Annotated in this window: 43 protein-coding genes, 1 tRNA gene and 2 pseudogenes; 31 read left to right on the forward strand and 15 right to left on the reverse strand. The window is 64.0% G+C overall.

The features are described 5' to 3' along the window. Positions 1 to 93: 93 nt before the first annotated feature. The 12 genes and pseudogenes from GSQ87_RS21565 (at position 94) to GSQ87_RS21615 (ending at position 8,374) form a co-directional block, all read left to right on the forward strand. Entirely contained in the window at positions 94 to 1,131 is a 1,038-nt protein-coding gene (locus GSQ87_RS21565; protein WP_158918612.1) for a COX15/CtaA family protein, read from the forward strand. 190 nt (positions 1,132 to 1,321) lie between these two features. Beyond that, complete coding sequence (gene rplM, locus GSQ87_RS21570) at positions 1,322 to 1,795, forward strand: 50S ribosomal protein L13 (RefSeq protein ID WP_158918614.1); 474 nt, start codon at positions 1,322 to 1,324, stop codon at positions 1,793 to 1,795. Further along, entirely contained in the window at positions 1,795 to 2,313 is a 519-nt protein-coding gene (rpsI, locus tag GSQ87_RS21575) for a 30S ribosomal protein S9 (protein WP_158918616.1), read from the forward strand. Before rplM ends, rpsI begins: the two co-directional genes overlap by 1 nt. 100 nt (positions 2,314 to 2,413) lie before the next feature. Further along, a complete protein-coding gene (argC, locus tag GSQ87_RS21580; RefSeq protein ID WP_158918618.1) occupies positions 2,414 to 3,361 on the forward strand; it encodes an N-acetyl-gamma-glutamyl-phosphate reductase in 948 nt (315 codons plus the stop codon). A 267-nt stretch (positions 3,362 to 3,628) separates the two neighbouring features. Further along, the gene (gene groES, locus GSQ87_RS21585; RefSeq protein WP_158918621.1) at positions 3,629 to 3,919 is read left to right on the forward strand and encodes a co-chaperone GroES; all 291 of its coding nucleotides are present in this window, start codon (positions 3,629 to 3,631) and stop codon (positions 3,917 to 3,919) included. Between the two features lie 74 nt (positions 3,920 to 3,993). Continuing rightward, on the forward strand, positions 3,994 to 5,631 hold the full coding sequence (groL, locus tag GSQ87_RS21590) for a chaperonin GroEL (protein WP_158918623.1): 1,638 nt from the start codon (positions 3,994 to 3,996) through the stop codon (positions 5,629 to 5,631). Positions 5,632 to 5,860: 229 nt separating this feature from the next. Beyond that, positions 5,861 to 5,937 (forward strand) — tRNA-Arg (locus GSQ87_RS21595). A gap of 297 nt (positions 5,938 to 6,234) precedes the next feature. Beyond that, the gene (locus GSQ87_RS21600; RefSeq protein ID WP_158918625.1) at positions 6,235 to 6,639 is read left to right on the forward strand and encodes a helix-turn-helix domain-containing protein; all 405 of its coding nucleotides are present in this window, start codon (positions 6,235 to 6,237) and stop codon (positions 6,637 to 6,639) included. 192 nt (positions 6,640 to 6,831) lie between these two features. Continuing rightward, positions 6,832 to 7,002 (forward strand): annotated as a pseudogene (locus GSQ87_RS23215) (sigma factor-like helix-turn-helix DNA-binding protein); the annotation flags it as partial. A 196-nt stretch (positions 7,003 to 7,198) separates the two neighbouring features. Continuing rightward, positions 7,199 to 7,417 carry a hypothetical protein gene (locus GSQ87_RS22910; protein WP_254063192.1) on the forward strand — a complete coding sequence of 73 codons (219 nt, stop codon included), beginning with the start codon at positions 7,199 to 7,201 and terminating at the stop codon, positions 7,415 to 7,417. A gap of 165 nt (positions 7,418 to 7,582) precedes the next feature. After that, positions 7,583 to 7,930 (forward strand): hypothetical protein, encoded by a 348-nt coding sequence (locus GSQ87_RS21610; protein ID WP_158918629.1) that lies wholly within the window; start codon positions 7,583 to 7,585, stop codon positions 7,928 to 7,930. Between the two features lie 12 nt (positions 7,931 to 7,942). Then, positions 7,943 to 8,374: a hypothetical protein gene (locus tag GSQ87_RS21615; protein ID WP_158918631.1), complete on the forward strand. Its 432-nt coding sequence runs from the start codon at positions 7,943 to 7,945 to the stop codon at positions 8,372 to 8,374. 276 nt (positions 8,375 to 8,650) lie between these two features. On the opposite strand, the gene GSQ87_RS22915 is transcribed toward GSQ87_RS21615, so the two are convergent. From GSQ87_RS22915 to GSQ87_RS21630, 3 genes are read right to left on the reverse strand one after another with little or no spacing between them, the layout of a single operon-like run. Next, positions 8,651 to 8,914 (reverse strand): alanine:cation symporter family protein, encoded by a 264-nt coding sequence (locus GSQ87_RS22915; protein ID WP_254063203.1) that lies wholly within the window; start codon positions 8,912 to 8,914, stop codon positions 8,651 to 8,653. Continuing rightward, entirely contained in the window at positions 8,812 to 9,864 is a 1,053-nt protein-coding gene (locus tag GSQ87_RS21625; RefSeq protein ID WP_158918635.1) for an alanine:cation symporter family protein, read from the reverse strand. The genes GSQ87_RS22915 and GSQ87_RS21625 overlap by 103 nt, the downstream gene beginning before the upstream one ends. Before the next feature lie 17 nt (positions 9,865 to 9,881). After that, positions 9,882 to 10,358, reverse strand: a complete 477-nt coding sequence (locus GSQ87_RS21630; RefSeq protein WP_158918637.1) for a hypothetical protein — start codon at positions 10,356 to 10,358, stop codon at positions 9,882 to 9,884. Between the two features lie 438 nt (positions 10,359 to 10,796). On the opposite strand from GSQ87_RS21630, the gene GSQ87_RS21635 reads away from it, so the two are divergent. Then, complete coding sequence (locus tag GSQ87_RS21635) at positions 10,797 to 11,267, forward strand: type II TA system antitoxin MqsA family protein (protein ID WP_216839513.1); 471 nt, start codon at positions 10,797 to 10,799, stop codon at positions 11,265 to 11,267. 267 nt (positions 11,268 to 11,534) lie between these two features. Here GSQ87_RS21635 and GSQ87_RS21640 read toward each other — a convergent pair whose 3' ends face one another. Next, entirely contained in the window at positions 11,535 to 11,978 is a 444-nt protein-coding gene (locus GSQ87_RS21640) for a hypothetical protein (RefSeq protein WP_158918639.1), read from the reverse strand. A 489-nt stretch (positions 11,979 to 12,467) separates the two neighbouring features. Between GSQ87_RS21640 and GSQ87_RS21645 the strand changes: the two genes are divergently transcribed. From GSQ87_RS21645 to GSQ87_RS21670, 6 genes are all read left to right on the forward strand, one after another. Continuing rightward, positions 12,468 to 13,265 carry a hypothetical protein gene (locus GSQ87_RS21645; RefSeq protein ID WP_158918641.1) on the forward strand — a complete coding sequence of 266 codons (798 nt, stop codon included), beginning with the start codon at positions 12,468 to 12,470 and terminating at the stop codon, positions 13,263 to 13,265. Between the two features lie 256 nt (positions 13,266 to 13,521). Beyond that, positions 13,522 to 14,208, forward strand: coding sequence for an ABC transporter ATP-binding protein (locus tag GSQ87_RS21650; RefSeq protein WP_158918643.1), 687 nt, complete (start codon positions 13,522 to 13,524; stop codon positions 14,206 to 14,208). Next, entirely contained in the window at positions 14,208 to 15,401 is a 1,194-nt protein-coding gene (locus GSQ87_RS21655) for an ABC transporter permease (protein WP_158918645.1), read from the forward strand. Before GSQ87_RS21650 ends, GSQ87_RS21655 begins: the two co-directional genes overlap by 1 nt. 154 nt (positions 15,402 to 15,555) lie before the next feature. Further along, positions 15,556 to 17,016 (forward strand): TolC family protein, encoded by a 1,461-nt coding sequence (locus GSQ87_RS21660; RefSeq protein ID WP_216839514.1) that lies wholly within the window; start codon positions 15,556 to 15,558, stop codon positions 17,014 to 17,016. A gap of 41 nt (positions 17,017 to 17,057) precedes the next feature. Beyond that, positions 17,058 to 18,293, forward strand: coding sequence for an efflux RND transporter periplasmic adaptor subunit (locus tag GSQ87_RS21665; RefSeq protein ID WP_216839516.1), 1,236 nt, complete (start codon positions 17,058 to 17,060; stop codon positions 18,291 to 18,293). Positions 18,294 to 18,455: 162 nt separating this feature from the next. Continuing rightward, the gene (locus tag GSQ87_RS21670; RefSeq protein WP_158918651.1) at positions 18,456 to 18,863 is read left to right on the forward strand and encodes a hypothetical protein; all 408 of its coding nucleotides are present in this window, start codon (positions 18,456 to 18,458) and stop codon (positions 18,861 to 18,863) included. Positions 18,864 to 18,891: 28 nt separating this feature from the next. Here GSQ87_RS21670 and GSQ87_RS21675 read toward each other — a convergent pair whose 3' ends face one another. Further along, positions 18,892 to 19,572, reverse strand: coding sequence for a gamma-glutamyl-gamma-aminobutyrate hydrolase family protein (locus GSQ87_RS21675; protein ID WP_158918653.1), 681 nt, complete (start codon positions 19,570 to 19,572; stop codon positions 18,892 to 18,894). Positions 19,573 to 19,575: 3 nt separating this feature from the next. Then, entirely contained in the window at positions 19,576 to 20,910 is a 1,335-nt protein-coding gene (locus tag GSQ87_RS21680) for an ATP-grasp domain-containing protein (RefSeq protein ID WP_158918655.1), read from the reverse strand. A gap of 166 nt (positions 20,911 to 21,076) precedes the next feature. On the opposite strand from GSQ87_RS21680, the gene GSQ87_RS21685 reads away from it, so the two are divergent. Continuing rightward, positions 21,077 to 21,742 carry a DedA family protein gene (locus tag GSQ87_RS21685; protein WP_254063193.1) on the forward strand — a complete coding sequence of 222 codons (666 nt, stop codon included), beginning with the start codon at positions 21,077 to 21,079 and terminating at the stop codon, positions 21,740 to 21,742. A gap of 136 nt (positions 21,743 to 21,878) precedes the next feature. Here the strand turns inward: GSQ87_RS21685 and GSQ87_RS21690 are convergent, their stop codons facing one another. Both GSQ87_RS21690 and GSQ87_RS21695 read right to left on the reverse strand, forming a co-directional pair. Continuing rightward, positions 21,879 to 22,388, reverse strand: coding sequence for a hypothetical protein (locus GSQ87_RS21690; protein ID WP_216839518.1), 510 nt, complete (start codon positions 22,386 to 22,388; stop codon positions 21,879 to 21,881). A gap of 219 nt (positions 22,389 to 22,607) precedes the next feature. Beyond that, positions 22,608 to 23,249, reverse strand: coding sequence for a MarC family protein (locus tag GSQ87_RS21695; RefSeq protein ID WP_158918659.1), 642 nt, complete (start codon positions 23,247 to 23,249; stop codon positions 22,608 to 22,610). A 226-nt stretch (positions 23,250 to 23,475) separates the two neighbouring features. On the opposite strand from GSQ87_RS21695, the gene GSQ87_RS21700 reads away from it, so the two are divergent. From GSQ87_RS21700 to GSQ87_RS21720, 5 genes are all read left to right on the forward strand, one after another. Beyond that, positions 23,476 to 23,958, forward strand: coding sequence for an Hsp20 family protein (locus GSQ87_RS21700; protein WP_158918661.1), 483 nt, complete (start codon positions 23,476 to 23,478; stop codon positions 23,956 to 23,958). Between the two features lie 81 nt (positions 23,959 to 24,039). After that, positions 24,040 to 24,540, forward strand: coding sequence for an Hsp20/alpha crystallin family protein (locus GSQ87_RS21705; RefSeq protein ID WP_158918663.1), 501 nt, complete (start codon positions 24,040 to 24,042; stop codon positions 24,538 to 24,540). Positions 24,541 to 24,597: 57 nt separating this feature from the next. Beyond that, positions 24,598 to 24,885 (forward strand): hypothetical protein, encoded by a 288-nt coding sequence (locus GSQ87_RS21710; RefSeq protein WP_254063195.1) that lies wholly within the window; start codon positions 24,598 to 24,600, stop codon positions 24,883 to 24,885. 18 nt (positions 24,886 to 24,903) lie between these two features. Further along, positions 24,904 to 25,548: a hypothetical protein gene (locus GSQ87_RS21715; protein WP_158918665.1), complete on the forward strand. Its 645-nt coding sequence runs from the start codon at positions 24,904 to 24,906 to the stop codon at positions 25,546 to 25,548. A gap of 1,384 nt (positions 25,549 to 26,932) precedes the next feature. Next, entirely contained in the window at positions 26,933 to 27,118 is a 186-nt protein-coding gene (locus tag GSQ87_RS21720; protein ID WP_158918667.1) for a helix-turn-helix transcriptional regulator, read from the forward strand. 702 nt (positions 27,119 to 27,820) lie between these two features. Here GSQ87_RS21720 and GSQ87_RS21725 read toward each other — a convergent pair. Next, complete coding sequence (locus tag GSQ87_RS21725) at positions 27,821 to 28,450, reverse strand: DUF2285 domain-containing protein (protein WP_158918669.1); 630 nt, start codon at positions 28,448 to 28,450, stop codon at positions 27,821 to 27,823. A gap of 22 nt (positions 28,451 to 28,472) precedes the next feature. Continuing rightward, positions 28,473 to 28,721: pseudogene (locus GSQ87_RS23220) on the reverse strand (transcriptional regulator domain-containing protein); the annotation flags it as partial. Between the two features lie 1,057 nt (positions 28,722 to 29,778). On the opposite strand from GSQ87_RS23220, the gene GSQ87_RS21730 reads away from it, so the two are divergent. From GSQ87_RS21730 to GSQ87_RS21745, 4 genes are all read left to right on the forward strand, one after another. After that, positions 29,779 to 30,324, forward strand: coding sequence for an RNA polymerase sigma factor (locus GSQ87_RS21730; protein ID WP_158918671.1), 546 nt, complete (start codon positions 29,779 to 29,781; stop codon positions 30,322 to 30,324). After that, positions 30,321 to 31,334 (forward strand): FecR domain-containing protein, encoded by a 1,014-nt coding sequence (locus tag GSQ87_RS21735; protein ID WP_158918673.1) that lies wholly within the window; start codon positions 30,321 to 30,323, stop codon positions 31,332 to 31,334. The genes GSQ87_RS21730 and GSQ87_RS21735 overlap by 4 nt, the downstream gene beginning before the upstream one ends. Positions 31,335 to 31,514: 180 nt before the next feature. Next, entirely contained in the window at positions 31,515 to 34,529 is a 3,015-nt protein-coding gene (locus GSQ87_RS21740) for a TonB-dependent receptor (protein ID WP_158918675.1), read from the forward strand. Positions 34,530 to 34,578: 49 nt separating this feature from the next. After that, a complete protein-coding gene (locus GSQ87_RS21745) occupies positions 34,579 to 37,011 on the forward strand; it encodes a S9 family peptidase (RefSeq protein ID WP_158918677.1) in 2,433 nt (810 codons plus the stop codon). On the opposite strand, the gene GSQ87_RS21750 is transcribed toward GSQ87_RS21745, so the two are convergent. From GSQ87_RS21750 to GSQ87_RS21760, 3 genes are all read right to left on the reverse strand, one after another. Beyond that, entirely contained in the window at positions 36,990 to 38,792 is a 1,803-nt protein-coding gene (locus GSQ87_RS21750; RefSeq protein ID WP_158918679.1) for an asparagine synthase C-terminal domain-containing protein, read from the reverse strand. The genes GSQ87_RS21745 and GSQ87_RS21750 overlap by 22 nt on opposite strands. A 6-nt stretch (positions 38,793 to 38,798) precedes the next feature. Further along, positions 38,799 to 39,464 carry a lasso peptide biosynthesis B2 protein gene (locus GSQ87_RS21755; protein ID WP_158918681.1) on the reverse strand — a complete coding sequence of 222 codons (666 nt, stop codon included), beginning with the start codon at positions 39,462 to 39,464 and terminating at the stop codon, positions 38,799 to 38,801. A 295-nt stretch (positions 39,465 to 39,759) separates the two neighbouring features. After that, entirely contained in the window at positions 39,760 to 40,404 is a 645-nt protein-coding gene (locus tag GSQ87_RS21760; protein WP_158918683.1) for a GntR family transcriptional regulator, read from the reverse strand. Between the two features lie 363 nt (positions 40,405 to 40,767). On the opposite strand from GSQ87_RS21760, the gene GSQ87_RS21765 reads away from it, so the two are divergent. Next, positions 40,768 to 41,220, forward strand: a complete 453-nt coding sequence (locus tag GSQ87_RS21765; protein WP_158918685.1) for an XRE family transcriptional regulator — start codon at positions 40,768 to 40,770, stop codon at positions 41,218 to 41,220. A gap of 80 nt (positions 41,221 to 41,300) precedes the next feature. After that, on the forward strand, positions 41,301 to 42,278 hold the full coding sequence (locus tag GSQ87_RS21770) for a LysR family transcriptional regulator (protein WP_158918687.1): 978 nt from the start codon (positions 41,301 to 41,303) through the stop codon (positions 42,276 to 42,278). A 190-nt stretch (positions 42,279 to 42,468) separates the two neighbouring features. On the opposite strand, the gene GSQ87_RS21775 is transcribed toward GSQ87_RS21770, so the two are convergent. Next, positions 42,469 to 43,749, reverse strand: a complete 1,281-nt coding sequence (locus GSQ87_RS21775) for a type II toxin-antitoxin system HipA family toxin (RefSeq protein WP_158918689.1) — start codon at positions 43,747 to 43,749, stop codon at positions 42,469 to 42,471. Beyond that, entirely contained in the window at positions 43,746 to 43,976 is a 231-nt protein-coding gene (locus tag GSQ87_RS21780; RefSeq protein ID WP_174241483.1) for a helix-turn-helix domain-containing protein, read from the reverse strand. The genes GSQ87_RS21775 and GSQ87_RS21780 overlap by 4 nt, the downstream gene beginning before the upstream one ends. Between the last annotated feature and the right edge of the window lie 395 nt (positions 43,977 to 44,371).

Here is a 44,371-nt window from a genome sequence, read left to right on the forward strand (position 1 = left end):
GCCTCCGCATCTCGCCTGCGCGCGCCGCCGCCGATGGACGCCCCTGTGTGCAAGGTCTAACAGCGACGCTTGGGCGGACGAGGTCGAAGCGGGATGCGCTGGAGTTATAATCGGGAGCGCTCGCGGTCGGTGGCCGCATGGCTCTATCTCGTCGCCCTCCTGATCGTGGCCATGGTGGTGGTGGGCGGCGCGACGCGGCTAACCGGATCGGGGCTGTCGATCACCGAGTGGCGGCCGATATCGGGGGCCCTGCCGCCGCTGTCGGCTCACGCCTGGGCGGAGGAGTTCGCCAGGTACCAGCGCATTCCACAGTTCCGCTACGTCAACCCGACCATGACGCTGGCCCAGTTCAAGGGCATCTACGGTTGGGAATGGACCCATCGCCTGCTGGGGCGGCTGGTCGGGCTGATCTTCTTCCTGCCGTTTGCGGTGTTCCTGGCCCTGGGGCGAGTCCCCCGGCGGCTGGTCTGGCGCTGCTGGGTCTTGCTCGCGCTCGGCGGCCTCCAGGGGCTGGTGGGCTGGTGGATGGTGGCGAGCGGCCTGACCAAGCGGGTCTATGTCGCGCCCGAGCGGCTGGCCACGCACCTGGGCCTAGCCCTGGTGCTGTTCGGCTTCACGGTGTGGACCGGATGGGAGGCCTGGAGCGGCAGGGGCCGGCCCCTGTGGGGCGTGCCTCCACGCTGGCGAGCCCTGGCGGCGTGTCTCGCGGGCCTGGTGTTCGTCCAGATGCTGCTGGGCGCGCTGGTGGCCGGCAACCATGCGGGCCTGGTGGACAACGACTGGCCCCTGATGAACGGCCGGCTGTTCCCCAGCGACTACGCCCACGGCGGCCTGTTCGCCACCCTGCTGCACAGCCAGGCGGCCGTGCAGTTCAACCATCGTCTGGCGGCGTATCTGATCTTCCTGTTGAGCGGGGCGCTGGCGCTGTTCGCTGCCCTGTCGCGTGGGCTGCCGAGCCTGCTCAAGATCACGGTGGGCGGCGTGTTCGCGGTGATCTGCGTGCAGGTGCTGCTGGGGATAGTCACCCTGGTCGCAGGCGCGCCGCTGTGGCTCAGCATCCTGCATCAACTGTGGGCGCTCACGACCCTGACCGCGGCCCTCTTCCTGGTCTGGAAGATGCGTCGGAGCTGAACGAAGGCCTCAAACGGGCCTGAGCGCGGCCGGTAAAATAATACCGTATTGAAAATACCCAATAAAAACAATATGCTGAATGGGCTGGGTTGCTTTCTCGCCCCTTGACGCTGTCCGTATCGCCACGTAAAGACGCCCCTCACACCGGCTGCGCCCCCTGCGCGGTCGATCGCGCTTACGGATTACTCCCATGAACAAGACCACGGTTTCCCTGAAACCGGCGGACGTGGAGAAGAAGTGGATCATCGTCGACGCTGAGAATGCGGTCGTCGGTCGTCTCGCCTCCTTCATCGCCATGCGCCTTCGCGGCAAGCATCGCCCCGACTTCACGCCCCACGTCGACTGCGGCGACCACGTCGTGGTCATCAATGCGGACAAGGTGAGGTTCACCGGCCGCAAGCTGCAGAACAAGATCTACTACTGGCACACCGGTTATCCGGGCGGCATCAAGGAACGCACCGCGGACAAGATCCTCGGCGGCAAGTTCCCCGAGCGCATCCTGGAGAAGGCCGTCGAGCGCATGCTCCCCAAGGAGAGCCCGCTGGCCCGCCGCCAGATGACCCACCTGAAGATCTATGCTTCGGCCGATCATCCGCACGAGGCGCAAAGCCCCGAAACCATCGCGTTCGCCGAACTGAACGCCAAGAATGTGCGGAGCGCCTGATGTCCGACATCCCCACGACCCCCTCGGCGCCGACGCCCGCGCCCGCGCCCGCCACCGGTTTCGACGCGCTCGCGTCGATGTCCTCCAACCCGCAGATCGCCGCCGTCGTCCGCGAACCGCAGATCGACGCCCAGGGCCGCGCCTACGCCACCGGCAAGCGTAAGAACGCTATCGCCCGGGTGTGGATCAAGCCGGGTTCGGGCAAGATCACCATCAACGACCGCGACCAGGAAATCTACTTCGCCCGTCCGGTGCTGCGCATGATGATCGCCCAGCCGATGCAGATCGCCGAGCGCGCCACCCAGTTCGACGTCATCGCCACGGTCGAAGGCTCCGGCCTGTCCGGCCAGGCCGGCGCGATCCGTCACGCCATCTCCAAGGCGCTGACCTATTACGAGCCCGGCCTGCGCGCGGTGCTGAAGCCCCACGGCTTCCTGACCCGCGACTCGCGCATCGTCGAGCGCAAGAAGTACGGCAAGGCCAAGGCCCGCCGTAGCTTCCAGTTCTCCAAGCGCTAACTTCGGTTTTCAGCTCACGCGATCTGGCGGGCGCTCCGGGAAACCGGGGCGCCCGTTTTCGTTTCCGCCATCCCCTCATTCGCTTGCGGGAGTTCAGCCCATGACGGTCAAGGTCTTCATCGACGGCGAGGCGGGCACCACCGGCCTGCAAATCCGCGAGCGCCTGTCGCCGCGCGCCGATCTCCAACTGCTGTCGATCGACCCGGCGCGGCGCAAGGATGCGGCCGCCCGCGCGGAGCTGCTGAACGGGGCGGATGCGGTGATCCTCTGCCTGCCCGACGACGCGGCGCGCGAGGCCGTGGCCCTGATCGACAACCCGGCGGTCAAGGTGATCGACGCCTCCACCGCGTACCGGACCGCCGAGGGCTGGACCTATGGTTTTCCCGAGATGGCGGCTGGCCAGCGCGCGGCGGTCGCGGGGTCCAGCCGCGTCTCCAATCCCGGCTGCTATCCGACCGGCTTCATCGCCCTGGTGCGGCCGTTGGTCGAGGCCGGGCTGCTGCCGGCGAGCTGGCCGGTGACGGTGAACGCGGTGTCGGGCTATTCCGGCGGGGGCCGGGCCATGATCGCCGAGTTCGAGGATACGACTTCGGCGAACTTCACCCATGAGCCCTATCGGGCCTACGCCCTGAACCTCGGCCACAAGCATGTGGGCGAGATGCAGGGCCATACCGGCCTGGAACATCCGCCCCTGTTCGCGCCCGCCGTCGGCCGCTACGCCCAGGGCATGATTGTGGAGGTCCCGCTACAGCTCAGCGCGCTTCCGGGACGGCCGACCCTCGACGACGTCCACCAGGCCCTGGCCGCAGCCTATGCCGGCGAGCGCTTCGTCGAAGTCGCCAGCCTGGACGAGGCGAGGGCGCTGAAGGGCCTCGACCCCGAGGGTCTGAACGGCTCCAACCGGTTGAAGTTGTTCGTGTTCGGCGATCCGGCGCGCGGGCAGGCGCGGCTTGTCGCCCTGCTGGACAACCTCGGCAAGGGGGCGTCGGGCGCCGCGGTCCAGAACCTGAACCTGATGTGCGGTCTGGACGAAGCCGCCGGTCTATAGATCGCCACCTTTCAACTCTATGTCAGGGGCGGTTCTGCTGGATCGCCTCGCGGCGCCTGGCCACGAAGCGTTGGTGGGACTGGGAAAACGGCGGTTTACGACGCCGCCACGGCCGTCGGCCGGAGGAAGTCGGCGACCGCTTCGCCTTGACTTTGGGCCCCTCGAACTCTAAATCCGAACCCGTTAGCACTCTCGTCGGTCGGCTGCTAAAGCCGGTCGAGCGAGGGGTTAAATCGGACCACCGCACACTCTCAGGAGATATCCCTAATGGCGTTTCGTCCGCTCGGCGACCGCGTTCTTGTGAAGCGCGTCGAAGAAGAAGCCAAGACCAAGGGCGGGATCATCATCCCCGACACCGCCAAGGAAAAGCCCCAGGAAGGCCAAGTCCTGGCCGTCGGCCCCGGCGCCCGCGACGACAGCGGCAAGCGCGTCGAGCCCGACGTCAAGACCGGCGACCGCATCCTGTTCGGCAAGTGGTCGGGCACCGAAGTGAAGGTCGACGGTGAAGACCTGATCATCATGAAGGAATCCGACATCCTTGGCGTCGTCGCCGCCTAAGCTGTCTTCATACGTGTCGCGCGATCCCGCGCCGACACTCTTCCCCACAACTTCTGACGAAGAGAGCAAGCAACATGGCTGCTAAAGACGTCTACTTCGCCTCGGACGCGCGCGATCGCATGCTCCAAGGCGTGAACATCCTCGCCAACGCCGTGAAGGTCACCCTGGGTCCCAAGGGCCGCAACGTGGTGATCGAAAAGTCCTTCGGCGCCCCGCGCTCGACCAAGGACGGCGTGTCGGTCGCCAAGGAAATCGAACTGGCCGACAAGTTCCAGAACCTGGGCGCCCAGCTGATCCGCGAAGTCGCCTCCAAGACCAACGACAAGGCCGGCGACGGCACCACCACCGCCACCGTCCTGGCCCAGGCCATCGTCGTGGAAGGCCTGAAGTCGGTTTCCTCGGGCCGTAACCCGATGGACCTGAAGCGCGGCATCGACAAGGCCGTGATCGCGGTCGTGGCCCACATCAAGGCCACCTCCAAGAAGGTCGCCAACAACAGCGAGATCGCCCAGGTCGGCACCATCTCCGCCAACGGCGACAAGGACGTCGGCGAGATGATCGCCCGCGCCATGGAAAAGGTCGGCAACGAGGGTGTCATCACCGTCGAAGAGGCCAAGAGCCTCGAGACCGAACTCGACGTCGTCGAGGGCATGCAGTTCGACCGCGGCTACCTGTCGCCCTACTTCGTGACCAACGCCGACAAGATGGAAGTGGTGCTCGAAGAGCCCCAGATCCTGATCTTCGAAAAGAAGCTCTCGACCCTGCAGCCCCTGCTGCCGGTGCTGGAAGCTGTCGTGCAGAACGGCCGTCCCCTGCTGATCATCGCCGAGGACGTCGAAGGCGAAGCCCTGGCCACCCTGGTGGTCAACAAGCTGCGCGGCGGCCTGCGGGTCGCGGCGGTGAAGGCGCCGGGCTTCGGCGATCGCCGCAAGGCCATGCTGGAAGACCTGGCCATCCTGACCGGCGGTCAAGTGATCAGCGAAGACCTGGGCATCAAGCTCGAGACCGTCACCCTCGAAATGCTCGGCAAGGCCAAGAAGGTCACCATCACCAAGGACGACACCACCATCGTCGACGGTGGCGGCGAGCGTGAAGGCATCGAGGGCCGTATCGCCCAGATCAAGCGCCAGATCGAAGACACCACCTCCGACTACGATCGCGAGAAGCTCCAAGAGCGTCTGGCGAAGCTGGCCGGCGGCGTGGCCGTGGTCCGCGTCGGCGGCTCCACCGAAGTCGAAGTGAAGGAAAAGAAGGACCGCGTCGACGACGCCCTCAACGCGACCCGCGCGGCCGTGGAAGAAGGCATCGTCCCCGGCGGCGGCATCGCGCTGCTGAAGGCCACCAAGGCCCTCGACGGCCTGAAGGGCGACAACGACGACCAGAACGCCGGTATCGCCATCGTGCGCCGCGCGCTCCAGGCGCCGGTTCGTCAGATCGTCGAGAACGCCGGTGTCGAAGGCTCGATCGTCGTGGGCAAGGTGCTGGAGAACAGCGACCCCAACTACGGCTTCAACGCCCAGACCGAAGAGTATGGCGACTTGGTCGCTCAAGGCGTGATCGACCCCGCCAAGGTCGTGCGCACGGCTCTGCAGGACGCGGCCTCGGTCGCCGGCCTGCTGATCACCACGGAAGCCGCCGTGGTCGAAGCGCCGAAGAAGAGCGGCGGCGCGCCGTCCATGCCGGGCGGCGGCATGGGCGACATGGACTTCTAGTCCTAAGCGACCCCGTCGATGAATGGAGGCCGGGGCGGCGACGCTCCGGCCTTTTTCGTGTCCGCGAGGGCCCCGTCGGGAGGCGCTACAACGGCGGCCGGGCCCCGTCGGGCGGGCTTGGCGCAGGCGTCGCGGGCTAAGCCGCGAGCAGGGGCGATTTCTCCCCGTAAACGCCCTTGCGCCGTCCGCCCAAACCCGTTATCCCCCCATCCCTCGCCGCAAGGCATGTGCGCCCGTAGCTCAGCTGGATAGAGCATCAGACTACGAATCTGAGGGTCGGACGTTCGAATCGTTCCGGGCGCGCCAAACTTCCCAAGAAAATCAATAACTTACGGGGCTTGCCGCGAGCATCCCCGACTAAAAATTTTAATTAGCCGGGGGTTTAGTCGGGGGAATTAAATTCCGCCCTTCGGAGCGTCCGCTCCAGCGCCGACGACACGCCCACAGAGACCCTCTGTAGGCGGACGCCCCCGGATAATGTCGCAGCCCACAAACGCCGCGCCGGGTTCTTCTTACGGCGAAAGGCCTCAATTCCGTCCCTCTGACGCTATCATTGCGTTAGGCTCACACTTCAATCGAAGGCTGAGCGAAAGGGGATTTGGCATGAAGCTATCGGGACATTTCGGCCAAGGGCCGGACCCGATCGACGTGGAGGTGGGGCTGACGATACGTGAGTTGCGCCGGGCCCGCGGTTTAAGCCAAGCGGCGCTGGGCGAGAAGCTCCAGGTCACCTTCCAGCAGATCCAGAAGTATGAGCGCGGGACCAATCGGATCAGCGCTTCAATGCTGGTGAAAGCAGCGGAAGCGATGGATGTCCACGCCGCCGACCTACTGCCAAAATCCGATACGCCACGGCTGCCGGAAAAGGCCCGCTTCCTGACGACTCTCCGCGGGGCGTCCGAGCTCCTCGACGCCTACGCCGCCATCAAATCGCCGGCGCACCGGAAGGCTGTCCTGAAGTTGACGCAGAGCCTAGCCACCGCGAACACGACCGAGACCGGCGCCTAGAAGACGCGGCTGGGAAGCGCGGATGCTCTATGGCGGCCGATGTCGTCCAACACAGCGGGGGGTGCCACGCAGGGCTAGCTCGAATTCGCTTGCCGCGTCTCCGCCGCGACAGGACGTTAAGAGCGCCCGGATGCGGCTTGCGATTTCTCCCGCTTGGGTGGAAATCAGTTCCTGCTGGTGACGGGGGTCGCAATGCGGGTCGTTGACAGGCTGACGGATCGCGAACGCGAAATCCTGCGGCTGATCGGTCGCTTCCAACTCAGTTCGAAAGAAGCGGCCCAGCGGGCCGGCATCAGTTATCGGCGAGTGGACGACATCTGCGAGTCCGCCGTGCGCAAGCTCGGGGTCGCCAGTCGGCGCGAAGCCGTAAGGCTGGTCTTGGCGGATGCGGACCTTGCCGACCCTCCGGGGGAATCGGGGGCCGACTTCCCCGGAGTTCCGGCCGTCCGCCGGATCGGTCCTGATGGGGGCGTCTCCAAGGACGCATCCCATGCCGACCCTCTTCAACCTCCCTCAGCCCAAGCTCCCCCGGCCCCCACTCATGTTGAACGACATGTTGGTGACCGGGCTCTGTTGGGCCGATCTGGAGGAAGCCTGGAGAGAGATCGCCTCGCCGGACAATGCACCCCACGTGCAGGACTTCGTGACGGCGATCTGGAAGGAGAGCGCGTTTCTCCCGGAGGCGCACACTCTTCAACGCATCTTGGCCGCCACGGTTCTGCTCGCCGGGCCGGCCTGCTTTCCTGGGCCAGGGGAGGGGCCCATTACGCCGAGCTGACCCCACCGCAGCGATTTGGAGCCGTGCTCCTGCTGGCGGTGGCTTTTGTCATGCTCGTCGGCTGGGCCCTCATGGCGTCGCTGCAAGTCACAACCGTCATTCAGGGTTGGATGCCGCCAAGGATTCACAGCGAGCATCGACCCTGGATCAATCTGGGAACCCGACATGAAGCGATCCGAAGCGGTCCTTGAAGCCGCCCATTTTCTCCACACGGCCGAATACGCTATCGACGGCGCCTACGGCGAAACCGCCGCCCTCGCGACCAACCTCGTCAAGCTTCGCGCCGCGGCGGGCCTTTCCGCCACCGTCGGACAACCCGCCTTGGACGCCGTCACCGCGGCGATGAACTCCTTGAACGCGGCGCGTGCGCAGATTCTTCAGGCTCACGGCGAACTTGCTGAGGTGAAAACCCGCATGGGATGCCGGACCGTGGCGACGGGTGGTGGCGACAAGGACGACACCGATGCTATCGCTGCGCCTCAGCCCCTGGCCCTGGTCGCCGTAGCCGCCTAGCGAAAGCCGCGCTTGCTCTACTCCACTGTCGCTCAGATCGGCTTCGTCGTCCTCGTCGCCGTAACAGGGTTCGTGCTGTGGACGGGCGGCGGTTGGGCCCGTCTCTCCGCGGGGCTTCACGCCGTAAACTGGATGCTCGTGGCGGCTCTTCAGCGCCGCCACGAGCACCACATCTTTCAAACGGGCGATTTCATTGCGGACCTCCTCGGCGCCGGTGCGGCCTGCGCCATTGCCGTAGCGTCCCGGCGCCTATGGGCTGCGTGCCTAGCCGCGTTTCAAGTTCTGGGCGTGATCAATTACCTAGTCCAAGTGTTTGATCCGCGCGTCCTGCACCGGGCGTTCTGGACCGCCGCCTATATCTGGGAGGCGGGCGCCTTGGCGTGTCTGCTCGTAGCAGGCGCCGAAGCGCTTCGTGCACGCAAACGCGCGGGGGGAGGCGCCTAAACGAGGAGCGCCAATCGCCTTCTGTCACGCCGCTTAACGCAATGGGTGGAGCGGCGTTCAGACAGCTTGGCGGGGCGCGCCCGGCATCGTTTCCAGACCCGCCAGCACGAAAAGGCGGACAGCTTCGGCTCGGCTCACCGGCCTTTCCAGACTCTCGATTCAAGCGTCCAGCTGGATCAGCAGGTCGATCGGCAGGATCGCGGCGACGGCCTCGTTCTCCATCATCGGGCAACTCCCAGACGGTTTTCGATGAAGATAGGCGCGGCGGCGGGCGCATCAACGCCTGGGCTGCAGGCGCGCCCTTGTCAGATACCCCGAAAGATCGCGCCGGAGCTCCGGCGCGAACAGGCAGATCGCGGCGAGATTGGGGATCGCCATCGCGAACACCATGGCGTCGATGAATCGGATCGCCTGGGCGGGAGAGAGCACGGGGGCGACTACCAAAGCGCAGAGGAAGACGATCCGGAAACCTGTCCGCCGCTTGGGCCCTTCCCCAAACAGCCAACCCCAAGCCCGCTCGCCGTAATAAGCCCAGGCGATGGCCGTCTTATAGGCGAGCAACGCGACCAACAGGGCGAGGGCCGGAGCGAACCACGGTAGCACGGTTGGAACGCCGCCGACGCGATCTCCACGCCCCCCGCCTTGCCTGCCGGTATCGGCGCGCCCGCCGCGAGGATGACGAGGGCGGTGAGATTGCAGACCACGACCGTTGCTAAAAGAGGCTCGAACAGAGCGACCAGCCCTTCAGAGATAGGCTCGTCCGTCTTGGCCGCGGCATGGGCGATGGCCGAGGACCCCAGCCCAGACTCGCCCGCGAATACGGCCCGCTGGACCCCGACCACGAAGGCCCCGAGCACGCCACCGCCGAAGGCCGTTGGACTGAACGCGCCGTGCAGGATCGCCGCGAACACGGCCGGTAAAGCCGCCGCCTTCGCCACCAGCACCGTTCCCGTCGCGATGAAATAGACCAGCACCATGGCGGGGACGAGCCGCGTGCAGACGCGCGCGATGCCCTTCATCCCGCCCACAATCACCGCCCCGACCAGAAGGGCGAACAGCAGACCGAACAGAAGTGGGCTTTGCAGCCCTGTTACGGCGCGCACCTCGACGAACGCCTGATTGACTTGGAATAGGCTCGTCGAGGCTAGAAGCGTGGCCACGGAGAAGAACACCGCAGCGCCCAAGCCTAACGGCCTCAAGCCGATCTTAGCGAAGGCCAACGGCAGGTAGTGCATGGGGCCGCCGTTCACGACGCCGTCTACGCCGATCCGGCGGTATTTCACCGCCAGCGCGCATTCACAGAACTTCAGGCTCATTCCGAAGAACCCTGTGGCGGTCACCCAGAACACCGCACCCGGACCGCCGATGCTGATCGCCAGAGCGACGCTAGCGACATTGCCCACGCCTAACGTGCCGGCCAGCGCCGCAGTGAGCGCGCCGAATTGGCTGACCTCGCCCTTATCTGCAGTGGAGGCATAATCGCCGCGCACCAGCCGGAATGCTTGGCCTAGCCCCGGAGGTTGATGAACCCGAACCAAAGCGTGATTGAAACGGACGCTAGCGCCAGCAGCATCACCACGACGGGAAGATCGAGGGGGCCGACACGGGCGCGGACGAACACCAGGGCATTGGCCGTGTCGGCCAACGGACCCAAGGCGTGATCGATCGCCGATTCGAGGGTCTGGAGATTCACCCCTGCTCCCCGGCCGCTGGGGCGCCGTTCGGCGGAAGCGGCGCCTTGCGCCCACGGCTGGGGGCGAAACGTTGGGGTGAAACCGTCGACGGCTGCGGTGTAGGTGACCCACCCGCCGTTCGACCAGTCGTGGAGCTGAAAGCCCGGAGCCTCCATAGCCAGCGCTGGCGGCGCCCCGGGGGTCAAGGTCAGGGCGACCTGGTGCGCTGTGGAAGGCGCTGTCGAGGCGGGCACGCCGCGCCACAAGCGGTGCACGCCTCGATGGACGTGCCCGCAAACGATTCCGATCACATGCGGGCTCGCTTCGACCAAATTCCCGATAGGGTCGCTCCACCGCCGGTCGGGCGGATCGAGCCAATCTGGACCGCAGGCGAAGGGCGGGTGGTGCATCACTAGGATGGTCGGGTGCTGGAGGCGCACGGGCGACGGCGGCGCCGGCTGAACTGAGGCCGCGGACTGGAGCTCAAGCCGGGGCAAAGCTAACCGCGGTACATTTGAGCTGACAATGCGTGCAACGCGTTGTCTGATTGCGGTCTCCGCCGCAAGCACGCCTGCGATAGCTGATTGGGCGTCCACTCCGACGGGTTGCGCGCACTTGCAGTTGCGCCATCGGGGCCTAAGCATGATCGCCGCTTCAGGGGCGATTCTATCGAGCGTGACAAGGCGCTGAGGTTCTTTGATCAGATGCGGTGACTGAGTTCAAACTCATTTCATTCAAGGAGAAGTAGGATGGCTGCGGTGAAGGCGCTGGCGCCTGAAATGATTTCCCCAGAAACAGGCCAGACCCTCAAGCGAGGCGTCCGCCCTTTCCTCGTGGCCTACCGAGATCTCAAGACAACTGTCGACCTTCCGGGTTATTACCCAGACGGTGACGGCGAAGGCGTCCATGTCGGCGACGACCTGGAGATCGTCGATCAAGCCCTGAGAGCGCTAAAGGATCGCGCTGGCCTCCCGACGCCAAGCCGGATACGAGCCCTCCGCGAGGGATTGCGCCTCTCTCAACGTAAGGCGGGCGATGTCTTCGGCGTTGGGCCTAAGGCGTTTGACAAATACGAGCGCGGTCTCGTGGAGCCGAGTGGTCCGACGGTGCGGCTGATGGGCCTCCTTGAACGCCACTCGGAGCTTGTTGAAGAACTTGTTGTCTCGGCCTCGGTCACAGCCGCAAGCCGCGCAGCCCAGGGCGTAGCGTCAAACGCCTAGTTCCGCGAGCGGCTAACGCCGTCCTGACGTCGCCGACGGTCTGTTCCCAAGGCTTCAATTCTGGTGCCTCTCCAGCTCCGGCTGGCGAACCCCGGCCGGATTTCTCCCTCAGGCTTTTGAGGGGCGCTTCACCGGGGCCGCCTTGGCCCCGGGGGGCTAAATCAGCTCCTCTTCACAATCGCGATGTGAGAGGGCCGCTTCACAGACGCCGGCAGCTCCCCCTGCGCCTCTGCTTTGGGCAAAGGCGCAGGGGGCGATGCCTTGCTATCAGTGCGTGATGGTGAATTTCACCGAATGAGCGCCGGTAGTGAACGACGAACTCACCGTCGCCGAAGAGCAGTCCGCCGCCGGGGTGGCCCCGATGCTGAAGCTGTAGGCTCCCGTGGTGAAGGTTGGCGCCGCAGCGGTCCAGATGGTGCTGTAGTTGAAGCGGCAGCTGCCATAGGTGAACACGCCCGCGTCGTCGATTCCGCTCGTCGTCGTCGTGAAGGAGGCGGTTTCACCGATCGGGATCGAGGTTGGCGCAGCGGGGCTGACCGATCCGCTGACATTGGGAGAGCCAACCTCATTCTGCACGGAGGTCGTGGCGTTGACGATTTGCACGCTCGTCTTCAGCGAGGTGGGCTTCGGCTCCAATTGCGCGTGCGCTTGGCTCGCAGCTAGGCCGCTCAACGCGACTAGGCCGCCGAACAAGATCTTCTTAGACAACATACTCGTTTCCCTTTCTGAACAACGAAAAGACGCACCAACAGGTTGAAATACGGTCCACACCAAAAAGTTGTCAATGTCTTTAATGCTCGTTTACATTAAGTTCTTGTGACGCTAATTTCGCTTTACGGGATCATTTCCCTCGAACATTATATCTTTGAATTTTAGTCATTTTCCGTCGGCTTATGCGGTACGATGCCTTGGCGTCCGCCGTTCGCGGCGCTTGCCTGAATTAGCTATGCTGCGCGATCCGAAGCGACGGTGTGGACGGACTGTTAATCTTTTCGGCGGAATGCTGCTTGAGATTGAGTTTGCGTTGATCGAAGGTCTCCTATGGTTAGCTCTGTCGCCGCCGCCGGGGCACCGACAGCCCTCGCACCGCCTCAACCACAGGCGGCTTCAACGGGGCAGGCCGGCGGATCTGCGGCGGTTGGCCAATCCGGCGCCGCCGCTGCCTCAGCCTTAGGTAGCGCGGCAACCGCAGCGCCTGCGGTGACGGTGACGCTGTCTGCAAATACGCAAAGACTACAAACGGCTGAGGCGAATCTTGCGTCCGATGAAGCCGGCGCATCGACGGGGGCGTTGGCGTCGCAATGGGACCAGGACCTGGCCAATACCGTTGACAGCAGCAGCGAAGCCGCCGCCGACGCCGAGGTCGCTGCCCTGCCAAGTTCTGACCCGGACCATATCGCCCAGGCGACGTCGGCTCAGGCCTACATCAAGGCGAAGATGGCCAGCGCCGGAAACCCGGTCAGCGTAGCGAACCCGTTCGCAGGCCTATCGCAGAGCGCCCTTGCCGCGATCGCCAACGACAAATCAGGCCTCTACACGAGCTACGAGAAATCGGCGGCTGTTGACGAAAGCATGGATCAGACCACTGCGTGGGTCATGAAGTATGCAAGCGATACGCAAGGACAGGAGGCGGGTTTTTTCCAGGCGGCTCAGCAGCAATACAGTCAACTTTCGCCCTTGCAGCAGTCGGTCTATCCGGCTGATTATATGAAGGCACTAAAGCAACTGGAAAATGAGCAGTCAAATGCAGTGAAGACGCCGGACATCGCCGGCGACGCTTCAAATCCTAAGAAGGCCGACGCTAAGGTGGCCGCGCCGGCCACTGCAAGCGACGCCGCTCAGGCCGATACCGCATCGAACGGCGGACCTGCGTCGTCGATCAGTGCGTCCAATCCAGATGACCCGACCGATCCTAATGGTTCAACGGCGGCGGATATTTTGACGATCACGGCCGCGCTCGCCCTGCCGCCCGGAGACATCCTCAACCTCGTCGCCTGACGGCAAGTGAGAAGCCATACGCGGCCTCATTGAGCGGCTTACGACGCCTCATCGCCTATGGCTGACAAAAAAAAACAGCATACGCGCTATATCATCTCAAATAGACCGTATGGTTGAATTTCCTGTTGAGGTCGGGTCAGTGGCGTGGTCGATCGCGGACCCTCGGTCTTCAACCGGTCTATCGATGGGCCGCTATGAAGACGGCGGCGGACATAAGCCCGCAGAGTCACCCGTCTTCGTCTCAGATCCTCCGCGCATGTTGAGTTTTGCCGGTGTGGAAAAGGCCTATGGGGGAGACGGCGCGCGGACGGTGGTCCTCCGGGACGTGACCTTCGAGATCGGCTCCGGCGAATTCTGCGCGATTATTGGTCCGTCCGGATCGGGCAAGAGCACGCTGATGAATCTCATCGGGCTCCTCGATCGCCCGACGGCGGGGCGTGTTTTCCTGAACGGAATCGACGTGAGCGCAGCGTCGGCGACGCAGGCCGCTGAAATCCGCAACCGCACAGTCGGTTTTGTATTTCAATCCTTTCAGCTTCTGCCCCGGCTGAGGGCTTGGGAGAACGTGGCCTTGCCGCTCCTCTACCGCGGCGTCGCGAAGGCTGACCGCCGCGCGCCGGCGCACGACATGCTGCGTCGTGTGGGTTTGGCCAGCCATGCGGATCATTACCCCCATACCCTCTCAGGAGGCCAGCGGCAGCGCGTGGCGATCGCCCGCGCCCTTGTGGGCGAACCGCGCCTGATCCTGGCGGATGAGCCGACAGGAAGCTTGGACAGCCGCACTGCCGGCGATGTGCTGGATCTCTTTCAGGCGCTGAACCGGTCGCTGGACGTGACCATCATCATGGTGACCCACGATCAGGCGATCGCTGCGAGGTGTGACCGGCAGATCGAAATCCTCGACGGACGGTTGGTCCGCGACACCCGACGCGGCGACGCGTGATGGCGGCGAAAGGGGCGTCCATTCGCGAGTTGGTCGCTGATGCCCTGTCGAACCTCTACGCCTTGCGCCTGCGGTCCGCCCTCGCGCTCCTTGGCATCGTCATCGGCGCCGGATCAGTCATTGCGATGCTCACCATTGGGCATATGGCCGAGCGCGAAGCGTTGCGGGTGTTCAGCCGCATGGGGCTGCAGACGCTTGTCGCGACGGCCACGCTTCCCAATCCGGCTGCGCCCGGCTTCGATCGCGGCGACATCGAAGCGTTATCTCGTCGCGTGGCGGCAGTCGCCGAGTCAGCCCCGATCACGATCGCCTCGGTCGCCGTCGACGTCGACGGCGCCTCGCAAGCGGTCAACGTGGCGGCGGCGACACCGGCCTTGAAAGCGCTGGCCGGCCTTGAAGTCCGGGACGGTCGGTTCATTGGCCAGGGTGACGGCGATAACTTGGTCGTGGTTCTGGGCGCTGAGGCGCCTGCGAAGCTCTCTCGGCCGGGCGCCCCTCTCGGCGTCGGGCGTTCGCTCCGGCTTGGCCTCTACTTGTACTCGATCATCGGCATCCTGAGGGAAACCGAGACGACGGTGTTCGATCCGACGGATTTCAACAACGCGGTCATCATCCCCTTATCGGGGAGCGCACGGGCTTTGGGACGCCTGCCGATCACCGGCGCCATGGTTCGGGTGCGCCCCGGCGCCGACGTCGACGCGGCGGCGGCGATCGTCGCCAACGCGCTGAAGCGGGCGAACCCAAATGTTCGCCTACAGGTTCAGACGGCCCGCCAGCTGGTCACCGCTATAAGCGCCCAGAAGGCGGTTCATACCAAGCTCCTGGCCGCCGTCGGTGCGATCTCGTTGTTGGTCGGCGGCATCGGCGTGATGAACGTCATGTTGATGGGGGTCATGGAACGGCGGCGGGAAATCGGTTTGAGGGCGGCTATCGGCGCGCGTCCGCGAGACCTTCAGCTGATGTTTCTGGTCGAGGCCGGCGTCCTGGCGCTGGGCGGCGGGGTGGTGGGGACTTTTCTCGGGCTCGCTGCTGCGTACGTCGTCGCCCGGAGTTCGGGTTGGGCTTTCAGCGTTCCGGCTTATGCCGCGCCGCTTGGAATTGGGATGGCGGCTGGGGTCGGGCTCGTCTTTGGGCTCTATCCCGCGATCAAGGCGTCCCAACTCGATCCGATCGAAGCGCTTCGTGCGGATTAGGGCTGGCATAGGCCGGCACAGGCGCACCGGTGGGCGTTTCCATGGTCGGCTGGCCTGGCGCGCGCTTCAACTCCTTTGGAGTCGTGCAGCCCACGAGAAGGAACGCCGCGGCGAGCGGCCAAGGCCTAACTTTCACGGGGCGATCCTCGCAGCGATGGGCATTTCCGCATCCTCGTTCGCTTTTGGTCCAGTTGCGGCCGAGACCCCGCCGTCGCTCTCACCCGTCAGATCCCCGCCGGCGCCGTCTCCCACCGCAACGGGCCAGCCGGTCAAGCTTGGCCTCGCCGAGGCGCTGGCGCTCGGTCTTCGGGACAATCGCACCATCAAATCCGCCTATCTGGAGCGTATCGCCCAACGCTTCGATCTTGTCGTGGCTGAGAGCGCATTCGTCCCTAAGCTCAATCTCGTCGGTAGTGTCGCCGCCACGCGGAGCGGCGATCTTGCCGGCTCAACAACGTCTCTTACGCCAACGGCGACCTGGCTGTCTCCGCTTGGCACCCAGGTCCAATTCTCATGGGCACGTACTCAAACGGGTGGCCTGGGCGATGACGGCGCGCTCGAGACGACCAATCTCACCGTCACCCAACCTTTCCTTCGCGGGGCGGGCGTCGCTGTCAACCTCGCGCCGATCCGCATCGCGCGGCTTCAGGAAGACATCAACAAGCTCAGTCTCAAGTCCACGGTCAGCGACACCGTGACATCGATCATCTTGGCCTACCGCACCCTCCAAAAAGCCCAAGAACAGCTCCGCCTTGCGAACGTGTCGGAGGATCGCTCCAAGAGCCTGCTCACCACCAATCGGGCACTGATCGAAGCCGGCAGGATGGCGGCTTCCGATATCGTTCAGACTCAGTCCGACCTGGCGAGCCAGCAGGTCACCGTTCTCCAGGCCGAGCAGGCCCGCAACAGCGCCCAACTCGCCCTGCTGAGACTTCTCGCGGTCGATCTGCGAACAAACATTATCGCCGCAGATCCGATCAAGGCCGAGCATGTTGAGATTGCCCTGGACCAAGTCATCGCGCTCGGCCTCGACAACCGGATGGACCTGCTGTCGCAGCGCAAGGCGCTCGAGCAGGATCGTCAAAATCTTGTCGTCGCCAAAAATAATCGGCTGTGGAATCTCTCGGCGATCGGGTCTGTGCAGAACCAGAGCGGCGTGAGCTCGGGAATGGCGGCTGGGCTACCGAACGCGCTTCTGGGCTCGACCCGAAGCTTTGGCCTGCAGCTTAGCATTCCACTCGGGGACTACACTCTTCGGCAAGCCGATATTCAAGCGACGACGACGGTCAGAACGGCGGAGGTCCAGCTCGAGGACCTACGCCAACAGGTCGAGGCCTCGGTCCGGGATGCTGTGCAGGGCGTCGAGCTCAGCTGGCGTCAACGCGAGGTCGCGCAGCTGGCCCAAGACTTGGCGGCAAAGGCCCTTGACGTCGCGCGAGAGAAACTGCGCGCCGGCCGGTCCTCCAATTTCGAAGTCCTCACCTTCGAAGCGGACTTGCGGTCAGCCGAGACCCAGGCGCTTACCGCATCGATCACCTACCTGAACGCCCTCACCACCCTCGATCAGCAAATCGGTACAACGTTGGACACATGGCGGATCTCGCTAAACGATTGAGCCGCTCGCCACGATCGCTCTGGGGCGCCCTTGGCGTCCTGATGGTGATCGGCGCCGGTGTGGTCCTCGTTGGGAGGCTGCGCAGCCCGCCGGCGGCGTCCCTTGAGCATATCTACACCGTCCAGCCTCGACCGTTCACCTCGAGCATCAGCGTGGTCGGCACGGTCAGCCCGGCGGACAGCGTCGATGTGACCGCGCCATTCGATGGCGTTGTCAAAAGCTTGGGTTTCAAGTTTGGTGAGACGGTTCACGCGGGCCAGGTCCTCGTGGTGATGAACACCGACGATCTTGAGGCGCGCGCGAGGGAAACCGAGGCGGCCTACCTCAAGGCTGCCCAGGCGGAATCCGACATGGAGGGGTGGGCTGGCGGCACCGACGTCTTGCGCGCCCGCCGCAGCGTTGAATCCGCAGCCCTTGCGTTGAGAAACACGGACAATAAGGCGGCCGAGACGAAAGGGCTGCTGGATCGCGGCCTGGTCGCCCGCAGCGAGTATGACGGGCTGCTGCAACAGCGCGAAAGCGAGAACTCGGCCCTTAGCGCGGCTCAGCAGGATTTGGCGGCGACGTTGAAGAAGGGCGCCGGGCCAAACCGAGCCATTACCCGGCTCGAGCTTCAGAACACCAAAGCCAAGCTCGCTGAAATCGAGGCGCAGCTCTCAAGCGCGATCCTGAAGGCGCCCGCCGGCGGCGTGATGGGACGTCCCCCGGCCGGAAAGAGCGAGGGCGACACGATCCAACCCCGCGCGGGCGCGCGTCTAGACCAAGGCCAGTTGATTGGTACTCTTGCGCGATTTAGCGCCTTCGCCTTGGCCGTGAAGCTCGACGAGGCCGACGCCAATCGCATCCGCGTCGGTCAAGCCGCCTCGATTACCGGCTCCGGATTCGACGGTCTTACGCTCTCGGGTCATGTTACCGAAATCGCAGGCGAGGGGGTGCCCGAAGGCGGTGCGGCTGGCGCCGTGTTCGGGGCAACGGTGACATTGGATCCGCTGACTCCAACCCAGGCGAGCGCGGTGCGCATGGGCATGACCGCCAACGTGACGATCACGACCTACCAGGCCGCCGCAGCGATTGTGGTCCCCCCGCAGGCCCTGGCGCCCGATGGAGCTGGCGTGGCCGTCAATCTATGGGACGCAGAGTCCAAGCAGAGCCGTCTCCGCATTGTCGCAGTTGGCGCGGCTGCTCCGGATGGGGTGGAGATCCGATCTGGGCTGAAGCCCGGCGACGTTATTCGCTGGTCCGATCCGACAACTCCAGGGTCTTCGACGCCGAACTGATACGGCGTGACCTGCGGCCTCCGCCGAAAAAGCGCGTGCGATATTGATTGGACACGTACCCCGGCGGGTTGCGCGCACTGAATTCGCGCCATCTCGATCGCCCCAAGATCGTGCACCAGTTCAAACAGTCCGGTATACCGCACTCGACGCTTAGGACGCACGATGCGGATTCTCACAGTTGGATTGGACCACGGGGCCGATTTCGCGCTTGAGGGCGTTGACGTGGAGACGTTGGGACTATGTCGGGCGGAGGTTGATGCTGATCGCGCCGCGTTTCCACTCTACGAGTACGACGCAATCATCATTAACCCGCAATCCTTCTCGCGCTTCCTTTTCGGCGCGCCCACTGAGCACTCGGCCTTGGACACTGAACTCTTTTCGCTAAAGCGCGAGAAAGATGCCTACGACATCGATTCGCGGTTCGACCAGGCGGTGCGTGAAACGGAGCTCGTTGCGGCAATCGAGAGGGGCGCGACGGTCGTCTGGTGCCTGTCGCCTTCGCGTCGGCAGAACATGTTCGGCTACCGCGAAATGTTCCGGTCACCCGCCGCGTCCAAGCCGGCGCGGTGATCGTGGCCGGGATCGCCGCCGGCATGTCCTATCGTCCGGCGGCGGCCTGAATGAAGGCGGCGAAGATGCTGCGGAACGGCTTGCGGTGCTGCAGGAACTCCGGGTGGAACTGGACGCCCAGCCAGAACCGCTCGCCTGAGCGCTCAATCGCCTGGGCCACGCCGTTCTCTTCGCGGGCCGAGACCATCAGGCCTTCCCCGACCTTCCCGACGGCTTGTTTGTGGATGGAGTTGACGCAAAGGCGTTCCTGACCGGTGATCCGATGCAGCCGCGAGCCGCGCGTGATGAGGATGCGTTTGCGAAAATAGAGCTGCTTCCACCAGGTCTGCGGATAGCGCGCAGGCTGAAACTCCTCCGTTAAATCCATGTGCAGCGCCCCGCCAGCTGCCACATTCATGAACTGAGCGCCGCGGCAAATCCCCAATACGGGCAGCTGCAGGCGGTCGGCCCGCTCCAGCCAAGCCAGCTCCATGTGCTCGCGCGCCACATCATAATCGTATCCCGGCTTCGGCGGGGTGTGGAACCGCTTCGGATGGATGTCCGTGCCGCCGCCCAGCAGCAGGCCATCGATCCGAAGGCCGTCGCCGGGGCTGGAAGCCGACAGGCGAACAGGTGCGCCGCCGGCCAGCCGCACGGCCAGGCACATCGCGGCGAACGCCGCGTTGTCGCCCTGGCTGGGTTTGGTCACGCCGATCAGCGGTCTCGCCATGGCCTACTCCACCATCAAGTCGCTCGCTTTGGAGTCGTAGCGCAGTTCCGGCGGCAGGCGGCCGTGCCGCATCAGCGACGCCAGCACGAACAGGGCGCCCAGGCTGACCAGCGGGTCCTCTGAGCGGAACAGTTCGTTGGGGCAGTTCTTAGCCGTGCCGAGCGCCGCCTTCAAACGGCCGGCGGTGCGCCCGACATCAAGCCCCCCGGTGAGGGCGCGCCCCAGTTCGCGGGTGGCGTCCAACAGCTTGCCGGACTCAAACTTGTGGGCCGCCGCCTTCCACGCCGCCCGAGATGCGGCGAAGCCCTCATCGGAATCCGCGATCTCCTGGACCGCGGCCAACAGGTAAAGGCCGCCGACCTTGGTGAGCTGGCCGAGCCGCGGCGTGGCTGGGGTGGTGACCTGGCCGGCGGTGACCAGCTCGTAGAGCATCCAGGGGAAGTCCACCCCGGACTCCACAGTATGGAACAGTCCCGCCCAAAAGCGGGGATTGACCTCGATCAGATAGGGTTGGCCGGTCCCATCCCAACGGAAGTCCACTTCAACGACGCCGGTCCAGCCCAGCGGCCCGAACAGCGCACGGGCCGTATCGAGGAACGGGCTGTCGTCGACGGTCTCGCGCAGGACGCCGGCGCCCGTGTTGCGCGGGAACTGGCTGAGGTTGCGGTAGGCCGCGCTCGCTTTCAGGACGCCGTGATCGAACAGGGCGGTGAGGCAGTAGTCCTGGCCGACGACGAACTGCTGCAGCAGCATGACCTCCGGGTCCGGCGCCGCCTCGACCACGCGGGCTAGGGCCTCGGGCGTGTCGATCCGACGGATGCCTCGTCCGCCAACGCCCCACGCCGGCTTCAGCAACAGCGGAAAGTCGCCAGCCGTTAGGGTGCGTCCGGCGCGCAGTTCAGCCAAGGTGCAAGTCGCCGGCACATGCAGCCCGAACGCGCGGGCGGTCTTGAGCAGGTGGTCCTTCGGATCCACCGCCTCGATCGCCGCGATCGGCGGCGCGGCGACGGTGATGTGGCGCGACAGCCGCTCGGCGTGGCGGGCGATCAGCCGCGTCTCCTGAAAGCACGGCATGAGCACATAGGGCCGTCCGTCATCGGGCTTATTGCGAATGATGGCCGCTTCCAGGTCGTCGATGAACCGGTCCGGCTGCTCGGCGGCGGAAGCGTGAACGAAGGTGCGCTTGGCGTAGCGCGAGAAGCTCAAGACGGTCAGGCCGACGTCATCGCAACCGATCACCTCGACCCCTCGGCTGCCGAGGGAATGGGCGATGGTCAGAGCCATCAGGCTGCGCCCATAGGTGACGATCACTCGCCCGCGCGGAATATCCAAAGCCATTGCCCTCGATCCTTGCTTGATCTCTTGTGCCGATACTGGAGCTGCGTCTGCAAGGGCCATCCCCATTGGGTTTGGCCTTCTGCGCCCGCAACGGGATTTGCGGCGCGGCGGCCCTTGGCGCTGGGGCGCCCAGGCCTATCTCTTCCCCTCCAGCGAGACGCCTATCGTGGTGAAAGAGTTCGTCCATCAGACGCTAACCGTGTTGGAGGCCCATCAGGCCTTGGCGGGGCCCATGCTCAGCTTGGTCGCGGGCCTGGAAGGCCTGGCTGTGATCGGCGTCTTTGTGCCCGCGACCGCGCTCATCGTGGTGCTGGGGGGCGCCATTGCGTCGGGTGTCGTCACGCCGTGGCTGTTGGTTTGGTGCATGGGCGGCGCGTTCGCCGGCGCTTGGGCCTCTTATGAGGCCGGGCGGTGGGCGCGGCGCGGCGGGTCTCCCTTCCAAGGCGGCCGGTTCGCCGGCGCGGTCGATCAGGTCAGCCGTCTGTTCGCACGCTTTGGCGATGTGGCGATCGTGGTGGGGCGCTTCACCGGCGTCACCGCCGGGCTTGCGCCGTTCGCCGCCGGCTACATGGGCATGGGCCGGCGGCGCTTTGCTCTGGCGTGCACCGTCACCAGCGTGTCCTGGCCTCTGGTGATGGCCGCTGTCGGCTATGCCGGGGCGCGGGGAGCGATGGCGCTTTCCGGTGTCCACGCCGTGCGAGGCGCGTTGTTTGCCGCAGCGGTGGCCATCGCCGCCGGCGCGATCGCCGGCCTTCGTTGGCTCGGTTACCGAAGGCGCAAAGCGGCGGCGCAGCTCCCGTTGGCCGAGCCATCCGGCCGGGAAACACCGTAACGGGAAACAAGCCTCCGCAGGCCTACCAGCGGCGATAGCCATAGGTCCAGGCGCCCGCACGCCATCCGGGGCGCCAATAGGCGGGGTGGTTCCAATACCAATACCGGTAGGGACGATAGACCCAATGATTGTCGACCTAGACCCACGGCTGATACCAGGGCGGCGGCGCGTAAGTCGGCCCTGGGCCGTAGACCGCGCCCTCATAGTAGAAGGCCGGCGCCCCCGGCCGTATGAGATAGCCGGGCGGACACCCCGCGCCGGAATTGGCGTTCGCGCCGATCGCGGCGCCGGCTGTCGCGCCCAAGGCGCCGCCAAAGACGGCGCCACCCGCTCGCGCGCCATGGCCAGCCACGTTTGAGCCAAGAACGGCGCCCAGAACGCCGCCAATCACCGCGCCGGCCGCCGTGTTGTTCCTCTGGTCAACGCAATTCTGCGCCGCCCACCGCGAATACTGGTCGGCGTACTGGCGATCATATTGCTGCGCCGCGCGGTCGTACGAAGAACCGTTGGCCTCCGACCCTGCCGGCGGCGGCGCCGATTGACCGGCCGGCGGCGTTGCCGCAGGGGACTCGCCTGGGCTTGGCGTCGTCTGGGCCAAGGCCATGATGGGGCTGGTCAGAGCTGAGAGGGCGAGGGTCGACGCCAAAACCTTGGAGATATTCCCCAGAGCGGCGAACTAAAGCCATTGATGATTTGGCACAGAGGTTTGTCGTTCATCGGTCCAGCTCCGTTGATGCTGCGCCCAGAGGAGCGGTCATGATCTCGTTCACAACAGTGCATGCTTAAGACCGGCCGGATTTGATCTGCATCATGTCGTCGCGAGCTTTAGACGAGTGCGGGCCAGCGCAGTCTCTGGCTTATCCGCCTACACTCCGCCGCCGCCCCAGAGCGCTGCTTGGCGAAGGCCGTCGAAGATGAACTGGACCGCCAGTCCGGCGAGAAGCACCCCGGAGATCCGGCCGACGACATCGGATCCCGTCTGTCCCAACCGGCGCACAAGCGGTTCGGCGCCCCGCATGGCCGCGTAGGTCAGGCCGAGACAGACCAAGAGCAATAGCAGGACGCTAAGGCCCTCTTGCCACCGGTCCACGCGCCCCATCACCAGCACGATGGCCGATAGGCTGCCAGGCCCAGCGATGAGGGGAAACGCCAGGGGGAAAACCGCGATATCGCCGGGGGCCTTGGCGTCACGCGTTTCGCCGTCGCTGATCGAGGACAGTCCCGGGCTTGCAAAGGTCAGGGTCAGCGCCTGCAGGAACAGCAACACCCCGCCGGCCACGCGGAACGCCGCGAGAGAGACGTGGAGGAGGAACAAAACGGCTCCCCCGCCGACCGCGAAGAGGGTCAGGACGACTCCCGCGATCACGGTCGAGCGGCACGCTAAGCTACGCCGTTCGGACCGGTGCACGCCGGCGGTCAGACCGGCGAACACAACCGCGGTCTCCACCGGACCGATGGTCGCAAAGAGGGTGACGAAGACGGAAAGGAGATTCTGAGTAAGGGGCATGGCGGCTGAAAGGCGTCGGGGGGCGGGGGGCCCTTTGGGGGTTGAAAACGTCGACCGGGCCAGCAGGTAGGCGGCCGCAAAAAAATCTCAAGGCGGGGTCTTGAAGCGGTTTTGGACCCATCCCAAATCATCCGCCGTCGGGCGCTGAAACGGCTCGACGTTCGAGGGGCTCCCAAGGCTTCGTGGGCGCCTCTTAGGTCCAACTTGCTCGTTCGAGGAGATGGAAATGAGAACGGCATATGATCTCTCCCCTCTTTACCGGTCGATGATTGGCGTCGACCGCATGGCGGACCTCATCGATGCTGCGATGAGGAGCGAGGGAGACAGCAACTATCCGCCCTATGACATCGAGAAGACCGGCGAAGACAGCTACCGCGTCACTCTGGCGGCGGCCGGCTTCAGCGCCGCTGAACTCGAGATCACGGCTCAGCCGAACCTCCTGATCGTGGCGGGCCGGAAGGCCAAGGCCGACGATGGCCGGACCTTCCTGCACCGCGGCATCGCCGGCCGGAACTTCGAGCGCCGCTTCGAGCTGGCCGACTATGTCGTGGTCAAATCGGCCGACTACGCCGACGGCGTCCTGTCGATCAGTCTCGCCCGTGAGGTGCCGGAGGCCCTGAAGCCCCGCCGCATCGGCATCCAGTCGGGCGACGCCGCCGGCAACGTGCCGCGGCTCGAAGAGCCGCAGGCCGAGCGTCGCGCCGCCTAAGGCGGCGTCAGTGACGCACTTTTCCGGCGCCGGCTTGGTCCGGCGCCGGATCCCTTGTGCACGTCAGAAAGGAGGATTGTCATGAACGTGCGTGATCTCGTCCCTTGGACCCGTAGTCAGCCGCGCAACCCGACTGGGCCGTCCGGCTCGGCTGAGCCGGACTCGGCCAATTCCCTGATAACGCTCCACCGCGAAGTGAACCGTCTGTTTGACGACGTCTTCCGCGGCTTCGAGTCCGCCGCCCTGGGCGGCGTCTGGCCGAAACTGGAGGTCGAGGACACCGATACCGCCTACCGCATCACGGCTGAACTGCCCGGGATGGAGGACAAGGATGTGGACGTTGTCCTGCAGGACGGCGTGCTGATCCTTCGCGGTGAGAAGCGGGCCGAGTCCGAAGACCAGGGGCGCGGCTTCAGCGAACGGGTTTACGGCCGCTTCGAGCGGCGGCTGGCGCTCGAGGGCGTCGATGAGGAGAAGGTGCAGGCCGCCTTCCGCAACGGCGTCCTGACCGTGACCGCCCCCAAGACGGCCCAAAGCCAGGACCGGGCGAAGCGGATCCCGATCAATCAGACCGCTCACTAACCCGATGGCCCGTCCGCCCGTTTGCGGACGGGCGGGCCGCTTCCCCTTGAGGTGACCATGTTCGCCACATCGGACATCAAACCCCCCGTCGCCCGGGTCAGTGAAGCCCGCCAAAGGCTTCTGCGCCCGGCGCTCGGGTTCAACCGCCCCGTCGACGTCCTGAAGGACCCGATTCTGGATGACCGCGAGAAGCAGGCTATCTTGGCGTCCTGGGCCTCGGACGCCTGCGCCGTCGAAGGCCATCCGGACCTGAGATGGTTCATCGGCAGCGACGGGCCGGTCCCGCTCAACGAAGTGCTCGAGGCCCTCAACCGCCTCGATCAAAAGCAAACCACATCGCACTAGAAAGGAGGCGTTGCCGTCATGACGACACGAAGCTCAAAACTCAAGTCGAAGGCGCTGGCCTCGGCTCTGGTGCTGTCCATCCTCAGTCAGCCCCTGGCCGCCGCGGCCCAATCCGCGCCAAACATCCCGGCCTCGTCCACCCCGCCCGCGGGCCAGTACGCGCCGCCACCGGCAGGCTCTGAAAATGCGGGCTCGACCTACGACCAGCGGGCTCAGCAATACGACCGGGCCTACGCCGATCAATACGCGCGTTGGGCGGCCCAGAACTGCGTCGACCAGCGCAACAACACCGTTGCTGGCGCGGCGATCGGCGGCGTCCTGGGAGCGGTCCTCGGATCCAGCGTCGCCGGACGCGGCGCTCATGCCGCCGGCGCCGTGGCCGGGGGTGCGCTAGGCGCCACGGCCGGGGCGGCCATTGGCTCCAGCGCCACGGCGGCGTGCCCGCCGGGCTATGTTGTGGCGTCAGGGGCGCCCGCGTTCGCCTACGCCGGTCCCGTCTATCCGGTCGACGTCGTCTATGGACCGGCCTGGTATCAGCCTTGGGTCTGGGTGGACGGCCGGTGGGTCTATCGCCCCTACCGGTACTGGTACTGGACCAACCATGCCTACTGGCGGCCGGATTGGCGCCCAGGCCCGTGGCGCTACCATTACCACAGGTGGTGAGAGATAGCCCGGAACGAGCACGGGGCTGCCCGGCTTGGTCGTCATCGACGTCCGTGGCAGCCCCTCTGGCATGATGCATCGTTCTTAGATTCTCTCCAGCTACGCCATTTATGAGGGCGGCGCTGATCGACCAATGCATGGACGCCACAAGCGCGTAGCGACGCTTTGACGCTGCTCCCGAGGCGAAGGTAGCCTATGCATCAGCCGCACCGTCCGTTGCGTGGGCATCCACATGCTGAGAACAGAATCTTTACAAAGGCATAGGCTTGGAGCGTGGAGCCAGCATGAGGGTAAGAGTCTGGATAGCGGGAGCGGAGGGACCTTCTCGCGATTTTGAACTGGTCGAAGCCCCGCGCGTCGGGGACTGCATCAGCATTGCTCTAGCGGGCCAGTTCGAAGAGGGCATTGTCACGAGTGTGATCTGGCAACTCGTCGGCATAGAGCGAGCGGGCGCCGATCTAACGGTCGGTGTCGAACCGGTCGGCTCCGTGACTGTAGTGCATGTTATCTGCCAACCCCAGAAGGAGGACCGGACCGTGTTCGCAGAACGCGGAGTGCAGGAACTCCTATTGGAATCAGCGCAGGTTCAAACACAGTTGCCTCGTTAGGCTGCGGGCAGCCCAGCGCGCGAGCGGCCAGGGGTCTCGCTGAAAGCAGAGCCGTGGGAGTCCAGCTGCAGCTTGGCTGCGTCGCTCGCGCTTGCCCAAGCTGCAGCGACGTCTGAGATCGCCTAACTAGGCTCGAAGAGCGGCCGAAAGTCGACCTTCCCAAGGTCGCCTAGCGGCCGGGAGTGCCCTGGCCATTGAGGCAGGGAAGCACCCCGATATGGCGAGCTTGGACTTTCGCTAGCCTTCGTACTGCATCCAACAACGAGCAATGGGGTCTGGGAGGACGTGCATGGCGTGACGTTGGCGGCCATCGGCGGCGGGATGCGGCGTTTGGCGGTAATCGGCGGCTCCATCGTAGTAGAAGAGGTGAAATATATTTGTCGTTTTCATCCACCGTGGCGCGCCATTTTCCCTAATAAATCAAGAATTTACGGGACTTCTGGCGGAGGGCCCCGACTAAAAATTTCCATTAGTCGGGGGTTTAGTCGGGGGAATTAAATTCTGGCCCCCAGAGGCGCTTTCGCGCCCGCCGAAGGCTGGCTTGCAGGGCCCCCTTTGTGGGCGGAAGCCCCCCGCTAATGACGTCGCCCACAAATGTCGCGCAAGTGGCCGTTGTTGCAGCGGCAAAGCCTCAATTCCGTCTCGCTGACGCTATCATTGCGGTAGGCTTACGCCTCAATCAAAGGTTGAGTGAAAGGGATTGAGCATGAAGCTATCGGGCCATTTTGGTCAAGGACCGGACCCGATCGACATCGAGGTGGGGCTGACGATACGAGTTGCGCCGGGCCCGCGGCTTAAACCAGGCGGCGCTGGGCGATAGGCTCCAGATCACCTTCCAGCAAATTCAAAAGTATGAGCGCGGGACCAATCGGCGCCTCGATGCTGGTGAAAACAGCGGAAGCGTTGAGTGTCCACGCCGCAGACCTGTTGCCCAAATCCGATGCGCCGAGCCTGCCAGATAAGGCCCACATGCTGACGAGTGTTCGCGGGCGTCCGAGCTGCTCGATGCCTATGCCGCCAGCAGCTCCTCGGCGCACCGGAGGGCCGTCCTTAAACTGATGCGGGCGGCAAACACGGGCGATACCGACGCATAGACGGCCGAGGGGCGCGAAAGGCGCAGATGCCGGATACCAGCCAATATAAGCTCAGCGCAGGGCAGCACCCATCGGACGAGCCCGGGTTCGCTAGCTTCGCCTCCGCGCGACGCGGGCGTTCAAGGCCTCCGCATGCAGCTTGCGATTTCTCCCGCGTGGGTGGAAATCGGCTCCTGCTGTTGGCGGGGCGCAATGCCGCTCGTGGGCAGGCTGACGGATGGGGAGCCGGAGATCCCTGCGGCTGATCGGTCGCTTTCAACTCAGTTTGGGGGGGGCGGCCCAGCGCGCCAGCGTCAGCTACTCGGCGGGAGGCCGTCCGGCTGGTTCTGGCGGATGCGGACCTCGCCGGACCTCAGGGTAAATCGGGGGCCGACGTTCTCGGCGGTGATGAACCCTCTAAACGGCGCCCTTGCGTAGATCCTCGAAACGACCGTGATGAAAGAAGAAGCGCGCTAGCCCACTCGACATCGGTGGTTTGCATATCCACCTCCTTATGGGAGCATAAAGAGAATATATGCGTCGAGGCGAGTCCGATGCCTAACTTGCGCGGCGCGGGAGGACCTCGGAGAGTTAGGCGTTCGCACCTCGCAGCAGGCGCAGATAGCCGCCGTTCGTCGTCTCGAACGCACGGACCACCAGTCGCGTCGCTCGGGCGCGGACGGGCGACATCGTCCAGATAGTGGCCGGCAGCGCCGCAGCCTCTGGATCAAGCAGGTCGACGGCGATGCGCCGGTAGCTCCACCCCGACCGCCGCGCATCCAAGGCTTTAAGCATCAAGGTCAGGCGGGTGCGTTGCTGTTGGGTGAGGCGCCAGGCGCGGGGCGGCGGCCCAGCCGGGCGGCCACATAGGCGCCGCTGCAGGCGTTGGGTCGCTTCAAGTCGAACAGGCACATCGCCGCCCATCGGAATGAGTGCCGCAAGAGCTCCTTCCTTGCGATGGACATCGACGAGACAAATGCGGTGATCGCCTTCAGGCTCGGCGAGCACAATATGTCGGCTCCCGGCGGTGGTTTGATCGAACCGGATTCCCTGTCCATGGAGACATAGTGTGTTACGTGAACAGCTGAATTCCGATGGGGCTGCGGTCAGAATCACCGTGGTAGGGATGAGTTCGGGTCTCCAGACGTTGACTGGATGGGGAGGCGGCCGATCCGGATCGACGGCGAAAGGCCAAGCCCCAATGCTGCCCGAGATGATCAACGGCCGCCTCGTCTGAGCAGCGCGTTTCGCGACGGCGCAAAGACTGGTAGGCACGCCTGTAGTCTGGATTGCGGAGCAGAAACTCCAGGGCGAAATCAGCCCGGTCCCAGCCTGCAGACGGCTCGACGAAATCAAGAAGCCCATTGTCACGCTTCCTCGCCATTTCCGATTTCCCATGCTCGCTCGCCGCAATGGCGACCGGTCGAGTATCGGGACCTAAGGGTGGCCAGATAGGCCCAAAAATCGCGCACCGTGATGCCTGCGAAGGCATGTGTCGGCGGTGATTTCCCAAAGGAGCTGACACCTCAGATGCCCAGAAATGGCATCCAGGTGCGAATGATGATGCAAGAGGCGATCAGAACGTGATGCCTGTGTAGCATCGCCTCGGCACCGGGAGCGCAATAGGCTCCGCCTCAGATCCGGCTATTGGTTGCAGATTGTCCGTAGGCGTTGGAGCGTGCTCTTCCGGAGCGCCGCGTATCTGAAGCGGTCTTATCGCGGGGACGCTGGCGGTGCTGGTGTGTTGGGTGAGCCGATTCGTGAAAAGCGGTGCTCTTTCACGAGGAATCCCAGCGCTTCACCTCAATATGAGATTTCCTCTGGAGATCTCGAGTGACTGAAGGACAGAGCGGTTGAGCTGAAGCATTTTTTCAGCATTGCCTGCATTGATCGCCTAGCCCCGATGGCTGGAGCTGTAACCGACGGGTAGCTTCCTGAAGCGCCGCACGAAGAGCGCGACGGCCATAGCGGAGCGTCGCCTCGCCCGCGCTACGGATCACAACCCGCAGCGGCCGAGAGGCTGCTCGGCGGAGCCCGGGAGCACAGCGAGCTTCGGAAGCGGCTCCGCTAACGTCGAGCTACACCACTACTGGGGACACGATCATGCCGATCGGTTGCATCGCGATCGAGCCGATCGTAAGACCGCTTCGACGGGTGTCGTTATATAGGGATGGTCTTGATGCCGGGGGACGTGCGGCTTCGCGCGTCGCGGATGCGGCCCGATCCTGAAGCAAACGAGCCTCTTTAAGCACCAGAGGATTCCAACACCCGCCCCCATCGAGTCACGCTTCGCCAAGCGTCTTGCGTGACGGTTTTAATTCATTCACGCTCAACCCTGCCGGCGCGAGAGCGCTGGTAGGGGCGTGGAATCCCCTGCCATGATGCATTGATTCATGAGCCTGGGCTGCTTTAGGCGTGTCCGTGCTCGCCAAGTCGTGCCTGCCGGGCGCGCGGATGCGCGCTGGCGTCGCCGCGCGTGGCGCAGGAATTCCAGCTGCGGTGTGTTTAATCCGCGGACGCCCCTCCTGTTGTTTTGGAGGAGCCTGCACATGAGGCGGCTGAAGGCGCAGGCGGAGGCGAAGGCGGAGGCGATCGACCCGGGCGCTGCTGGGGAAGTGAAGGTTGCCGAGCTTTATCACCGTCATGCCAAATGGCTTGGATCGGCGCTTCGCCGGCGGTTCGGGGCCGATCTTGCCGAGGATCTGGTGCAGGAGACCTACGCTCGCATCGCCCGATACCCGGCGGGGAGTGTCTTCGAACATCCTCAGGCGCTACTGCTTCGGATCGCGCAAAATCTCGCCAAGGATCAGATTCGGAGCCGCAAAGGCGCTAGGCTTGTCTCACTGTCGCCCGAGATCCAGTCGGAATGGGATAAGCCGGCCTATGCGGATCAGTTCGAGAGCGTGCTGCTCAAGCAGATCGTACTTTCGCTTCCCAAGCCGTACCGGGACGTCTTTATCATGAGCCGCTTTGTGGGATTATCCTATGAGGAGATCGCTCAGCTTTGCGGTTTGTCGATCAAGACGGTCGAGTGGCGAATGTCTAAGGCGATGTCGCTTTGTGCGAAAGGAATCCGCGGTCAAGGCGGACCATGATGGGCCGTAGCGTTGGGCAGGACGATAAGGCTCTGAAGGAGGCTGCGCAGTGGTTTGCGCGCCTGAACGCGCGATCGGTTTCCACCGCGTCCTTGCATGAATTTCGCGCCTGGCGGCGCCAGCCGGAAAATGACGCGGCCTACGGCATGGTCGAGACCGTCTGGCGGGGCGCCGACAGCCTCCAGAGCGATCCGGATATCCAGGGCGCGATCGCCGAGGCGATGGAGCGTACCGGGCGTTCGGTGAAAGGGACGAGGCGAGAAGCTTCATACGGCCGATGGGTCGGCACCGCTGTCGTCGTGCTTCTGGCGGTCGTGCTGTTTGGCGCTGGGCGGATACTCAGGCTCAGCCGGAGCTATGAAACCGCAGTGGGCGAGGATCGCCTCGTCCTGCTGGAAGATGGGTCGCGCGTCCGCCTGGACACAGATACCAGGCTTGCGGTGCGGTTCACGCCGACGGCGCGTCAGATTGAGCTGCTCAAGGGACAGGCCTTCTTCGATGTGGCTCATAATCCCGCGCGTCCTTTCACGGTTCAAGCCGGGTCGACGCGCGTGCGCGCGGTGGGCACGCGTTTCGACGTGCGACGCGATGGAGATCAGGTGCGGGTCTCGCTGATGCAGGGCGCGGTCAAGGTCGCCTCCCCAGCAACGAGTGGTCAGAGCCGGGTGTGGACGTTGGCGCCGGGCGATCGGCTGACGGCGAGTCCATCGGCTCAATCGCTTCACAAGGCGGATGTGGATGACGACACCGGCTGGATGACTGGACGTCTGATCTTTCATGACATCCCGCTCGCTTCGGCGATTGAAGAGGTCAACCGGTACAATCGCGGGAAGATCATCTTGAACGCCTCTAGGCTCGATGATGTTCGGGTGAACGGCACATTTGCGAGCGGCGATGCGACTGACTTCATTTCCGCCGTCACCGGCCTCTATGACCTTCGCTCAAGCCGTCAACCGGATGGATCGGTGGTGCTGAGCCCTGCCGGGAGCTCTTCGGTCAACGCATCGTAAAATAATTTCGTCCTCCCATTAGGGGCGCGCCCCCAATTTGGCGTCTACCCACTGACAGCTCCGAAAAGAGGGCTGGCGGATCGAGCCTGATGTTTGCAGGTCTTTGGGGGATCGCCGTTGACGAGACTGAAAATTAAACTCTGTATTTGCGTGAGCTTGGCGTCGCTGACGACTGGGTTAATGCGCGTTCCATCGGCGACGGCGGCGGCCGCCGCAGAGCGATTGGTCTTCATCAACATCGAGCCGGGGCCTTTAGACATCGCACTGCAGAGCTTCGCCGCGCAAACGCATCAACAGTTGCTGTACACGGCGGAGATCGCCTCCGGTCGCAAGGTCGCTTCGCTGAAGGGCAGTTTCGTTCCCGATAAAGCGCTGGAGCGCCTTTTGCGCGGCACCGGGATCGAGGTGCTGCGGCCTCGGCCCAATGTTCTGGTGCTGCGACCGCATGGGGCGCCGATCGCGGCGGCCTATCGCTCAGCGAGCGATCCCGAACCGATCGTCACCAACTCCGCCGAACCGGCTCCGGGCATCGCGCAGGCGGATGGTAGGTCTGCGGCCGGACAAAATGGTGCGGCGATACCGGCTAGGGTGGCGGAGGTGATCGTCACCGGCTCTCATATTCGCGGGGCGAAGGATAGCGGGTCTCCGGTGACGACGATCACGCAGGCGCAAATCCGCGAGCAGGGCGATGCGACCGTCGCCGATATGTTGGAGCGGCTCCCGCAAAGCTTTGGCGGAAGTTCCACGCCCAACACATCCTTTGTCGGATCAGATCCACTCGGCACCAACGCCGGCGAGGCTCAGGGGGTCAATTTACGGGGGCTGGGCGCGGCGGCGACGCTGGTCCTGATCGATGGGCGCAGGGTCGCGGGGAGCGGGCTACAGGGCGACTTCGCAGACGTGTCGTCGATTCCGACAGAGGCTGTCGATCATGTCGACGTCCTGCTCGACGGCGCTTCGGCGATCTACGGCTCCGACGCGGTCGGGGGCGTGGTCAACGTGGTGATGAAGACGGATTTCGATGGGGCGGAGACGCGACTGCGTTACGGCGTGGATTCGGGAGGCGTCGGAGACAGTGTGCAGGTCTCCCAGGCCTTTGGCTCTACGTGGAGCGGCGGCCATTTCCTGCTGACCTACGAATACCAGCACGACGACGCCCTGCCGGCCTCTTCCCGGTCCTATACGGCCAACACCGATCTCAGAGCGCTGGGGGGGACCAATCACGATCTGACCTACAGCGTACCAGGCAATCTGTTGGGCTTTGACCCCACCGTAGGAACCTATCTCCCGACCTACGCCATTTCACCCGGCGCGAGCGGAATGGGGCCTAGCTTTCTGCCCGGGCAATCGAACCTGTTCAACTATCGTGCGGGCTCAGATCTCACGCCGTCGCAGGATCGGCACGGACTGTTTGTGAGCGCCAGCCAGGATCTCGACAGCTCCACGACGGTGAGCATTGAAGGGCGTGCAAGCCGGCGAGAGTATGCAGGGACCTCGCCTGCCTCGTCGACCATTCTCCAGGTCACGCCCGCCAACCCGTATTATGCGACGCCCAACGCCAGTCCGTCTGAGTTGCTTGGCTACAGTTTCGCCGGCGACCTTGGGCCTCAGCGAAATTCCGGCACGGTCGACACCTTCGACGTCTCGGCGGGGTTGGATCGAGACCTTGGGCAAGGTTGGCGGCTGGAGACCTACGCCGCCTTCGCCGACCAAACCGAACACACCGCCACGTCCAACCTGCCGAACAACGCCTATCTCCAAGAGGCGTTGGGGAATACGCCGATCGCCCCGGGCGCCGGCTATAACCCGGCGGTCGACGGCTATTTCAATCCGTATGGCGGCGGCGGCGCAAATGCCAAAAGCGTGCTGGCCTATGTCGGCAGCGGCTACGACGACGCCGTCGATGTGAGCCAGGTGACGACCCTGAGCGCCCAACTCGACGGACCCGTGATCCGACTTCCCGGCGGTGAGGTGAAAGCAGCGGTGGGCGCCCAGTTTCGACACGAACGCTTCGAATCGACCCTGGTCGATTTCACCGGCGGGACAACGCCCGCTCTGAGCGGCGGTCCGCCGAGCGAACGCGATGTTTCCTCAGTGTTTGGCGAGGTGAATGTGCCGATTGTCGGCCCTGATAATGTGTTGCCTGGAATTCGCCGCCTAGTGGCGTCGCTGGCCGGCCGGATTGAACACTACGACGATTTCGGGACCACCTCGAACCCGAAGCTTGGCCTGGTTTGGCAGCCTATCGGCGACCTGAACCTGCGGACGACCTATGGGACGTCCTTCCGAGCGCCGGATCTGACCCAGCTCAGCCAGCCGCAGATCAATGTGCCGACCTTCCTGACCAATGGAAGCCAACAATCCCTGGTGCTGATCCAATACGGGGGCAATCCCGGCCTGAAGCCAGAAACGGCGACAACCTGGACAGCCGGCTTCGACTGGACGCCGAGCTTCCTCAAAGGCCTGCGCGTGAGCACGACGTGGTTCGACATCGATTTCTCCAACCAGATCGGTCAGCCGGCGCTTGAGAACATCAGCGAGGTACTGTCGAATCCGGCCTATGGGGCTTTCGTAACAACGCTTAACGGCGGAAATTCCGCCGATGTGGCCAAGGTCCAGGCCCTGTTGAACCAACCCAGCACGATCTCCGGCGCGGCTTACCCTGCTTCGGCCTATGGGGCGATCATCGACGCACGTTACACCAATTCCTCAGCGGTGCTCGTCCGCGGCCTCGACTTCGACGTGATGCAGACCTTCAGTATCGACCGCAACGTCTTTGGCCTGGCGGCTAATGCGACCTACCTTGTGGATTACCAGCGCAAGTTGACGCCGACAGCGGCGCCCCAACAGTTGGTCAGCACGGCCGGCGAGCCCGTAGATTTCAAAGGAAGGTTTACGGGGTCCTGGTCGCGAGGACCGTTCGGGGCGACCTTCGCTGTGAACTTCACCGACAGCTACCGCGATCCGGTCGCCGATCGGACGATCGGTTCGTGGACCACCTGTGATCTGCAACTGCGCTGGCGTTCGCAGGCGACCAGCGGTTCGACCAAAGGTTTGGAGCTGGCGCTCTCCGCACAGAATCTATTCGACCAGGATCCACCTTTCTACGACTCGCCGGTCGGTGTCGGCTACGACCCGGCCAACGCGACGCCTTTCGGTCGCATGGCGTCGATCTCGCTCGCCAAGCGCTGGTGAGCGCGGACCTCTAGGCCGCTTTTCCACTCGGACATCGGAGTGCTCATCAATGCGCGTTCTCACGTGTGCGGCGGTGCTTTGGCTTTTGTTGGGGCCGGCCGCCCAAGGCCGCCCCTTCACCGTTGAGGATGCGCTCCATCTGGCCTCCCTGGGGAAGGTGGTCGTCGCCCCTGGGGGTCGATGGGTGATTATCGAGAAGCGAAGGCCCTATGATCAAGCGCCGAGGTTCGACAACGACACCAGCGCCGACATCGTCCTGGATCAATTGTGGGCGGCGGATCTCGTTAAGGGCGGACCGGCTGCGCCGCTGTTCCCGCAAGCGAAAGGGGTGGGCTATCTGGCTGGCCCGATCTCGCCCTCGGGAAGCAAGATGCTTGTCTACCGGGTACGGGGGTACAGGTTCGACGCCGGTGTCGCCGAATTCGCTAAGCGCACGATCCGTTGGCTCGGTGTGACGCCTGAGCTTGCGGGCTGGGGGAGAAGCGCTGTTTGGCGCGGGGACGATCAGATCGTCCTGATTGAAAACCCGAGGAACATGGCGCCCTACATGGTGCGGACTAACTCCGCGAACATGCAGGCTCTGCCAAGGTTGTGGCGACCAACCATCCAGGGAACCGGCGCCTCGATCCGAGTGCTCGGAAGCGGGGCCTATCTCCAGGATCACCCTCGGGCTGCGTTGCGCAGGCTTCTTCTCGTCGATCCAAGGACGGGTGGCCGACGTGAACTGGCGCGCGGCGATTTCGTCGATCTGGAGCTGGCGACCAGCGGCCGGTACGTCGCGGTGTTGAGCGAGGGCGAGACCATGCCTGACCGACCCGACCGGCCGCTTCGCCAGGCCGACGCTACGCGGCGGACCGATCTTGCGTTGGTGGATCTTGAGACCGGCGTCGTGCGGCGCCCCTGCCCAGAGCTTGATTTGGCGAGGAGCCTTCTGACTTGGTCGCCGTCTCGCGACGCCCTGCTGGTGTTCGGCCGCAAGCCTGGCGAGGATTGGGAGCAGGGCGGGCTTCTGCAGGTCGAGGGCGGCGGCGGACCCGTCAAGGTGTTCACCGGCGCGGGTGTTCGACCACTGCTGGATTTCACGCCCTATGTTCATCTCCTCCATGTCCATGCCGATTGGCTCGGCGACGCCCCCGCCGTCTATGGGACGCTCAAGGCGATCCCTGCCGTGCGACCGGAATGGTATCGACTGACGCCGAGCCGTGCGGAGACGCTGTCTCGTGATCTTCGCGCGCCGCCGCCCGATCTCGCTGCTGTGAGCGCCGCAGGCGATGTCTTGCTAGCTGAGGACAGCGCATGGCGCCTCGGCTTGGACGGACGGCTGATCAAGCTGGCCGCGCTTCCCAAAGCCCAGGTCCGGCGTGCGGCTGAGCTGTCGGCGGGCCCGCGTATCTCGCTGGCGGCGCCGCGGGATGACTGTCTCGAGATACAGCGGACGGTCGACGCGCACCTCCAGTTTGACCGGGTTTGCATTTCCGGCAAGGCTACAGCGGAGGGCGCGCTCCCGATCAGCGTCCAACCCATCGGTCCAGGTGGGGGCGGGGCCTATGTTGGAATCCGCCGCGACGCCCAGGGCGCGCAGGTGGTCTTCCTTGGCGGCGGCAAAGACGGTGACCGTCGGATACTTGGCGTAAACGCCCAGCTGGCCTCAGTGGATTTCGCCGATCTGGTGCGCATCCATCACCTCGGACCTAAGGGCGAGGCGCTCACAAGCTGGCTCTATCTTCCTCGCGATAGGAAACCCGGCGTTAAGCTGCCCGTGGTCGTGATCCCGTATCCTGGAGTGGCCCAGGACGCGGAGCCCTATGAAGGCCAAGCTGGCGTCGCCTTCATGGGCGTCAATCCACAATTGGTGGTCGGCCAAGGCTACGCCGCCCTGATTCCAAGCTTACCGAGATCGGGCGAGGAGCCGGCGGCGGGTCTGGCCGACCAGATTCTGCAGGTGGTGGACGCTGCTGGCGAACAGGCGCCAGTGGACATCCAGCGGTTGGCGATCTGGGGGCACAGTTTCGGCGGGTATGCGGTGCTGGTCGTGGCGACCCAAACGAACCGGTTTAAAGCCGCAATCGCCGAGGCGGCCCCGACCGATCTTGCCGGCGGATATGGCGCGATAGACCCTCCCTATCGAACCGATCCAGAACTCACCACCTATCGATTGCAGGCCAACATGGGCTGGAGCGAAACCGGCCAGGGTGGCTTGGGCGCGGTGCTCTGGGACGCGCCGGAGCGATACCTTCGCAATAGTCCGCTGTTCGCTGCGAATCGGATCGTTACGCCGGTCATGCTGATCCAGGGCGATCAGGACATCATAGATGTCGGGGAGGGGGAAAAGATGTTCAACGCTCTGTATCGACAGAACAAGGACGCTGTCCTGTTGACCTATTGGGGAGAAAATCACACCGTGAGCAGTCCACCGAATGTGCGCGACAAATATCGCCGCGCATTCGCGTTTTTGAGGGATCAGCTGGGGCCGGCCTCATAAGCGGCGGGCGCAAGATAAGCGGACCAGCGGCGCGCCCAGGCTTCGAGACAGATGGTCATGCCGAGGTCGGCGAAACCGCCGTGCCAGGCGAGATGCTCTTCGCTGAGCGTCGCCTCCAGAAGCGGCCGGTCGAGTAAGCCATTGGCGGCCAGAACACCGTCGAGCAGGTACGGCCGCAGCCAGCCGACGGCGTTCGCCATCGCGCGTCCATAATAGGCGTTGGTTTCGCCTTTCGAGCGCCGGTTGAGAATCAATTCCGGGATTCGGTCAGCGAAGGCGAGACGCGCCAGTGCGCGGTCCCGGCCACCTTGGACCAGGATGTCGACCGGGATCGACAGGCAGGCTTCCATCACCGGCTGCGAAAGCAGGGGATGGATGAGTTCGGCGATCTCAGCTCGCCTGGCGTGACCCGAAAGGGTCAAGCCATCCGCCAGGTTGCGGATATGCACGCGTTTGGCGGGCGGAAGCGAGCTGAGATCGGCTAGCCAAGGATGACGGCCGACCGTGCTTGTGCGGCGACGTAGGCGCCGTGACAGGTATGGGGGAGGCGGTGCAGCTGGCGACGGCCCGTAGCCGGCCAGTGCGACGAGGGCGGTTCGCAGAACGCCCCAGGTCGAACGCCGGGTCCAGCGCGCGACGTCGACCAGATGGGGCGAATGCAATGCCGGGAGACCGAGCCGCTGGAGATGGTCTGCGAACGGCAGGCTGCTGGGCGGTTGGTAGAATACAGCGTCGCCGCCCTGGCCCGTCATGATGCGCGCCGCCCCTGTGCGACGGCATTCGTTGGCGAGAGTGATATCGTAATGGGTGTCGAACGCGACGAAGCTTGGACGAACCTCGCCCGCGGTCGCCTCCAGTTCGGCGGGGTTTAGATCTAGAGCCGGCTTGAGATAGGTCGTCAGTCCGACGCCAAGGTGGCCGGCCACGGTTTGAGCGTAGGCCCTCTCGTCGCCGCCCGGCTGGTCCACCGCGAAGTTGATCCAGGCCGTGACCTCAGCATCGGCCGCCTTCTTCAGCGTTGACGAGACGATCGCAGAGTCTAGCCCTCCGGATATTTCAACGACAGTTGGTCCGGGGCTCTTCCCGTGGGCGGCGACGCTTTGCTCGACCGAGGCCTTGAGCGTGTCGAGCGCCTGCTCAGGATCGGTGACGCGACGTCTGGCGAACGTGGCGGGTCGCCAAAGTTGGATTTCGGCGTCTGGCCGATCGGCATGGCAGAGCGCTCCTGGGGTCAAAAGGTGGACGTCGGTAAGTGGCGAGGTGGCCGTCGACACCAACGGCTCGCGGAGAATGGCGCCTACGAGAGTCCAATCGACTGCCAACGCGGTCGGACGAAAGCGGAGCAAAGGCCTGGTGTCCGAACTGGCGAGGGTGAGCCAGCCAAAGCGCCATATCAAGCACTCCACCCCGCCGGATGGATCGCGAAAGACCGAGAATGAGCCTGTGGAATCATCCGGCAGGAGAGCGACGTAGCGGCCCCAGTAGCGTTGGAGGAGCTGACCGGCGATACTGAGAGGCGTTGGTTGGCAAATGTCATCGAGCCGGACCGGCGCGGGGCGTGACGATCCGGCTTCGAACAGGCCGCCGATCACAACACCGGACCCCTGCGCCGTAGATCGCAATGGGGCCCGACGGGTGGCTGGACATGCGATCCATGACCCGCTCGTCTCGAACGCAACGCTCCAATCCAGATCATCGCGCAATTGCGCTCGCAGCCTGTTCTGCTGTTCATCGGCGCGCTCCTCGCCTGAGGTCCAGAGGGCTGCGAGAAATTGGGTCATGGGCGTTCAGGCGACCAGGATCGGGTAGAAGCTCACGAGGCCCTCGGCGTGGTCGTTGAGGACAACGTCGCCGACCTGCAGCCAGCAGTGGGCGAGAAAGGGCCAGGTACGCACCCCAAACACCCACATGGCGTCGTGGCCTTGTCGGCGCAGATAGAGCAGCAGCATCAGGCTTCGAAAGAGGCATGCGCCTTGGAACGGTATCCAGGGGTAGATTTGCAGAAACATTGCGACGCTATCGATGAGGGCGCTCGAGGGCGGCTCGGACGCTAACCGGTCAAGCGGTTGTAGGTGCTCGGCGGCGACTTCAAGCAGATGTTGAAAGTTTCGTCCGGGGAAGTGACGGCACATGCTCAACCCGGCGAGAGCAAGGTCGGCCCGCTCGGTTCGCGTCGGCGGCCGATGTTCTGTCCTTGGCAGATTCCGGTTGGCGTTTTCTACCCGTCGGGCCTTAGTCCTCACCTGCCAAGGCGCCGTTGCGAAAATCCCGGCCTCGATCAGCGTGCCTGCGAGCTCGGAATCCGTGACCTGCCAAACGAGGTTTGAGCTCCCTGCCGAAAGCGCAGTCCCTGCTCCAGGCAACATGTGGAAAGTGAAGTCGCGCCGGTCGAGGAAAACAACATCTCCGTCGACGTCGGTGGCGGCGTAGCGGTCGGAAAGTTGCAATTCCATGCGGGCTCGCGGTCATGGTCTGTGGGAGCGATGGAAAATGCTGGCGTCGGTCCGAGGGCCGACGCCAGCGTCGAGGCGTCAGCCCATCGGGATGGGTTGCTTGGTGAGCGCGGTCTCGACGAAGTCGCCGCTGACGCCTTGGATTAGGCGCTTAGCAGAGCCGAGCCGCATCAACTTGAATTTCGAAGACTTGATCATGGTGGTCTCCCGTCTGTGTAACCGCGTATTGCGGTCGGGATATTGCGCGCCATGGTCGAATATATAGCAAACTATATTCTGAATATATTTCGCCTATCTAACGGAGTGTGCCAACAATTCGAGATGCGATTTTTAGTCGGCGAGCGTGGTAGGCACGTATCTCGGTCTCGAGATCATCGATTGTGCTCTGGTCCAGGAGCTCCGCCAAGCGCTCTAATTCAGTTTTCAAGTCAGGGATGACCCGCGCCTCGGCCCGGCGTGCGAAGGCGAGGCGGTCCGCCAGGACACGGTGGGCGCTCGCGAGAACTTCGTTTCCGGCGCCGGCGACGATCTCCGCGTAAAAGGACTCGACATAATCGCGCAGAGCCGCGTCGCGATCCTTTGTGCTGGCGAGCATCGCCTTGAGTGCTGTTTTCCCCCAGATGTTTGAGGCGCGATTGGCGGCGGTATCGTCTCTCCGCAAGCGGAACGCGCATTCGACGTAGGTCAGATGCAGTTGGTAGAGGTCGACAAGTTCATGGATGTCCTGGCGCGGTGCGAAGTATCCACGGCCGCGACGGTCGATGATCAGGCCTTCTCCCGCGAGCCGGGAAAGGGCTTCGCGCACGGGGGTCGGACTCAACTTAAGCTTCCGGGACAGGTCTACGACGATAAGCGGATCGCCTCTGGCGTGCACGCCGTTTCGCAGGCCGTCGCGAAGGGATTCGAGCGCGATGCCGAATGGATTGAGAGCCCTCACCATCAGTTCCCTCCGTCCGGAAAATTGAGTCAGGTGACTATGATTATGGTCCCTTGATCAGCCTCTATCCACGCTGCCGAGGTCGTTGGCAAGAACGTCTCGGTCCCAAAAAAGTTGTCGTTGGATCAATGACATAGCTAACCGCAAAGACTTGGCGCGCTGAGTGCAAGAAACTTGCGCAAGGGCTCATCTCGTGCCTTCGAAGATGATCCGTATGCAGCTTTCGTTTGCAACGGTTGTTGCGATTGGCGTCCCGTAGCTTCGACCCATTGATTGCACGGAGGCTACAAGTCAAGGTTGTCTGGTGAGAGTAGGCTTAGCCGGTTTGTAGCCATGAGTGCCCAGGGGGAAGAGAGCGCGGCGCGTATGCGCAACCTGGCTCTGGCCCTACGCGCGGTGAGGCGCTATCGCCAACAGAACGCAAAGACCGTAGCCAGCGCCATGGGCATGCCGCTTCGGTCCTACCAGCACTTTGAAGCTGGGCGGGGCAGATTAAATATTGACTCGATATTTCGTTTCGCTGAAGCCACCGATAGTGACCCGCTTGCCCTGCTGGCCGCGGCGATTATTGGTGCGCCTCAATTCGCTGTACACTGTGCCGATAATAAGCTCGCGACAATATTGCGTTTCGCCTTAGAGGATTTCGAGGCGCGGGCCGGATCGACGATATCCGCCCTCAAGGCGGTCGATTTATTCAATACCTTTGGTGTGCTTTTCGACGACTTGGCCACCCAGGCGGAGAGGGAGAGTCGTGGGTTGGATGAATTGCTAGCCGAGTATAACCGGAAGAAGAGGGATTCTTCTATCGACGGCAGCTGAATCGGATTCGGCGAGGGGAGGGCGCGCCGTGCCTGGTTGAAAACCTGTGTTGGGAACAACATCAACTCCGGAGACGCCCAGTGCTGAGCCAAAGCGACAGGGACGCCATTGAGATTCGCTACTTGAGATACGCCATTGCTTCGGCGGAGCATCGTAGCTTCCGTCGCGCGGCGCAGGCGCTGTGTGTCAAGCAGTCGACCTTGAGCCGGCGGATCCGGGACATGGAACTCAAGCTGGGGGTGAAGCTTTTTGCGCGGTCTCGCGCGGGCGTTAGCCCTACTGAGCTCGCGGGTCCCTTCCTAAGGACGGCTACGGCGCTTGTTGAGACCGCCGAGTCGATGACCGAAACGCTCAAGGCGGCAGGACGGGGTGAACGTGGACGACTGACGTTGGGTGTTCGAGTGGCCCCGTCTCTGGGTGCAATGCGACACCTGCTGTTGACCTATGGCGCGTTGTTTCCAGATGTCGAGCTTCGTATCGTCCAGGCAACGCAGGACCGCCTGCAATGGGGCTTGCAGATGGGCGTAATTGATCTGGCGATCGCGCCGGGCGAGCGGCCGGTCCGTTCAAGGTCGTGTTTAGCGCTATGGAGCGAACGCATCCTTGCGGCCTTGCCCGAAGCTCATGCGCTTGCAGGATCCGAAAACGTGTCTTGGAGTGATTTAGGCGGCGAAACGATCCTTGTCGCCGAACAGGAGGACGGCGCTTGTGGAGCCTTGTCTATGGCGCTCTGCAAGTTAAGGATAAACAGGGCCACGCAATTGCGCCATCACCGTGTGCCGGGAGACTATGTTTTATCCCTGGTTGGGTGCGGCCTTGGCATCGCCTTGGTGCTCGAGGGTGGCGCGGGCATTACGTGTCGCGGGGTAGTCTATCGCGAGGTTTGCGACACGCAGGGATCGATCCGTTTCGGGTATGTGGCGTCTTGGCAGGCCGAAAATCCAAACCCGGCCCTCAAGCAGTTCGTGAAGTTGCTCCGCGATCACTATCCGACGCTCGATGATATCCCTCCTTACCAAACGGGCGAGGAGGGCAGTCGTGACAGCGCGGGGGGATGAAGGATGGGGCACGAAGTTGTCTCTCCAGGCCTGGCCACGGGGAGGTCTCTGCGCCCCCTTCAGCCAGGGTTCGGCGACTGCTTCGCTGCGGCCGTTTGTGGCGTTGAGGGGTGCGTCCGGGCTAAAAATCATCGAAATACCCGATAGGTTGATCGGCTCCGAAGCCGGTCGCGCAGGGTTCAAGCTAAGGTCAAACTCGGACGCTTCCCGGCTTCGCCGAACCAAGCGCAATGAGTTTCTGAGCACGCTGGCGAACAATCTCAGCAAACCGATTTAGCTCTGGACCGTCAAAACCTGCGGCGGCGATCTCTCCCGCCACTTCATCGATCCGAGCCAAGATCCTTTCCGCCAGCGCAAGCGCGCGGCGGCGCACAAAGGCCGCGCCCATGCCAATTTCACGCGCGAAGTCTTCCCAAGTGCTCGGCGTGAATTCATCCAAGGCAGCGCGTTTGCCGATCTTCATCGCGAGCTTTGCGTGAACACCTGGATAGGCCGCCGTGCACAATAGATCGTAGAGCGGCGCGAACCCGAGCCTTTCGGCACGGTATAGCAGGCTGTAGTTCTTGCCGTGTGCGTCGGCATTGCCGACAGCGACGTTGAAGATTGCGGCATCCAGCAACTGGAGGACCGCTGGCGCGGGCTGGGCGCAAGCTGCTCGGATCAGATCGAAGCAGGGTGGAAACGTCGGACCGCCCTCGGACGCATACTTCCGTTCAGGCGCAATGCCGAGCGCTTGGCAGAAGTCCTCCTGGTGCAGCCGGCGGATCGCGCCGTCCGCCTCGACGGTACGGTCATATCGCTCGATCAAGAGGTAGGGGCGATCTGCGGTTCGGCGTGGTTCGACCGCTGCGGTTGGTAATCCTATCGCGGCCGCCAGCCGCATGGCCAGCGCCTCGTTCTCTGTTGTCGCCGACAAGCTTGTAATAGGCGGCTTGAGGATATGAGTGCTCGGTTGGCCTGGCGCCGGGAGCGCGATACGGCCATTGATCAGCACCACGGGCAGCTTCTGCTGTGCGCCGGCCAGCGATAGCCGGACGCCCTCGTCGCCGGCTAAGAACGGCCGCGTCGGCAGGGTATCGAGGATAGCCAGAAGACGCTCGTCATCAAGCGGCTCTGATGCCGACACCGTCTGGGGAGGCGGAGGAGACTCCCCCTCCGGCCACAGCGTCAAAGCGCCCGCCACATCCCCTCCAAGCCGTTCAAGCAGACGGAAGTCGTTCGACTTCGACACGCCCAAGGCCCGGGCCACGGCGTCGCGTTGGCCTTCGTCCGGAAGCAGACCTGCGAAGAAGGGACGGGTCTCGCGACGGTTGAAGGTGTTCGCTCGCTTTGGAAGCGATATCGATATTGCGAATTTCTGGGGATCGGTGAGCCAGTCCGCGGCGTAGGTAAAGGCTAAGTCGCCGTGCTCATCGATTTGAAGGGCGCCGACAAGAGCGCGCTCCCACCATACCGAGAGCGACTTGATCATGTCGGCTTTCGTGTCGAGGAAGGATGGCGCGCTACGAGTTGGACGTCCAGGCCTACGGCGCCGAGCACCAAAAGCGTGCGACCTAGCTGAACGGTCGCCTTGCCTCGCTCAAGTTCGACAAGGAAGCGCAAGCCGACCCCTGACGCTGCCGCGAGTTCGTCCTGCCGCAGGCCCATCGCCTTGCGCGCCTGCCGGATGGCTTCGCCGATACTGGATGGGCTTATCATAACGGTTATCCCGATCAGGAAACTTATGGCAGAGGCGCCGCCGTGGCGTCAAGAATTTCCCGATCGGGTTAAATGAGCGTCCGCGGGGCGAGCCTCACCAAAAATATCCCGAACGGGATATCTGCCCGGCTGGCCTGTTGAAAGCCCGAAACGAGACAGGCCGGCGGCGATTGTAGCGAAGCGCTGCTGGTTCAGTATCGATCGAATCCGCAGATTGGCCGCCTATGATGACCTACCGACATCGGTCTTAAATGCCCAGGAGCGCTGCAGTCGATCATCGACGGTAGGTGGTGGTGGACCACGAGCGGTTGACCGACGGGTTGGAGTTCTGGGAGGGGGCCGAGCAGCAGCTGCTCAGCGAGCTGTCGGCGGGGGTTCGCCTGCGCACGCCGGTG

Origin of the sequence: Caulobacter sp. S45 (assembly GCF_009765965.1) — a bacterium.
Taxonomy (GTDB): domain Bacteria; phylum Pseudomonadota; class Alphaproteobacteria; order Caulobacterales; family Caulobacteraceae; genus CAHJWH01.

Excerpts from the sequence above, each read along its gene's own strand:
- GSQ87_RS21565 (WP_158918612.1), top strand. The coding sequence starts at position 94 with ATGCGCTGGAGTTATAATCGGGAGCGCTCGCGGTCGGTGGCCGCATGG.
- rplM (WP_158918614.1), top strand. The coding sequence starts at position 1,322 with ATGAACAAGACCACGGTTTCCCTGAAACCGGCGGACGTGGAGAAGAAG.
- rpsI (WP_158918616.1), top strand. The coding sequence starts at position 1,795 with ATGTCCGACATCCCCACGACCCCCTCGGCGCCGACGCCCGCGCCCGCG.
- argC (WP_158918618.1), top strand. The coding sequence starts at position 2,414 with ATGACGGTCAAGGTCTTCATCGACGGCGAGGCGGGCACCACCGGCCTG.
- groES (WP_158918621.1), top strand. The coding sequence starts at position 3,629 with ATGGCGTTTCGTCCGCTCGGCGACCGCGTTCTTGTGAAGCGCGTCGAA.
- groL (WP_158918623.1), top strand. The coding sequence starts at position 3,994 with ATGGCTGCTAAAGACGTCTACTTCGCCTCGGACGCGCGCGATCGCATG.
- GSQ87_RS21600 (WP_158918625.1), top strand. The coding sequence starts at position 6,235 with ATGAAGCTATCGGGACATTTCGGCCAAGGGCCGGACCCGATCGACGTG.
- GSQ87_RS21610 (WP_158918629.1), top strand. The coding sequence starts at position 7,583 with ATGAAGCGATCCGAAGCGGTCCTTGAAGCCGCCCATTTTCTCCACACG.
- GSQ87_RS21635 (WP_216839513.1), top strand. The coding sequence starts at position 10,797 with ATGGCTGCGGTGAAGGCGCTGGCGCCTGAAATGATTTCCCCAGAAACA.
- GSQ87_RS21640 (WP_158918639.1), bottom strand. The coding sequence starts at position 11,978 with ATGTTGTCTAAGAAGATCTTGTTCGGCGGCCTAGTCGCGTTGAGCGGC.
- GSQ87_RS21650 (WP_158918643.1), top strand. The coding sequence starts at position 13,522 with ATGTTGAGTTTTGCCGGTGTGGAAAAGGCCTATGGGGGAGACGGCGCG.
- GSQ87_RS21655 (WP_158918645.1), top strand. The coding sequence starts at position 14,208 with ATGGCGGCGAAAGGGGCGTCCATTCGCGAGTTGGTCGCTGATGCCCTG.
- GSQ87_RS21660 (WP_216839514.1), top strand. The coding sequence starts at position 15,556 with ATGGGCATTTCCGCATCCTCGTTCGCTTTTGGTCCAGTTGCGGCCGAG.
- GSQ87_RS21665 (WP_216839516.1), top strand. The coding sequence starts at position 17,058 with ATGGTGATCGGCGCCGGTGTGGTCCTCGTTGGGAGGCTGCGCAGCCCG.
- GSQ87_RS21670 (WP_158918651.1), top strand. The coding sequence starts at position 18,456 with ATGCGGATTCTCACAGTTGGATTGGACCACGGGGCCGATTTCGCGCTT.
- GSQ87_RS21675 (WP_158918653.1), bottom strand. The coding sequence starts at position 19,572 with ATGGCGAGACCGCTGATCGGCGTGACCAAACCCAGCCAGGGCGACAAC.
- GSQ87_RS21680 (WP_158918655.1), bottom strand. The coding sequence starts at position 20,910 with ATGGCTTTGGATATTCCGCGCGGGCGAGTGATCGTCACCTATGGGCGC.
- GSQ87_RS21695 (WP_158918659.1), bottom strand. The coding sequence starts at position 23,249 with ATGCCCCTTACTCAGAATCTCCTTTCCGTCTTCGTCACCCTCTTTGCG.
- GSQ87_RS21700 (WP_158918661.1), top strand. The coding sequence starts at position 23,476 with ATGAGAACGGCATATGATCTCTCCCCTCTTTACCGGTCGATGATTGGC.
- GSQ87_RS21705 (WP_158918663.1), top strand. The coding sequence starts at position 24,040 with ATGAACGTGCGTGATCTCGTCCCTTGGACCCGTAGTCAGCCGCGCAAC.
- GSQ87_RS21710 (WP_254063195.1), top strand. The coding sequence starts at position 24,598 with ATGTTCGCCACATCGGACATCAAACCCCCCGTCGCCCGGGTCAGTGAA.
- GSQ87_RS21715 (WP_158918665.1), top strand. The coding sequence starts at position 24,904 with ATGACGACACGAAGCTCAAAACTCAAGTCGAAGGCGCTGGCCTCGGCT.
- GSQ87_RS21730 (WP_158918671.1), top strand. The coding sequence starts at position 29,779 with ATGAGGCGGCTGAAGGCGCAGGCGGAGGCGAAGGCGGAGGCGATCGAC.
- GSQ87_RS21735 (WP_158918673.1), top strand. The coding sequence starts at position 30,321 with ATGATGGGCCGTAGCGTTGGGCAGGACGATAAGGCTCTGAAGGAGGCT.
- GSQ87_RS21740 (WP_158918675.1), top strand. The coding sequence starts at position 31,515 with ATGCGCGTTCCATCGGCGACGGCGGCGGCCGCCGCAGAGCGATTGGTC.
- GSQ87_RS21745 (WP_158918677.1), top strand. The coding sequence starts at position 34,579 with ATGCGCGTTCTCACGTGTGCGGCGGTGCTTTGGCTTTTGTTGGGGCCG.
- GSQ87_RS21750 (WP_158918679.1), bottom strand. The coding sequence starts at position 38,792 with ATGACCCAATTTCTCGCAGCCCTCTGGACCTCAGGCGAGGAGCGCGCC.
- GSQ87_RS21755 (WP_158918681.1), bottom strand. The coding sequence starts at position 39,464 with ATGGAATTGCAACTTTCCGACCGCTACGCCGCCACCGACGTCGACGGA.
- GSQ87_RS21760 (WP_158918683.1), bottom strand. The coding sequence starts at position 40,404 with ATGGTGAGGGCTCTCAATCCATTCGGCATCGCGCTCGAATCCCTTCGC.
- GSQ87_RS21765 (WP_158918685.1), top strand. The coding sequence starts at position 40,768 with ATGCGCAACCTGGCTCTGGCCCTACGCGCGGTGAGGCGCTATCGCCAA.
- GSQ87_RS21775 (WP_158918689.1), bottom strand. The coding sequence starts at position 43,749 with ATGATCAAGTCGCTCTCGGTATGGTGGGAGCGCGCTCTTGTCGGCGCC.
- GSQ87_RS21780 (WP_174241483.1), bottom strand. The coding sequence starts at position 43,976 with ATGATAAGCCCATCCAGTATCGGCGAAGCCATCCGGCAGGCGCGCAAG.